The following is a 48,797-nucleotide window of genomic DNA, read 5'->3' as shown; positions in this document are numbered from 1 at the left end:
CACTTCGTCGCGGCGCGAGGCGTCGATGCGGCGGTCGAGCTTGCCGGCGGAAACATCATCGGCCACGCGCACGGCTTCGCCCAGCGGCGCCATGATCGCGCGGATGATGGCCCAGCCCAGCAGCGCGGCCAGCGCCAGTGCCGCCGCCAGCATGCCGAACACGGCCAGCAGCGAGCGCGTGTGCGCTTCGCGCGACATCGCGGTCTCCCTGGCCAGCTGTTCCTGGTTGTACTGGGAGAGCTTCTTGAGCTGGTCGAACAGCGCGCGGCGCATCTTGCGCGAGTCGGAGCTGGAGATGGCCGAGGCGGTGGCGAAGTCATCGGCGGCGATGGCCGCGGCGATGCGTTCATGCGCCTCGAAGTACGCGGCCCGGTAGTCCTTGAGCTGGTCGTACATCGCCTTTTCCTCGGCGGTGTAGTCGGTGTCGATGTCGTCGTAGGCCTTTTCCTCGGCCTCGATCACCGCGCGCGTATCGGCCATGCGCTTGTCGTAATCGGCCAGCTGCTCGGGGTTGCCCTGGTAGGCCAGCTGCGCCTGCTCGAACGTGCGGAACTCACCGAGCTGCGCGCGCATCTCGCCCAGATGCTGCACGGCGGGCATCCAGTTCTCGTTGACCTGGCGGATCTGCTGCTGGGCGACATCCATGCGCCACACCGAGAACAGGCCCAACAGCAGGGTCAGCAGACCGGTGGTGCAGAACGCCAGCAACAGCTTCCGCGTGATCGACAGGTTCTGGAACCATTTCATTGCAGATGCCTCCGTTTGGCATTGCGTGCTACGCGCAGGCCCTTCGCGCCTGCGCAGGTAACGGGGAAGTAGGCGGGCGGCGAAGCGCCCGTGTGGTGCTGGCACCACGATGTGCTGCGGTATCGGCACTGCCGTGGGGTTCTTGACAGCCGCCGCCGAACGCTTGCTGACGGTGTTCAGGTGAATGCGGTGGGGAATGACACCGGCCGCATCGGGCCGTCGACCGTCGCAGGGCGGAGCGCCCGATGGCATCGGGTGCGATCGCGGTGTTTGCCTGTGGAGAGGGGGTGGAAAGGGGCAGGGATGTCGTTCCCGCCTGCGCGATGGCAGGCGGGGAAGGCACCGGGTGCCGTCATGGACGGTCGGTCAGCGGCCGGTCGGCATCCCGCCAACCGGTGCGCGATGTGGGCGCGGGGCCGGGGTCAGGCGGCCTGCGGGATCCGGAGCGAGCGCACCAGCCCACCGATGTCGACGATCAGCGCGACGCGGCCATCGCCGAGGATGGTGGCGCCGGAAACCCCGCCGATGCGGCGGTAGTTGTTCTCGATGTTCTTGACCACCACCTGCTGCTGGCCGAGCAGTTCATCCACTTCCAGCGCGATCTTCTGGCCGTCGCCTTCGACCACCACCACCAGCGGGTCGGCATGGCGGTCATCGCGGTAGCCGTAGTACTGGCCCAGCGACAGGATCGGCAGGTACTCGCCGCGCACCCGCAGCACGCGGCCTTCGCCAGCCATGGTGCGGATGTCGTCGGCCTGCGGCTGCAGTGCCTCGAGCACGTAGGCCAACGGCAGGATCAGGGTTTCGCCGGCCACCGAGACGGTCATGCCATCGAGGATGGCCAGGGTCAGCGGCAGCCGGATCAGCACGCGGGTGCCGTGGCCGGTGCGGCTTTCCAGCTGTACTTCGCCGCCCAGCGCCTGGATGTTGCGGCGGACCACGTCCATGCCCACGCCCCGCCCGGACAGGTCGGTGACCGCGTCGGCGGTGGAGAAGCCCGGCTGGAAGATCAGGTCCCAGACCTGCGCGTCGGTCGGATTGTCCGGCACGCTGAGTCCGCGCTCGAGCGCCTTGGCCAGGATCTTGTCGCGGTTCAGCCCGCGGCCATCGTCGCTGACCTCGATGACGATATGGCCGCCCTGGTGCGACGCGGCCAGGGTGATGGTGCCGGTCTCGTCCTTGCCGGCATCGCGGCGGACGTCGGGCATCTCCAGGCCGTGGTCGATCGAGTTGCGGACCAGGTGGACCAGCGGGTCGGCGATCTTCTCGATCAGGCCCTTGTCCAGTTCGGTGCCTTCGCCGACGGTGCGCAGGCGCACCTGCTTGCCAAGGCGGCTGGACAGGTCGCGGACCAGGCGCGGGAAACGCCGGAACACCGCATCCACCGGCAGCATGCGCACGCCGATGACGGCTTCCTGCAGGTCGCGGGTGTTGCGCTCGAGCAGGTCCAGGCCGGCGAACAGGCGTTCGGCGTGGACCGGGTCCAACCCGCCGGAGACCTGCTTGAGCATGGCCTGGGTGATGACCAGTTCGCCGACCAGGTTGATCAGTGCATCGACCTTGTCGACGCTGACGCGGATGGAGGTCTCCGCCTCATGCGTGCCGCTGGCCGCGGTGGGCTTGCCGGCGTCGACGGCGGCGGGCGTGGCGGCCGCTGCGGGCGCCTCGGTGGCCAGGCTGGGCGGCGCGGCCGGACGGATGTCCAGCTCGCAGTCGTCCACGACCCAGGCAAAGGTGTCTTCGATGCGGCTGCGCGGCACCTTGCCAACCAAGCCCAGGTCCCAGGCCAGGTAGGCTTCCAGCGGATCAAGCTGCTCGAATGCGGGCAGGCGCTGCATGCGCGGTTCGACGTGCAGCGAGCCCAGCGTCTCCAGCTCGCGGATGATGCGCAGCGGGTCGTTGCCGCTCATGAACAGCGACGGCGCCGGCACGAAGCCGATCTGCCAGGCGTCAGGGGTTTCTTCCTGCTTCGCGGCTGCGACGGCGACCGGCGCCGTTCCGGCCAGTACCGCCTGCAGCCGATCGGTCACCGCCTTGACCGCGGCCGGGTCGGCGGCCTGGCCGTGCTCGACCTCGCGCAGCAGCGCACGCAGCACGTCCACCGAGGCCAGCATCGCATCGACCGCGTTGCCTTCCAGCGCACGCTTGCCGGCGCGCAGCTCGTCGAGCAGCGTTTCCAGCACGTGGGTGAGGCCGGCGATGGCATCGAAGCCGAAGGTACCGGCGCCGCCCTTGATCGAATGGGCGGCGCGGAACACCGAGTTGATGACCTCCGGGTCGCGTTGGCCGTCTTCCAGCGCCAGCAGCCCGGCTTCCATCGCATCCAGCCCTTCGCGGCTTTCCTCGAAGAAGGTGGCGTGGAAACGTTGCAGGTCCATGCTCATTGGCGCGGTATCCGTGAGGGGTGCAGGCGGGGCGTATCAGCCCAGGACTTTCTGGACGGTGGCGACCAGCTGTTCGGGATTGAACGGCTTGACCAGCCAGCCGGTGGCGCCGGCGGCCTTGCCTTCGGACTTCTTGTCCGCGGCCGATTCGGTGGTGAGCATCAGCAGCGGGGTGAACTTGTAGTCCGGCAGCTGGCGCAGCTCGCGGATCAGCGCGATGCCGTCCATGTTCGGCATGTTCACGTCGGTGACCACCGCGTTGAAGCGCTGGCCCTTGGCACGGCCGAGGGCGACGGCGCCGTCTTCGGCTTCTTCCACCGAAAAGCCGGCCGAGGTGAGGGCGAAAGAGACCATCTGGCGCATCGACGCCGAGTCGTCCACCACCAGGATTCGTGCGCTCATGCAGCGTTCTCCACAGATTTCGTTGTGTCAGGGGTTGCTTCCAGACCGAAGGTCCGGAGGACGCCGAGCAGGCGCGCGGCGTCACGGAAGGTGTCGGTAGCGTTGTCGAACACGGTGCCGTGCCCGGCTTGCTGGCGGGCCACGACGAAGGCGCACAGCACCTGCATGGCCGCGGTGTGCACGCGGGCCACCTCGCCGGCGTCGACACGCAGTTCACCGCCCTGGCCGAGATGCGCGGCCAGTTGCTGTTTCAGCTCGCTGGTGGATTCGATTCCGAGATCCTGCGACAGCGCCACAGTGCTCATCGTTGCTCCGGGACAAACGTTACTGGGAGGGGTAGCGGCATTGCACCGGGGTTCTTTAGGGCAGGTGACCTGGTGCGGTGCGGAATGTGATGGATTGCGCGGTTTGCCCGGCAGGAGCGCCTTCCGGCGCGAAACCGATGCATCCGGGGCTTGCATGCACTCTCGGTATGGACGTGGTTCCTGCTTGGCGCCGGAAGGCGCGCCTACTGGAGCAGGCGGGTGGCATCGAGCAGGATCATCGGCTGGCTGCCGATGCGGGCAATGCCCTTGAACAGCTCGTTGGAGATCTGGCAGATGCGCGCGGTGTCCGGGGGTTCGATCTGCGAGTCGGTCAGGTTGGCCACGTCCTCCACGGCGGAGACGCGCAGGCCCAGTGTTTCGCCGTTCTCCTCCAGCACCACGATGCGGGTCTGCGCGGAGTCTTCGGTGACCGGGACGCCAAGGTGCCGGCACAGGTCCAGCACCGGGACCACCTGGCCACGCAGGTTCATGATGCCCAGCATCGACGGCGCGGCACCGCGCAGCGCCAGCAAGGGTACCGGCAGGACCACTTCCTGCACCTTCAACAGCTCCAGCGCATAGGCCTGCGCACCGCAACGCAGGCGCAGCCAGCGCGAGGTGCGCTCGCTGGCGCGGCGTTGCTGCGGTGGCCGTGCGGCTTGCGCCTGCAGTTCCTGCCACGTGTTCGGTACGGCGGTGGGTGCGGCAGGGGCGGGCGCAGGGGCCGGTCGCGCGGTGCGGGCCGGCGGTGGCGGTGCGGGCGCCACGCCTGCGGCCACGTCGAAGGCGGCCTGCAGGCCGGGGCTGTCGGAATGGGCAAGCCGGGCGCTTTCGGCCGCGTCGGTTTCGTAGATGACCTCGTCCGGCAGGTCGTCCCAGGTGGGCTCCGGCGCCGGCGCGGCGGCGACCGGCTCAGCAGGCACGTCGGCCCAGGTGGGTTCAGCCATGGCGCTCGCGCTTGAAGCCGCGGCGGCGGCCAGTGCGGCCTCGAACGCGGCTTCCAGTTCGGCGCTGTCGCCGGGAACGGTGGATACAGCGGCGATGGGGGCCTCCACGGGCACGGCATTGGCCCGTGCCTGGACGTCGGCAAGCGCGGCCTCGAAGGCGGCTTCCAGTTCGGCGCTGTCACCGGGAACGGTGGACGCAGCGGCGACGGGGGCGTCTACGGGCACGGCATTGGCCTGTGCCTGGACCTCGGCCAGCGCGGCTTCGAAGGCGGCTTCCAGCTCGGCGCTGTCACCCGGTATTTTTACCGGCGCGGCCGGTACAGTGGCGGTCACCGCCGTCGGCATGCCGCCGCCGAGCAGTTCGTCCAGGTAGTCGTCCAGTGCGCCGACGGTACTCATGCCGCCTCCTGCGCTGGCCGCACGCGTGCCTCTTCGGCCAACAGCCAGTCCAGCGCGCGGCGATAGGCGGCATGGCCGCGGCCGGGGTAGTCGTCGCCCTGGATCGGCTGGACAAGGCCGGCGACCTGACTGATGCGGGTATCCAGCGGAATGGCATCTTCCCAGACGCGCTCGCCGTGACGGTCCTGCATCGCGCGCACCGACTCGTTGCCGGCGCGGGTGCGGCGGTCGAACAGGGTCGGCAGCACCGAGATCGGCAGCGGCCGCTTGCGTGAGCGCTCGACCATTTCGCCGGTGCGGACCATGCCGTCCAGGCCGTGCAGCGCCAGCGGCTCGGCCTGGGTGGGGATGACCAGGCGGTCGGCCGCGGCCAGCGCGTTGATCATCAGCAGGCCCAGCGTGGGCGCGCAGTCGAGCAGGATGTAGTCATGGCGGTCGCCGTGGCGGGCCAAGGCCTGCTGCAGCGCCAGGCCGAGGCCGGGCTGGTTGGCGCTGCGGCGTTCCAGCGTGGCCAATGACGCCTGCGCGCACAGGTAGTCCAGGCCCGGGATGTCGCTGGCGCGCGCCAGCGCGGCGATGTCGTGCGGCGGCGTGGCGAACAGTTCCTGTACGCCCTGCGGCACCGGTTCGAACGGCACGCCGAAGGCGCGGGTGAGGGAAGAATGGGGATCCAGGTCGATCAGCAGCACCTTGTGCCCGCGCGCGGCCAGGCCGCGCCCCAGTGACAGGGTGGTGGTGGTCTTGCCGACGCCACCTTTCTGGTTGGCAATGGCCCAGATACGCATCAGTGAACTCCTTCGATGACAGCGGGCACCGAGGCGGCGGCAGCGGGGGAGCTGTCGCCACGGGGGGCGTCGGTGCCGTTGGTGCCGGCGGTGGTGGTACCCGCGCCGGGCAGGTCGGCCGCTGCGGCCGAGTCGGCCAGGATGATGACCATCACCCGCCGGTTGCGGTTGCGGCCTTCCGGCAGGTCGTTGCTTTCGCGCGGACGGAACTGGCCATAGCCCACCATCGCCAGCCGTGCCGGCTGCACGCCATGGTCGGCGAACAGGTGCACGACGCTGGCCGCGCGACCGGCGGACAGCTCCCAGTTGGACGGGAACTGCGTGGTGGCGATCGGTACGTTGTCGGTGTGGCCTTCCACGCGCACGCCGTTGGGGGCATCGAGCAGCACGTCGGCCAGCTTGCCCAGAGTGTCGCGGGCGCCGGCATCGAGCGAGGCCGAACCGGTGGCGAACAGGATGTCGCTGTTGATCTCCACTTCCAGCCACAGCTCGGTGCGGCGCACCGTGATCACGCCCTGCTTGACCAGCGGTGCCAGCGCGGAACTGAGCCGGTCGGCGATCTGGTTCAACTGGCGCTCGGCGCGCTGCAGCTGTTCCTGGTTGCGCGTGGAGACCGGCATGCGCATGTGCGATGCCATCGACGGCAGCTGGGTGGGGTCGGCCATGGCGCCGCCGGTCATGCTCGGCGAGCGGATCACCGACGGGGTGTCGTGGCCGCCGCCCTGGATCTGCATGTTGCCCACCTGCACCTGGCTGATGGTGCGCGGTGCGCCGCCGAAAGCGGTGGACAGGGAGTCGGCCATCACCCGGTACTTGCCCTCGTTGAGCGAGGAGATGGCGTACATCACCACGAAGAAGGCGAGCAGCAGCGTCATCAGGTCGGCATAGGGGATGGCCCATGCCTCATGGTTGGCGTGCTCTTCGTGGTGCTTGCGACGTGCCATGGCTCAGTTCACGAACCCGGCCAGGCTGTTTTCGATGTTGCGCGGGTTCTCGCCCTGGGCGATGGCGATCAGGCCCTCGATGACCATCTCGCGCTCGCGCGTGCTGGAGGCGATCACGCTCTTGAGCTTGGCCGAGACCGGCAGGAACAGCAGGTTGGCCGAGGCGATGCCGTAGATGGTGGCGGTGAACGCGGCGGCGATGCCATGGCCGAGCTTGCTCGGGTCGGCCAGGTTCTTCATCACCGCGATCAGGCCCAGCACGGCACCGATGATGCCCAGCGTCGGGGCGTAGATGCCCATGCCTTCGAACACCTTGGTCGCCGCCAGGTCCTGTTGTTCCTGGCTGCCGAGCTCGATTTCCATCATGTGGCGGATGGTGTCCGGCTCCACGCCGTCGACCACCAACTGCAGGCCCTTGCGGATGAACGGGTCGTCCTGCTGCTCCACCTGCGGCTCCAGGCCCAGCAGGCCCTGGCGGCGGGCGATGTTGCTCCAGTCCACGATCTGCTGGACCAGCGCGCGGCGGTCACTGGCCGGCGGGCGGATCACCCAGCGCACGATCCTGAAGGCGTGCTTGAACACCGCCGGCGAGGTATGCAGCAGGATCGCGGCGATGGTGCCGACGATCACGATCACGAACGCGGCCGGCGACCACAGCGACGACAGGCCCGCACCCTTGAGGATGCTGCCGCCCACCAGCGAAGCGAGGGCGAGGAAGAGTCCAATGATGCTGAGTCGGTCCATGGTGTTGGATATCGGCCTTGTGAAGACAGTCTTGAATCGGGGTGTTGCGTTCGCTCCCTTCCGGCGTGCGGGGGAGCTACCTGCTTCAGCCCTTCTCCCGCGCGCGGGGAAGGCTTTGCTTTAGTCCCTCTCCCGCCTGCGGGGGAGGGGTTGGGGTGGGGGAAGCGTCACCCGGTGCAGCGCAAAGCGGCCCTCACCCGTCCTGCGGGCACCCTCTCCCGCAGGCGGGAAAGGGGAGTGCAGACAGTTGGCTGTGCCTGTCAGTCCTGCCCACCGCGCAACCCATCCACGTCCAGGATCAGCGCCATGCGGCCGTCGCCGATCAGGGTGGCGCCGGCGTAGCCACGCAGGCCGCGCAGGGCGCGCGGCAGGGGCTTGATCACCACTTCCTCGCGGCCGCGGACCTGGTCCACGACCAGGCCGAAGCGGGCTTCGCCGACCTGCAGCACCACGATGGTCAGCAGCGGCGACAGGGTCGGCGTCACGCCCAGCCACTGGCGCAGGTCCACCAGCGCCAGCGTGTGGGTCTTGCGGTCCAGCACCGCGCGGCCGTCGAACCAGCCCAGCGAGGTGGCCGGGGCGTGCAGCACTTCCATCACGCGGGCCAGCGGCAGGGCATAGACGTCCTCGCCGGCCTGGACCAGCAGGGTCGGCAGGATCGCCAGGGTCAGCGGCACGCGGATCAGGAAGCGGCTGCCACGGCCCAGTTCGGACTGGATCTGGATCTGGCCGCTGAGCTCGCGGATGCGCGACTGCACCACGTCCATGCCGACGCCGCGGCCGGAGATGTCGGTGACCTGCTGCTTGGTGGAGAAGCCGGGCAGGAACACCAGGTGCAGGCATTCCTCGCTGGTCAGGCGGGCGGCGGCCTCCGGGTCGATCAAGGCCTTCTCGCGGGCCTTGGCGCGCAGGCGTTCGGGGTCGATGCCGGCGCCGTCGTCCTGCACCTCGATGCTGACGTAGTCGCCTTCCTGCTGGGCGGACAGCCGCACCCGGCCCATCCGCGGCTTGCCCTGCGCCTCGCGCAGGTCGGGCATCTCCACGCCGTGGTCGATGGCGTTGCGGACCAGGTGCACCAGCGGGTCGGCCAGGGCTTCGACCAGGTTGCGGTCCAGCTCGGTGTCGGCGCCGATCAGTTCCAGGTCCACTTCCTTCTGCAGCGAGCGCGCGACGTCGCGCGCCACCTTCGGGAAGCGCGAGAACACCTTGCCGACCGGCTGCATGCGGGTGCGCATCACCGCCGACTGCAGCCGCGCGGTGGCGATGTCCAGGGTGGAGACGGCGCGGTCGAGTTCCTCGTCCTTGAGCCGGCTGCGCAGGGTCTTCAGGCGGTTGCGTGAGAGCACCAGTTCGCCGATCAGGTTGACGATGGCATCCAGGCGCTTGGTGTCCACGCGCACGGTGTGCTCGGGCTCGCTGGCCTTGGCCGGTGCGGCCGCCGGCTTGGCCGCCGCGGTGGGGCGCGCGGCCGGGGCAGGCGCCGGGCGGGGCGCTGCCGGAGCCACTGCCGGAGCGGCGGACGTGCCGGGCGCGGCACTGCCGTGCAGCGTGTCGAGCAACGCCTCGAATTCGTCTTCGGTGATCAGGTCATCGGCGGGTTTGGCGGGCACCGCCGACGGCGCGCTCTTGCCGTGCAGGCTGTCGAGCAGGGCCTCGAACTCGTCCTCGGTGATCAGGTCACCGGCCGGCGCGACCGGTGCCGCGACCGGTGCCGGTACCGGTGCGGTACCGACGTCGAACTGCGCGATCAATGCCGCCGGCGCGTGGCCCGGCTCGGTGCCGGAGGACACCGCGTCGAGCATGGACTGCAGCCAGTCCAGCGATTGCTGGGCGGCATCGAAGTGATGGGCCAGCAGTTGCGCCTTGCCCGAGCGGGCCATGCCCAGGGTTTCCTCGGCGGCATGGCACAGCTCCACCATTGGCGTGATCGACAGGAAGCCGGCGCCGCCCTTGAGCGTGTGGAAGCCGCGGAACACCGCGTTGAGCTGGTCGGTGTCTTCCGGTGCCTGCTCCAGCGTCACCAGCTGCTCGCCCAGGCGATCGAGGATCTCCTGGGCTTCGATGATGAAATCGGCGGCGATGTCGTCGGCGAAGGCACTCATGGCTTACAGCCCCAGGTCCGACAGCAGGTCGTCGGCGTCATGCTGGCTGACCGCGTGGCGGTCCAGGCCATTGACCGCCGGACCGGCCAGGCCGGCGTTGCGCACGTCTTCCTCGGCCGGGGGCAGGCCCAGCGCACCAAAGCCCTCGTGCACGCGGCGCACGATGCCCACCACGCGGCGGATGATCTGACCGGTCAGGTCCTGGTAGCTCTGGGTCAGCGCCACTTCGGTGAGGTTGTGGCGGATGCGGTCCAGCAGCTGGTCCTGGTCGGCGTTGAGGCCTCCGGCGCGCAGCCGTTCGGTCAGCTCGCGGCATTCCTCGGCCAGGTCCAGGGTGCGGTGGGTGGCCTTTTCGGTCATCTCCACCACGTGGTCCAGGCGCGCGCAGGCATCGTCCAGCTCGCCGGCTTCGCTGGGCACGCTGGGCAGCTCGCCCAGTGCCTGGCCCAGCTCGCGGGCCAACCGGCCCAGCCCGGCCACCATTGGCTGCGCGCGCAGCGCGGCCAGGGCGTCGATTTCCTGGCGCCAACGGGTTTCATCACCGTTTTCCAGCGCGGCCAGCGCATCCTGCAGGCGCTGGATCAGGGCCGATTTGTCGCTCAGCGTCTCGACAGGCAGGTCCATCAGGCGCTCGCCGTCAGTCGTTCGAAGATCTTGCCCAGCTTCTCTTCCAAGGTCTGCGCGGTGAACGGCTTGATGATGTAGCCGTTCACGCCGGCCTGGGCGGCTTCGATGATCTGCTCGCGCTTGGCTTCGGCGGTGACCATCAGCACCGGCAGGGTCTTGAGCTTGGCATCGGCGCGGATGGCCTTGAGCAGCTCGATGCCGGTCATCACCGGCATGTTCCAGTCGGTGACCACGAAATCGAACGGCTGGCTCTGCAGCATGGCCAGCGCGGCATGCCCGTCCTCGGCTTCAGCGGTGTTGGTGAAGCCCAGGTCGCCGAGCAGGTTCTTGACGATACGACGCATGGTCGAGAAATCGTCGACGATCAGGATGCGCATGTTCTTGTTCAAAAGGAATTCCTCTTCATGGTTCCTCGAAGCCGGCGTCGGCCGACTCGAAAATCTTCAGCCGACCACGCAGGCGCAGCGTGGCCTGGCCGTGGATCTGGCAGACGCGCGACTCGCTGACACCGAGCACCGCGCCGATCTCTTTCAGGTTCAGTTCCTGCTCGTAGTAGAGCGAGAGCACCAGCTGTTCGCGCTCGGGCAGCTGGCTGATGGCCCTGCCCAGTTCGGCACCGAACTGGCTGCGTTCGAGCATCTGCTGCGGGGTGGGGCCGCCGGTGGCCGGGGTGTCCAGCTCGCCCTGGTCCTCGATGCGCGACTCCAGGCTCAGCACCTGGCCGCGCGAGGCATCCTCGACCAGCCGCATGTACTCGGGCAGCGGCATTTCCATCGCCTCGGCCACCTCGGTGGCGCTGGCGGCACGGCCGCTGGCCTGCTCGAGGCGACGAATGGTGGCCGCGGCATCGCGGGCGCGACGGTGCACCGAGCGCGGTACCCAGTCGCCACGCCGGATCTCGTCGATCATCGAGCCGCGGATGCGGATCGAGGCATAGGTCTCGAACGAGGCGCCCTGTTCGGCGTCATAGCTGCGCGAGGCCTCGATCAGGCCCATCATGCCAGCCTGGATCAGGTCGTCGACCTCCACGCTGGCGGGCAGGCGCGCGGCCAGGTGGTGGGCGATGCGGCGCACCAGGTCGGCGTGCTGGGCAATGCACTCGTTGGCCGCATTGCGCTGGACTTCACGGTAATGGGCCGTTGCGTTCATGCGCTCACCTTCTGCTGGATGATGCGTTCCAGGAAGAACTCGACGCCGCCGCGCGGGGTGGTGGGGGCCTGCCAGCGCGCGGTGCGGCGGGCGATCTCCTGGATGGCCAGGGCGGCCGGTGCCGACGGGTACAGCTTCACCACCGGCTGCTGGCGCTGCACCGACACGCGCAGCCAGTCGTCCTGCGGCACGCAGCCCAGGTAGTTGAGCGAGACGTCGATCAGGAACTTCTCGCAGACGCGCACCAGCTTCTCGTACAGGGCGCGGCCTTCGTTGGGATCACGGGCCATGTTGGCCACGACCTGGATGCGGTCCACGCCGCGCTCGCGCGAGAGCACCTTGATCAGCGCGTAGGCGTCGGTGATGGAGGCCGGCTCGTCACAGACCACCACCACGGTGTCCTGCGCGGCCTGGCAGAAGGTCAGCACGCTGTCGGTGATGCCGGCGGCGGTGTCGATGATCATCACGTCCAGGTCGCGTTCCAGCTCGGAGAACGCGTTGACCAGGCCTACGTGCTCGGCCGGCGCCAGTTCGGCCATGTGGCGGCGGCCGGACGCGGCCGGCACCACCAGCACCCCGTTCGGGCCCTCGATGATCACTTCCTCCAGCGTGCAGCGCCCGGCGACCAGGTCGGCCAGGGTGTGCTTGGGCTGCAGGCCCAGCACCACGTCGATGTTGGCCAGGCCCAGGTCGGCGTCCAGCAGCAGGGTGCGCTTGCCCATGCCGGCCAGTGCCACGGCCAGGTTGGCCGAGACATTGGTCTTGCCGACGCCGCCCTTGCCGCCGGTGACGGCGATGGTGCGCACCGGTCCTGCGGGCTCGCGCCGGGTGGCCGCGAGCGGGAAGGTGTGGGTCAGCTTGGCGTACTCACGCGACTGCATTGTTGAACTCCGGGTTGCAGGGCATATCGGCCGCGCGGCGCAAATCTTCAAGGCGAAGTACGAGATTGGCCGCCGAGGCCCGGTGCAGGTCCTCCGGCACGTCCTGGCCGTCGGTGACCCAGGTCACCGGCAGGCAGTGGTCCACGGCGATGGACAGGGCCGAGCCGAAGCGGCCGGTCTCGTCCAGCTTGGTCAGCACCACGCCCTGCGGGTTGGCGGCGCTGAAGCGGCGCACCACCTCATCCATGTCCTGGAAGGAGGTGTTGGCCGGCAGCACCAGCAGGGTGCGGATCTGGCCGGCGGCGCGCAGCCACTGCAGCTGGGCGGTGAGGGCGCGGTCGCGCTGGCCCAGCCCGGCGGTGTCGATCAGCACCAGCTTGTAGTCGGCCAGCTTCTGCAGCAGCTGGTTCAGGTCGGTACCGCTGTTGGCCTCGTGCACGGCGATGCCGAGCTGGCGGCCGAAGCCATACAGCTGCTCGCGCGCGCCGATGCGCTGGGTGTCGGTGGTGACCAGGGCCACGTCACGCGGGGCGTGGGCCTCGGCGAAGCGCGAGGCCAGCTTGGCGATGGTGGTGGTCTTGCCGGCGCCGGTCGGGCCAACCAGGGCGATCACGCCACCGGTCTCGATCGGGTCGACCGGGGCGATCGGCAGCTTGCGCGAGATCAGGCCCAGCATCAGCCCGCGGGCACGGCTGGGGTCGGTGTCGGCCGGGATCTGCAGGACCACGTCGCGGGCCAGGCCCGCGTCGAAGCCGTACTCGTCCATCAGGTCCAGCGCATTGGCACGCACCGCGCTGCCGCGCAGGCGCTCGTCGGTGAAGCGGTGCATCTCGCGCTCGATCATCTGGCGCATGCCGGCCATTTCCTGGCGCAGCTGGATGAGTTGTTCGTCGTCGCGGCGGGAGGCCACCACGCTCAGCGCCGCGGCGGTCTCCGGGGTGACCGGGATGGCGACCGGTGCTGCCGGTGCTGCAGTCACGGCCGGTACGGCCGGCGCAACGGGCACGACAGCTTCGGTCGTGGCCGCGGCAACCGGTGCGGTTACGGCGACCACCGGGGCAGCAGCCACGGGCGCTGCGGCCGGCAGTTCGGCCACTGCCGGTACCGGGGTCGGCTCCGGCTGCGGCGGATCGATCTGGAACTGGGCGCGCTGCACCGGCGGCACCGTGTCGACCGTCGCGGCCTGGGACGGCTCCTGGCTGGCTGCCGGGACCTTGGCGGCGACGCTGCCGGCAGGACGGAAAGCCGGCACCACCGGCGGTTCGTCAGCCAGCAGGGTGGCGAAGTGCTGCGTCGCCACGGCCGCCGGTGCCGGTGCGATCGCGGCGAATGCGGCGGGCATGGCCGCCGCCGGGACGATGGCGGCGGGAATGACCGGGGCTTCGGCGGCCGGCTGCTTGAGCAACGAAGCGAAGCGGCTGCCCGGCGCCAGTTCCACGCTGGTGTCGATCGAGCGGCCAGTGGCACCCACGGCCGAGCGGGCCAGGGCGGCGACCGCGGACGTGGTGACGGCGACCGGTTCCGGCTCCGGGGTACGGCGACGGGTGACCGCGGCCATGATCGCTTCAGCGGCACTGCGCGGCTTGCTCGGGGCCGGCGGGGCCGGGCGGCTGGCTTCCAGCGCCTGCTGCACCACGGCTTCGTCGTAATGGGCGGCCGCCACGATCTCGACACCTTCCTCGATGCGGCGGTTGGAAAGGATGACCGCGTCCGGCCCATGCTCCTTGCGCACCAGGTTCATGGCGGTGCGCATGTCGGCGGCGACGAAACGTTTGATCTTCATGTTCTGGTACCGGGAGTGGGGCTGCCGCGAAGGAGTGGCGTTGGCGATGTCGTGCATGGCGTTGCGGGCTCCTTCGTGCGCGGGTGTTTCGGTCGGTTGGGTGTCTGTTTTCCGTCGCCGGCCCTTTCGGGGAGCCGGCTTCCGGGCGCCGTCAGCTGATCGTGCCGACCAGCTTCAGGCGCTTGTCCTCCGGCACCTCGCTGTAGGCCAGGACCGACAGCGAGGGAACGCTGTGGCGGACCAGGCGCGCCAGCGCGGCGCGGACCGGCGCCGGTACCAGCACGACCGCGGGCTCGTTGCGGGCCTCCTGCTTGCCGACGCAATCGGCAAGACTCTGGTGGAGGCGTTCGGCGAGACCGGGTTCCAGTGCGGCACCATTGCCTTGGGTGGACTCCTGCAAGACCCGTTCCAGTTGCGGGTTGAGGGTGAACACCGGCAGTTCCGGCGACATCCCGGCAATCTCCTGCACGATGAAACGGCCCAGCGCGTTGCGCACCGCCGCGGTGAGCGCGGTCGGGTCCTGGGTGACCGGCGCGGTTTCCACCAGCGCCTCGGCGATCTTGCGCAGCTGGCGGATCGGCACCCGCTCGACCAGCAGGTTCTGCAGCACGCGCGCGATCGTGGACAACGGCAGCGCCTTGGGCGAGAGGTCCTCGGCCAGCTTGGGCGCGCTCTTGGCCAGGGTCGCCAGCAGCTGCTGCACTTCCTCGTGGCCCAGCAGTTCGGGTGCGTGTTCGCGGATCAGGTGCGAGAGGTGGGTGGCCACCACGGTGGCCGGGTCGACCACGGTGTAGCCCAGCGATTCGGCGTGGGCGCGCTGGTGTGGCTGGATCCAGGTGGCATCCAGGCCGAAGGCGGGATCCTTGCCGGCGATGCCTTCCAGCTTGCCCATCGCGCTACCGGGGTCCAGCGCCAGCTCACGGTCGGGGTGGATGTCGGCGGTGCTGACCGGCACGCCATGGATCAACAGGCGGTAGGCGGTGGCCGGCAGCTCCAGGTTGTCGCGGATATGCACCGGCGGGATCAGGAAGCCGAGGTCCTGGGTGAGCTTGCGGCGCACGCCCTTGATGCGGGCCATCAACTCGCCGCCCTGGGTCTTGTCCACCAGCGGGATCAGCCGGTAGCCGACCTCCAGGCCGAGCGGGTCGACCGGGCGCAGTTCGTCCCAGCTGAGCTCGGCGGTGGGCGAGGGTTGGGTGGCCGACAACCCGGCCAGCGCGCCGTCGCCGCCGTCCGCGGCGGCGGACTTTTCCTTGCCGGCGTTGGCCATCTCGCGCTTCCACAGCTTCCAGGCCACGAAGCCGAGCACCGAAGCCAGGGTCAGGAAGGCCAGGTTGGGCATGCCCGGCACCAGGCCGACCAGGCCGAGAATGCCTGCGGTGATGGCCAGGGCGCGGTACTGGCCGAACACCTGGCCGGTCATTGCCTGCGCCATGTCCTGCGAACGCGAGGCGCGGGTGACCAGCATCGCCACCGCGCTGGACACCAGCAGCGCCGGCAACTGCGCCACAAGGCCGTCACCGATGGACAGCAGGGTGTAGGTGGCGGCGGCGTCGCCGACCGGCATGCCATGCTGCAGTACGCCGACCGCCAGGCCACCGAGCAGGTTGATGAACAGGATCAGGATGCCGGCGATGGCGTCGCCGCGGATGAACTTGCTGGCACCGTCCATCGCACCGTAGAAGTCGGCTTCCTCGCGGACCTCCTCGCGGCGCAGCTTGGCTTCCTCGCGCGTCAGCAAACCGGCGTTGAGGTCGGCGTCGATGGCCATCTGCTTGCCGGGCATGGCGTCCAGGGTGAAGCGCGCGGTCACTTCCGACACGCGTCCGGCACCCTTGGTGATGACCACGAAGTTGATGATGGTCAGGATCGCGAACACCACGATGCCGACCGCGTAGTTGCCGCCGATCACGAACTCGCCGAACGCGGCGATCACCTTGCCGGCGGCTTCATGGCCGTTCTGGCCGTTGAGCAGGATCACGCGGGTGGAGGCCACGTTCAGCGCCAGCCGTAGCATCGTGGTGACCAGCAGCACGATCGGGAAGATGGTGAAGTCCAGCGGGCGCTTCACGTACACCACGGCCAGCAGCACCATCAGCGAGATGGCGATGTTGAAGGTGAACAGCGCGTCCAGCACCGGCGCGGCCAACGGCACCACCACCATGGCCAGCAGCGCCAGCACGATCAGCGGCGCACCGAGCCCGTGGCGGAGCATGTCCAGCAGGCGGCGGCCCGGCGAGGTGGTCAGCTGCGCGCTCATGGGCGGCCCTCCGGACCAAATTCATCCACGTCGAGCGGCGGCAGCTGCGGCATCGGGCCGGTGTTCCACTGGCGCAGCTGGTAGACGTAAGAGAGGACCTGGGCGACGGCCGAATACAGTCTCACGGGGATTTCCTTGCCGAGTTGGCTTTCCCGATACAAGGCGCGTGCCAAAGGCGGGGCCGAGACGATGGTGACGCGGTTGCCGTCGGCCACCTGGCGGATGCGCAGGGCCAGCTCGTCCACGCCGCGGGCGACCACGGTGGGGGCGTTCATGCGGCCGCCCTCGTACTTCAGGGCCACGGCGTAGTGGGTGGGGTTGACCACCACCACGTCGGCGCTGGGCACCGCTTCCATCATCCGTCGCTGCGAGAGCTGCATCTGCATCTGCCGGATGCGGCCCTTGACCTCCGGGCTGCCCTCACTTTCCTTGAGCTCGCGCTTGAGCTCCTCGCGGGTCATCTTGAGCTTCCGCAGCCAGTTCCATTTCTGGTAAGGCGCATCGATGGCCGCCAGCAGGGCCATGGCGCCGGCGGTGGCCAGCAGCAGCTTCATGGTGAAGCCCAGGCCATTGCCGGTGGCACTCTCCAGCGGCTGGTGCAGCAGCCCGCGCAGCAGGTCGATGCCGTGCCAGATGCACAGGCCGCCGGCGGTACCGACGAACAGCACGCGCAGCACCGACTTGACCAGCTCGGCCACCGCCTCGGCGCCGTACAGGCGCTTGAAGCCGGTGAGCGGGTTGAGCCGGTTGAGGTCGGGCATCAGCGCCTTGTTGGAGAAGCGCAGGCCGCCCATCAGCACCGGGCCGATGAAGCTGGCCAGGATGCAGACCAGCAGCAGCGGCCAGAACGCCAGCATCAGCCGCAGCAACATCCAGCCGGCATGGCCGAACAGGGCGTCGGTGGAGTGGAGCAGGGCCGGCTCGGGCGCCAGGGCCGCCTTCATCCATTGCCGTGCCGAGGCCGCCATGGAACCGGCGCTGGCATGCAGGCCGAGCACGGCCGCGGTGAACACGGCGGCCGTGGCCAGTTCGCGCGAACGCGGGATGTTGCCGTTCTCGCGGGCCTCGCGCAGGCGCTTTTCAGTCGGGAGTTCGGTCTTTTCCCCGGCCTGTTCGTTCTCGGACATTGCACGGTCTGGATGAAGGATTCATCCCGTGCCGTGCAAGAACCGTTCCGCGCGGTCTCACTGTCCTTGAAGACATGGCCCGTCGGTGGCGGCGGGGAAGCCGGCGGCCGTTGGCCGCCGGTGCCGGTGTCAGGCCTGGTGGTTCTGGTAGGCGGACAGGCGGGCGTCCAGCGCCGCCTGCCGCGAATCGCCGCCATGCAGGCGCATGAAGTTCTCGGCGCTGACCGGGCGGCCGAGCAGGTAGCCCTGCAGGTGGTCGCAGCCCAGCCGCTCGACGTAGGAACGTTGGCCAGGGGTTTCGATGCCCTCGGCCACCACCGACAGGTTCAGTGCGTGGCCCAGCGCAACGATGGCCGAGACGATCACCACGTCCTCGTCGCTCTCCTCCAGCGCCACCACGAAGGCGCGGTCGATCTTGATCTCGGTGGCCGGGACCCGCTTGAGGTGCAGCAGGCTGGAGAAGCCGGTGCCGAAATCATCGATGGAGATGCCCACGCCCAGCGCCGCGACGCTGCGCAGCACGTTGATGGCGTTGTCGGCGTCGCGCATCACCGCGCTCTCGCTGACCTCCAGGATCAGGCGCGAGGGCGGCAGCTCGTGCAGCTCCAGCGCGCTGCGGACCTCATCGAGCAGCTGCGGCGAGCCGAGCTGGCGCCCGGACAGGTTCACCGAGATGCTCCACTCGGTGTTGCCGGCGTCATGCCAGCTGCGCATCTGCCGGCAGGCCTCGTTGAGCACCCAGTTGCCGAGCGTTTCCATCAGCCCGTTGAGCTCGGTCAGGCGGATGATGCGTTCGCTCGGGACGTAGCCGTGTTCGGGGTGGCGCCAGCGGATCAATGCCTCCGCGCCGCTGATCCGGCCAGTTTCGGCATGCACGCGCGGCTGGTAGTGCAGGGACAGCTGCGGGCCGCCGATGGCCTTGCGCAGGTCCTCGAGCAGGCGCCGGTCCTGCTCGGCGTTGTCGTTCATCCATTCGGCGAACAGCGTGTGGCCGTTGCGCCCGGCCTGCTTGGCGTAGCGCATGGCGATCTCGGCCATGTTGACCAGCGGCGGGGCGGACTGGCCGTGCTCGGGGGACAGGGCGATGCCGAGGCTGCCGGTGATGCGCATGTCACGGCCGCCGACCCGCACCGAGTTGACCGCCAGGATGATGCGCTCGGCCTGGGCTTCGATGTCCTTGCCGTCGGTGACCGGCATGGCGATCACGAACTGGTCGCCGCCGAGCCTGCCCACCAGCTCCTCGTTGGGGAACAGCTGGCGCAGGCGTTCGGCCACGTCCACCAGCGCGGCATCGCCGGCCTGGGGGCCGTAGGCGCCATTGATGTGGCGGAAGCCATCCAGGTCGATGGACATCACCGCGCAGGCCTGGCCGGCTTCCAGCAGCTGCTCGATGCGGTCATGGGCCAGCTGGCGGTTGGGCAGGCGGGTCAGCGAGTCGTGCTGGCTGGCGTGGAACAGCTCCTTGCGGGCATCGTCCAGCGACGCCACCAGCATCGAGTTGCGCAGGTGCAGCAGGCGCGACTGCATGCGCTGCTCCAGCAGCGAGAAGGTCAACACGATCGCCATCACGCCGACGGTGAGCAGCACCACGCAGGCCGCCAGCCACTCGGTGGGTACGCCACCGCTGCGGGCCGCGCCGCAGACCGAGCCGGCGGGGAAGTTGGCCGCCGCCATGCCGGTGTAGTGCATGCCGACGATGGCCAGGCCCATTATCACCGAGGCGATCAGCCGCGGAGGCAGGGCCTGCTCTGCGGTGCGCAGGCGGAAGGCGATGTACAGCGCACTCCACGAGGCCACCACGGCGATGACGATGGAAAGCACGAACCAGAGGCGGTCGTACTGGATATCCGGCTGCATGCGCAGGGCGGCCATGCCCACGTAGTGCATCCAGGCGATGCCCAGGCCCATCAGCAGCGCCCCCAGCGCCAGACGCAGGTGCGGCAGGGTCGGTTGCGAGACCAGCCACAACGCGAACAGCGATGCGGCGATGGCCACCAGCAGGGATTGCAGGGTCAGCCACAGGTCGTAGCCCAGCGGGATCGGCAGGCGGAAGGCGAGCATGCCGACGAAGTGCATCGACCAGATGCCGGCGCCCATCGCCACGCCGCCGGCGATCAGCCAGCGCGCCGCGGTACGGCGGGGTTGGGATGCCGATACCCGCGAGGCCATGTCCAGGGCCGTGAACGAGGCCAGGATGGCGACAAGGATGGACAGCACCACGAACAACGGGTTGTAGCTGCCTGCGAGCATCAAACCCCTCCCTAGTTGATCAGGCCGTCGGCATGCCGCCGCGGCAAACCGCATGGACGCTCCATCCCCCAGCCATGCTTCGGCCAAGACTATCCACGGGTCCCCGACAGGCGGCAAGGGGGCGTTCCGGCCAAGCATGTGGCAGAAGCAGGAGCTGCGCAGTCCGTCACATTGTCACTTGCCGGGCCGCATCGAAGGCCGAATCGAACAGGCGTTGCACCGGCGGGCCCATCTCCCCGGCCAGCAGGGTCAGCAGGAACAGGCCCAGCAGCAAGGCCACCGGCAGGCCGAGCTGCATCGGGTTCAGGGCCGGCGCGGCACGGGCCAGCACGCCGAATGCCAGGTTGATGGCCAGCATGGCCACGGTCAGCGGCAGGGCCAGCGACAACGCACCACGGAAGATCTGCACCGCCAGCGTCGGCGCCAGTGCGGCCATCGCGTGCGGATCGGGCAGGGCGGTGCCGATGGGCAGCGCCTTGTAGCTGTCCACCAGCAGCGAGACCACCGCCAGGTGGCCGTTGGTGGTGAAGAACAGCAGGCCGAACAGCAGGTAGAACCATTGGCCGATGACGCCGGAGCTGCCGCCGCGCAGGGGGTCGGTCATCTGCGCGAAGGCCAGGCCGGTGCTCTGCGCGATCATTTCGCCGGCCATGGCGCCGGCCTCGAAGATCAGCCGCAGCAGGAAGCCCATGCAGATGCCGACCGCCAGCTCGCGGGCGATGGTCAGTACGGTGACCGAGTCGAAGCCGTAGAACAGCGGTACCGGCGGCAGTATCGGTGCCAGTGCCACCGACAGGGCGATGCCCAGCAGGACGCGGATCCGTGCCGGCACCGCGCGGCTGCCGACCATGGGCATGGCCATCAGCATGGCGCCGATGCGCAGCATGATCCAGAGCGTGTTGCCGATGATGGCGAAGGCCTGCTGGCCGTCGATCATCGTCCCGGTTGCCGAATCCATGCAGCGCTACCCGATGAGGTGGGGGATGCGCTGGAACAGCAGGATGGTGAACTCGACCAGGTGGCCGAGCAGGAGGCTGCCCAGCGCGAACAGCGCCGCGGTGAGCGCACCGGCCTTGGCGACGAAGGCGATGGTGGGCTCGTTGAGTTGGGTGGCGGCCTGGATGATGCCGACCACGACGCCGACCACCAGCACGGTGAGCAGCAGCGGGCCAGCGATCCAGAGGGTGGCGACCAGGCCACCACGCAGTTCGGTCAGGGCAAGTTCGGGGCTCATGTGGGGATGGATGCAAGGTTGGTGCCAGACGAAGGTCAGCGGCCGGGTGTCAGGTTTCCGACGTTGCTGTTGCTTAGGGGGTTGCCTTGCATTTGCTCTTGCTCTTGATGTTGCCGTTGCTGTTGCCGTGGATTTTGACGTGCCGGGTTCCCTTCCGTAGCGACGGAGCTGGCAGACAAGACCCCGAACGGGGCGCCGCACAAGGATGTGCGGCGTTTTTCGACGAGACAGGGACGTCTCGTCGAAAAATCCTGCCGGCGGAGTGGAACCGCGATGCGCAGCATCGTGGGCGCGGAGGCAGGGTGTGCTTTCTTTGGGCCACCTTTCTTTGCACAAGCAAAGAAAGGTGTGCTCGCCCCCTTCAGGGGGCGAAAGCTCTTGCCCCTAGCTTTTCAAAGTGGCGTTGAAAGCAACAAGCAAGAGCAAAGGCTTTCACTCCCCTTCGGGGAGCGAGTTACTTTTCTTTGCTCGTGCAAAGAAAAGCTAACCAAAAGAAAGCACGCCCTGCCTACGCGCCTTCCGCGCTGCGCGCTCCAGGTCCACTGCGCTGTCGGGATTTTTCGACGGGACGTCCCTGTCCCGTCGAAAAACGACGTGCATCCATGCACGTCGCCCCTGCGGGGTCTTGTCCGTCAGCTCCGTCGCTACGGAAGGGTACCCGGCACGTCAAAATCCACAGCAACGGCAACGGCAACGGCAACGGCCGAAGCCAAACCCAAATCCAAATCCAAACCCAAACCCAAACCCAAGAAGCCGCCGTCGGTTGCTGGGCCGGAAACAACGAAGCCGCGAGGTGATCGCGGCTTCGTGCAATGACTCCATCAGCGGTGGCTCAAACGGCGTTGAAGCTCGCAGCAAGCGTGCCGACCACCAGCACCCAACCGTCCACCAGCACGAACAGCAGGATCTTGAACGGCGCCGACACCAGCATCGGCGAGAGCATCATCATGCCCATCGACATCAGCACGCTGGACACCACCAGGTCGATGATCACGAACGGGATGAAGATCAGGAAGCCGATCTCGAAGGCGGTCTTCAGCTCACTGGTCACGAACGAGGCGACCAGCACCGGGAACGGGATCGCATCCGGGCTGGCATAGGCGCCATGACCGGCCAGGCCGGCGAAGGTCATCAGGTCGGTTTCGCGGATTTGCGCCAGCATGAAGGCGCGCAGCGGCTCGGTGGTCAGCGTCCAGGCGGTCTGGAAGTCGATCTGGCCATCCAGGTACGGCGCCATGCCGGTGGACCACGCTTTGTCCCAGACCGGCATCATGATCATCGCGGTCAGGAACAGCGACAGGCCGAGCAGGATCTGGTTGGACGGCGTCTGCCCGGTGCCCAGCGCCTGGCGCAGCAGGCCCAGCACGATGATGATGCGGGTGAAGGCGGTCAACACCAGCAGCATCGACGGCAGCAGGGTGATCGCCGTCATCAACAGCAGCGTCTGCAGCGGCAGGCTGACCGGCGCACCGCCGACCTTGCCGACGTTCACGTCCGGAAGCGACGGCAGCTGCGGCGCGGCGGGCGCTGCCCAGGCGAACAGCGGCAGTGCCAGCAGCGCCAGCAGCGCGAACAGCTGCCAGCAGGTGCGGGAGTTGAAGCGGTGGACCGGCATGATCAGGAGTCCTTGCGCAGCTTCTGTGACAGCAGCTGGGCGAAATTCGGGAGTTGTTTGAGGTTGGGCAGCGTCGGTGCCGGTGCCTGCGGCAACGGCTCGGGCAAGGCGTGCAGGGTGCTGATGCCGCCGGGGCTCACGCCCAGCAGCAGCTGCTGGCCGTTGACGTCGACCACCACCACGCGCTCCTTGGCGCCCACGTTGAGGCTGGCGACCACCTTCAGGCCTTCGGCCGGGCGGAACTGGCCGCCGGGCAGGCGCTTGAGCAGCCAGCCCAGGCCGACGATCAGGCCGAGCACCATCAGCAGCATGAACACCGCGCCAAACAGGCTGGGCGTGGTCGCGGCATGCTGGCCGACCGGCGTGGCCAGCTTGCCGGCGGCCGGTGCGACGGCAGCGAGCAATGCGATCAACGCAGTCTCCGGATCCGCTCGCTGGGGCTGACCACGTCGGTCAGGCGCACGCCGAAGCGGTCGTTGATGACCACGACCTCGCCATGCGCGATCAGGGTGCCGTTGACGAACACGTCCAGCGATTCGCCGGCGCCACGCTCCAGCTCCACCACCGAACCCTGGTTGAGCTGCAGCAGGTTGCGGATCGGCAGGCGCGCGCGGCCCACTTCCAGCGACAGCGTGACCGGAACGTCCAGGATCACGTCCAGGTCCAGGTCGGTGCCGTTGCCGCCGTCGGCCTGCAGGTTGGCGAACTGCGCCGGGGTGGCGGTGTTGCCGGTCGCGTTGGATTCGATGTCATTCATTGGATGTTTCCTGGATCACTGGAACGTTGGGTCGCTTGCCCGGGGGATGGGTGGCGATGATCTTGATCGCGTTGCGGTCGTTGGCCACGCCGAACTCACCGGTGAACACCGGGATGCCTTCCACGCACAGCGGCACCTGCTTGGGCATGTCGATGGGCAGGATGTCGCCGATCTTCAGCTTGGTCAGTTCGCGCAGGCTCATGCGCCGGCTGGCCAGTACGCTGGACAGCTCCACTTCGGCGGTATCGAGTTGCTCGCGCACCATCACCGCCCAGCTCTCGTCGCGGTCGTTGCGGTCGCTCTGGATGCCGGCGTCGAGCAGTTCGCGGATCGGCTCCAGCATCGAGTACGGCAGGGTGATGTGGATGTCGCCGCCGCCGCTGTCCAGCTCCACGTGGAAACGGCTGACCACCACATACTCGCGCGGGCTTACGATGTTGGCGAAGTGCGGGTTGATCTCGGAGTTGATGTAGTCGAAGTCGACGTTCATCACCGGACCCCAGGCCTCGCGCATGTCGGCGAAGGTCTGCTTGAGCATCAGCTGGATCACGCGCATCTCGGTCGCGGTGAACTCGCGGCCCTCGATGCGGGTGGGGTAGCGGCCATCGCCACCGAAGAAATTGTCGACGATGGCGAACACCAGGGTCGGCTCGAACACGATCAGCCCGGTGCCGCGCAGCGGCTTGAAGCGGATCAGGTTGAGGTTGCTGGGCACGTACAGCGAATGCAGGTAGTCGCCGAACTTGATCAGCTCGATGCCGCGCACCGACAGCTCGGCCGAGCGCCGGATCAGGTTGAACAAGCCGATCCGCCACAGGCGGGCGAAGCGCTCGTTGACCATCTCCAGGGTCGGCATGCGGCCGCGGATGATGCGGTCCTGGCTGGCGAAGTCATAGGAGCGGGCCTCGCCCGGCGCCGGGCCGGGGTCCACGGTGTTGACGCTGCCCGAGTCGACGCCGTGCAGCAGGGCATCGATCTCGTCCTGGGACAGCAGGTCGTTGATGCTCATGGCGGCGCCTTATTGGGTGACGAAGCTGGTGAACAGCAGTTCGTCGACGCTGTTCTTGCCGGTCTCGGCCTTCATCAGCTTCTGCACCTCGACCAGCGCGGCGGCCTGCAGCTTCTCCTTGCCGGCACGGTCGGCGATCTGCGCCGGCTCGACCTGGGAGAACAGCATCAGCAGCTTGGCGCGGATGGCCGGGGCGTGGGTCTGCAGCGCCTGCAGGGCCAACGGGTCGCGGGTCATCAGCTGCACCTCGACCTGCAGGTAGCGCGGGCCGTCGATGGAACCGTTGAGGTTGACCACGAAGGCCGGGTCCAGCGCGAAGTACTGGGCCGGGGCGGGCAGGGCCGGGGTTTCCACCTTCGGCGTGCTGGCAGGCGCGTTGTCCCGGGTGTAGTACCAGACGCCGCCGCCGGCGGCACCGGCGGCGATCACGGCGATGAGCGCGGTGATCAGCAGCGGGCGCTTGGACTTGCCGGGGGCGTCCTTGGCGGTTTCGGGTTTACGGGTTTTGTCTGCAGCAGCCGCCACGTTGAACTCCTCAGGAATGCTGAGTCCATACATGCAAGCGGCGTGCCGTAGCCCGGGCGTCAGGACCTTGACGCGTCGTCGGCTGCGCCCCGGAAGGCACCCCACCGTAGGAGCGGCCTTGGCCGCGAAGCCGGGGCGGCTGGCATTGCATGCCGCGTGTCAGCAGGCGCTCCTACAGCCAGATCGCGTTCCAATAGGGATAGAAACGAGGCGAGCTGACCAGCCCGGCCCTGACCGGGTTCATGAGGAGGTAGCGGGCGACTGCCCGGAGATCCTCTTCCCGGCGCAGGGCACGGTCATGAAAAGCACGTGCCCAGACCGGACGCTCGACGGTGGCCGGAAGGTGACGCGTGGTGTTGGCCTTGAGCCGGGCGATGGTCCTGCCTATCGGTTCGGGCCCGTCTGGCGCGATCAGGCCATGCCAGTGGTCCGGCATCAGCACCCAGGCCATCAGACGGGCATGGGGCCAGTTGCCGGGATCGTGGATGGCGCGTGCGACGTGGGCGGCAAGGGTGTGTTGGCCAAACAGCGCAATACGGTCTCGGGTGGTGAAGGTGATCAGGCTGATCTGGCCGATCTGGGTGGTCCGGCCGCGGCGCAACGCCTTGTGGCCAGGGGGTTGTTCGGGTGACAAGGGCATGCCCCAGCGTGATGTGGTGGCTTGCCACTGGATGTCGGGCGATGTTGCGGGTAGCAGTCGGGAAGCATTGCCGGCTTCGCGGCCAAGGCCGCTCCTACCATGGGGGCAGGCTTTACGCGTAGGCGTCGAGCAGGCCGCGCAGGCGCAGGGTCTGCGGCCGGGCGGTGGGCAGGTCCGTGCTGTCCCGGGCATGGCCGGGCTCATCGCCGCTCCCGTGTTGGCCTTCCTGTTGCCGGGATTGCTGGCCGACGTCGGCATGGGCCAGTTGCAGGCCCTGCTCGCCGAGCATCTCGCGCAGGCGCGGCAGGCTGTTCTCCAGCGCCTGGCGCACTTCCGAATGGGCGCTGGTGAAGCTGGCATGGACGCGGTCGCCGTCCAGCTGCAGCTTCACGTCCACCTGGCCCAGGTCGTGCGGCGTGATGCGGATCTGCGCGTGGCCGATCTTCTGCTCCGCCAGCCAACTGACGCGGGCGCCGATGGCGTCGTCGAAGTCGTCGCCCTGCAGGTCGGGGGTGGGCGTGGGTGCCTCGAGCCGGGCAGCGCTGGTGCGCAGGTCCGGGCCGTTCTGCAGTTGCAGCAGCTGGTTGAAGGCGGTGGACTTGGGATCGACATTGATGTCGACGTCGATGCCCTTGTCGCCGCCGGTCTTGTCGCCGATGAGGGTCTGCTCGACCTGTTCCAGCGTGGCGGTGAGCTCGGCACTCTCCGCTGCCGGCGTCGCCGCGATGCTGGCGGCGGCGACGGGCAGGGTGGCGGTCGGCGCAGTGTTGGCCGGCGCCGGAGCGGGGGGCTGGACCGGCGCCGGGACGGGGGCCGGTTCAAGCGGCGCGGCCAGCAGGGCGGTCAGTCCCGGTGGCGGCCAGGGTGCGTCTTCCACCGGGGCCTCCTTGTCGGGCGTGGCGGGTGTGTCGGTCGCCCGGCCTGCCTCGGCCGCAGGGTTTTCCGCCTCGGTGGCTGCGTCGTCGTTGCCTTTGGCGGGGGCCGTACCGGTGTTGCCGTCCTCGGCAGCGACGCCGCTGTTGGATGCCTGCGCGGGGGCGGGCTTGTCCTGCAGCAAGGCATCAAAGCGGGACGGCTTGCCGCCGTCGCAGCCGCCACTGGCGCGGCTGCTGCCGGTGCCCGTGCTGCTGGCAGTGTCGCTGCTGACCAGTGAGGCAGTGCCGAGCACGTTCATGCGCCGCTCCCGTCATCGCCGTTCCTGGCTTCGCGGGCGCGGCGGGCGCCGAGATCGTCCATCTCGCGCTGGTCGCGGCGGTTCTCTGCCTGCTTTTCCTGCGCGCGGTAGCTGGCCGCCAGTTGCTCCAGCACCTGCTTGTCGCGGCTGGCCAGCAGCAGGCGGGCGCGCTCGGCGTCCACGCGCTCGCGGTTGCTGTCCACGGTGCGGCTCTGCGCCTGCACCGCGTTGTCCAGGCGGTCGAGGAAGGCGCGGCGGTTGAGCAGCTGCGCGGCGCTGGTGGTGGCCAGCTGCGCCGAGGCGTACTCGTCGGCGTACTGGCGCAGCTCGGCCAGGCGGCTCTGGTGCATGTCCAGGGCCTGCTGGCGCTCGGCCAGGGCCTTGGCGACTTCATCTTCCTTGTCCTGCGCGCGGCGCAGCAACGGGTCCAGGCGACGGGACGGGCTCATGCGGGCTTCTCGCTATCTACCAGTTGTTGCAGGGCATTGAGGCTGTGGGACAGGTCGGCCGAGGCGTGCACGTCCTGGCCGAGGAATTCCATGATTTCCGGCCAGCGGTCCAGGGCCTCGTCGGTGACCGGGTCATTGCCGCGCTGGTACGCGCCGATGGCGATCAGGTCGCGGTTGGCCGAGTAGGCCGAGACCAGGCGCTTGAGCTTGCGGATACGCGCGCGCCAGACATCGTCGGCGATGTCCTGCACCACGCGGCTGACCGAGGACTCCACGTCGATGGCCGGGTACAGGCCGCTGTCGGCAACCCGCCGCGACAGCAGGATGTGGCCGTCGAGGATGGCGCGGGCGGCATCGGCGATCGGGTCCTGCGGGTCGTCGCCTTCGGTCAGCACGGTGTAGAAGGCAGTGATCGAGCCGCGGCCCTTGGCACCGTTGCCGGCGCGTTCGACCAGCGCCGGCAGCTTGGCGAACACCGATGGCGGGTAGCCACGGGTGGTCGGGGGTTCACCCACCGACAGGCCGATCTCGCGCTGGGCCTGGGCGAAGCGGGTCAGCGAATCCATCAGCAGCAACACGTTCAAACCCTGGTCGCGGAACCACTCGGCGATGGCGGTGGCACGGTAGGCGCCATGCAGGCGGGCCAGCGGCGGCCGGTCGGCGGGACTGGCCACCACCACGGCGCGGCGCAGGCCTTCCTCGCCCAGCGTGGTTTCGACGAAATCGCGGACTTCGCGGCCGCGCTCGCCGATCAGGCCGACCACGATCACGTCGGCGGCGGTATAGCGGGTCATCATGCCCAGCAGCGTCGACTTGCCGACGCCGGAGCCGGCGAACAGGCCGACGCGCTGGCCGCGGCCGATCGGCAGCAGTGCATTGATCGCGCGCACGCCCACGTCCAGCGGCTGGATGATGGGTTCGCGCGCCAGCGGGTTGATCGCCACGCCTGCCATGCCGACGTTGCCTTCGGCCCGGATCGGGCCCTTGCCATCCAGCGGCACGCCATCGCTGTCGATGACGCGGCCAAGCAGGCCTTCGCCCACCTCCACGCCTCCTCGCTTGTAAGAGGGCACCACGCGCGCATTGGGCAGCAGGCCGTGCAGTTCGGCACTGGGCATCAGGTAGGTGCGGTCACCGGAGAAGCCGACCACTTCGGCGTCGACCCAACCGCCGTCGATGACCTCGACCTTGCAGCTGGCGCCCATCGGCGCCTCGCAGCCGACCGCTTCCAGGGTCAGGCCGATGGCCCGGCGCAGGATGCCTTCGCGCACCAGGCCATGGCCGGCTCCGCCGGTGCCATCCAATGTGATGCCATCCAGGCGCGCGGCCAGGCGCAGGTTGCGTGCGGCCGCCCATTCGGCCGGGGCCGGGGACAGGCTCATGGGGTGGCTCCGGCGCGGCGCAGCACGGTGCCCAGCGCGGCGCGCAGGCGCGCGTCGAGGGTGCCGTCGATGCGCACCGACTCGGCGTGCACGCGCAGGTCGCCGCGGCTGAGGCTGGTATCCGGGGCCAGGCGCTGGCCCTCGGGCAGCGCCAGCAGGGCGCTGATGGCGGCGATGTCGTCCGGGTGCAGGCGCACCTCGACCTCGCGCTGGGCGCCGCTGACGGTCTCCAGTGCTTCGTTGACCAGCGCTGCCAGCAACGACGGGTCGGCTTCATAGGCCCGGCCGATCAGCGCCCCGGCGATGCGCACCGACAGTTCGCCGAGCGCGCCGACCACCTCGTTTTCCAGCCGCACCAGCGGCCGGCTGAAGTTGTCCAGGATGCCTTCGATCTGGGCGATCAGGCGCCGCACTTCGGCCTGTCCCTGGGCGTAGCCTTCGCCGTGACCCTGCTGGAAGCCTTCTTCCTGCGCGGCGTCGCGGATGGCCTGCACTTCCTCCAGGGTCGGTAACTGCAGCGGCGGCGGTGCCGGCTCGTGCGCGGTGATGGTCTCGATCTCGTCCGGCACGCCCATGGGCGCCGGCTGAAGGGGCGCCGAGCCGCGGGTGAGGTCCGGGGCGTGCCAGCGCACGACGTTGCTCACAGCATGGCCTCCGCGCTGCCGCCGATGGTGACGGTGCCTTCATCGGCCATGCGCTTGACGATGGCCAGGATCTCGCGCTGCGCGCCTTCCACGTCGGAAAGGCGCACCGGGCCGCGTGCTTCCATGTCCTCGAGCAGGATCTCGGCCGCACGTTGGGACATGTTGCGGGTGATCTTGTCGCGCACCTTGATGTCGGCGCCGCGCAGGGCCAGGCCCAGGCGCTCGCCGCTGACCTCGCGCAGCACCAGCTGCATCTCGCGGTCGTCCAGGTCGACCAGGTCGTCGAACACGAACATCAGGTCCTGGATGCGGCTGCCCAGCGGGGCGTCCACGCGCGCGATCTCGGTCAGGATCACCTGGTCCTGGCCGCTGTCCATGAAGTTGAGGATGTCGGCCGCGCACTGCACGCCGCCGATGCTGGACGACTTCAGGTTCTGGTTGCCGGCGAACTGGCGTTCCATGATCTCGTTCAGTTCGTTCAACGCATTGGGCGGGATGCCGTCCAGGGTGGCGATGCGCAGCAGCACGTCCACGCGGGTGCGCTCGGGCAGCAGCTTGAGCGCATCGGCGGCCTGGTCGTTCTCCAGGTGGGCCATGACGATGGCGATGATCTGCGGGTGTTCGTTGCGCACCAGGTCGGCCACCGCGCGCGGGTCCATCCACTTCAGCGCATCCAGGCCGGTGGTGTTGCGGCCGAGCAGGATGCGGTCGATCAGGCTGCTGGCCTTGTCGCTGCCCAGCGCCTGCACCAGCATGTTGCGGATGTAGTCGTCCGAGCCCACCGACAGCGAGGTCTTGTTGCCCAGCTCGGCGCCGAAGTCGTCCATCACCTGCTGCACCTGCTCGCGGGTGACGTCGCTGAGGGTGGCCATGGCGATGCCGATCTTCTGCACCTCCTTGGGCTCCATGTGGCGCAGCACCTCGGCCGCGTCGGCCTCGCCCAGCGAGAGCAACAGCACGGCGGCGCGCTGCACGCCGGACATCTGCAGGGTGTCAGTCATTGGCCACCCATCCCTTCACCACCTGGGCAACGCGCTTGGAGTCGGAGCGGACCGCCTCGCGCGCCATGCGCAGGCGTTCCTCGTAGGCATCCACCGGCAGCGCCAGCGGCGCGGAGCCGTCGAGCTGCAGGCGGTCGTTGCCGAGGGCATCGGGCATGCGCAGGTCATCATCCATCACCTGCACGTCGGCGCGCAGCGGGTCCTCGTCCCTGGCCAATGCCTTGGGAGGACTGGAGATCTGGCGCAGGGCCGGGCGCAGCACGCCGAACAGCAGTGCCAGCACCACGATCGCGCCCAGGCCCATGCGCAGCCAGTCGCGCAGCTGCGGGTTCTCCCACAGCTTGGGTTCTTCCACCGGCAGGGCCTCGCGCACGAACGGGGCATTCATCACCGACACGGTGTCACCGCGTTCGGCGCTGAAGCCGACCGCCTGTTTCACCAGTGCCTCCACGCGGGTCAGCTCGGCCGCGCTGAGCGGCTGGTCGACCGTCTTGCCGTTGCTGCCGGCGCGCGGCACGTGGTCGACCAGCACGGCGACGGACACGCGGTTGACCCGGCCGGCCGGCTGGCGGGTGTGCTGCAGGGTGCGGTCCAGCTCGTAGTTGCGGGTGGCGTTCTTGGAGGTTTCGGTCGGTGCGGCGGCGGTGGGCGCCGGCGCGGCGGCGGGGCCGGGCGGGGTGTTGCTGACCGCGCCGGGCACGCCCTGCGGGCCGGCCACGTTGCTGGTGTTCTCGCTGATCTGTTCGCTGCGCACCTTCTGCGGCTCACCGTTGTACAGCTCACGGGCCTCCTCGGTGACCGAGAAGTCCATGTCCACGCTGACTTCCGGGTTGACCCGGCCGGCACCGGTCATCGGCTCCAGCAGCTCACGGATGCGCTGGTTGTAGGAGTTCTCCAAGCGGCGCACCTGGTCGAACTGGGCGGCGTTGAGCGCGGCATCGCTGTTGGGGTCGGCGATGGTGAGCATGCGGCCGCTCTGGTCGACCACGGTCACCCGTTCCGGGGCCAGGTCCGGGATGCTGGAGGCCACCATGTGCACGATGGCGTCGACCTGGTTGCGTTCCAGCTGCTGGCCGCCACGCAGTTCCAGCACCACCGAGGCGCTGGCCACGTCGCGCTGGCGGGTGAACGCGCTGGGCTTGGGAATGGCCAGGTGCACGCGGGCGTCACGCACCGGGCGCAGGCTGGTGATGGTGCGGACCAGCTCGGTTTCCAGCGCGTGCTGGTAGCGGGCGTTCTCCACGAACTGGCTGACGCCGAAACCGGGGTCGCGCTCCATCAGCTCGAAGCCGAGCCGCCCGCTGTCGGTCAGGCCGGAGCCGGCCAGCTTCAGGCGCGCATCGTGCACGTTGGCTTCCGGCACGGTGATGGCGCCGGTGGCCGCATCGAGCTTGAACGGGATCTGCGCCGCCCGCAGCAGGTCGGTGGCCTGGGCCGTGGCCTTGTCATCCAGGCCGGTGTACAGCGGCACCATCGGTGCCTTCTGCGACCAGAAGAACACGAACAGGCCCGCCGCCACGGCAACGGCGATCATGGCCATCAGGCCCAGCCGGCGGGTGATCTGCAGGCTCTGCAGACGGTCGAACCAGGCCCCGGCCTGCTCGGTGTTCAACGACTCTTTGGACAGCGCGAATGCCATGCGTCTGGATCCTTACAGCGGCATGTTCATCACGTCCTGGTAAGCCTGGACGAGACGGTTGCGGACTTCCACGGTGGCGCGGAACGCCAGCTGGGACTGTTGGGCGGCGACCATCACCTTGGCCAGGTCGGCACCGGGCTCACCGCGTTCGAAGGCGGCCGCCAGCTGGCCGGACTTCTGCTGGGTTTCGTTGACGCTCTTCAGTGCGCCCTGCAGGGTCTGGCTGAACGACGGTGCATTGACGGCGTTGCCCCCGGTCAATCCCTCGATGGCGTTGCTGCGCGGCAGGTCGCCAGTCGGCGCCACCTGGCCGACCTGGTTCTGCAGGCTGCGGATCTGGGAAAGGACGGAGGTGATGGAGTGGGACATCGAAACGGGTTCCGGTAGCAGTCGATCTGCAGGGGAGGTTGCAAGTTGCGTGCCGGAACCCGGAGGCCTTGATCTACGTGAATGAGGATGCCGCGGCGTCGGGAAACCGACGGGCTGATGGCGCACGACGGTTCGCCGACTGGCCGCCTGGGCGTGGATGCCGTCATAACGACGAACGCCCGCGCGGGGCGGGCGTCGGGGCGGCGACGGGTTCCAAGCGCGGCTCAGGGCAGCCAGGCGTTACGCCATTCCTGCAGGTTCGCCCCCTCCAGCATCCAGTCGCGGTGCACGGCCTCGCGCAACCGGGCACCCGCCTGCGCGCTGGCAGCGGGGTCGGAGAGATGGTCGCGGATGGCCGCCACCCATTCGCGGTGACGGTTGCGCACGCCGGTGACCGGCAGTGACGGGTCCTGGTACGGTCCGACGTCGCTGCACACCACCGGCACGCCGCAGGCACCGTACTCGAGCAGGCGCAGGTTGCTCTTGCAGGTGTTGAAGCGGTTGTCCTCCAGCGGCGCGATCGCCAGATCCAGCTGCAGGCCGGCCAGCGCACGCGGGTAGAGACGGATGTCCACGCCGGAATGGAACTCGGCCACGTACGGCAACAGGCGTTCCGGGCACATGCCGAAGAACACCCAGTCCACGTCCGCGGCAAGCTCGATGACGGCATCGGCGATCAGTTCCAGGTCGCCGGTATGGCCGACACCACCGGCCCAGCCGACCCGGGGCTTGCCCGGGGCAGGACGCGGCGGATGAGGCAGCGCCGTCCACCATGCAGGTGGCAGCAGGTTGCGTACCACCCGAATATCAGTGTGCAGGCCGTGCAACGCCTCGGCCAGCTGCGGCGTGGACACCACGCAGCGGTCCACCATTCCCAGCGCCCGGCGCATGCTGCGCAGGACATCCTTGGGCATGTGCTCGCGATGGATGTTCTTCAGCGGCAGGTTGGGCAGGTAGTCATCGATCTCGTAGACAGTGAAGGCCCGCGAAAAGCGGCGCATGCGCTGGATGCCGGCCAGGTCCGCGTCGCTGATGCGGCGCTGCAGGACGACCACGTCCGGATCGATGCGCGCCTGTTCGACCGGATCCAGCACGGTGGCGTACAGGACCCCCTCGGCCAGGCCGGCCTGCTTCAGTGCCTCCAATGGCTGGATCACGCGGTAATGGCCGCTGCCCCAGGGGTCGGCTGGCTGCGCGAGGAGGCGTGGCAGCGGGTGCCAGGGCAGGGGCTGCCAGGAGAAATCGGATTCGCCGAGGCGGAAGCCGCCCGGGACGTCCAGGCGCAGGCTGGGGTTGTAGGCCGGATCGTGGGCGAGTGCGGGCAGCCAGCGCTCCAACAAGGCCGACTCTGCGGGTTCGGGCAACGGCGCGGCCTGGACCGAATGCAGCAGCAGGGCGTCGGGCGTCCACACGGTCAGGTAGCCGCGTTGACGCGCGCGCAGGCACAGGTCCACGTCGGCGCCGTGATCGGCGAAGGTGGCGTGGTCGAAGCCGTCCAGCCCGGCGAACAGCTCCGCGCCAATCAACAGGCAACTGTCGGACACGGCCGTGTAGTCCTGCGCGACCTGCAGGCGGTGCATGTAGCCCGGCGCGTCCATCGGCATGCCGGCGAAGGCCCGCCCGCCGCTGCCGAGCAGGCCAGGCACCAGGCCTGCGTGGGTAATGCTGCCATCGGCGGCGATGGTCTTGCCGCCGACGACGCCCACCTCGGGGCGAAGTGCATGGTTCAGGAGCGCGTCCAGCCAGTGCGGCTGCAACGCGGCCACATCGGCGCGCAGGAACAGCAGGAACGGGCTGCTCGCCTGCCCGGCGGCGACATTGCAGGCGGCCGCGTGCGGCAACGGTGGGTCGAAGGCAAAGGCGCGGATGCGACCCCCGGCCAATGGTTCGACCTGCTGCATCCATCGGCTGGCGTCGGGCCCGGCGCCATTGTCGATCAACAGCAGCTCGTAGTGCGGGTAGGCGGTCTTCTCCAGCAGGGAGACCACGCAGCGCTCCAACGACGCCAGCACGGTGTCCCGGGAAACGACCAGGATCAGGGTGACCGGCGGCTGCGCCCGGTGGCCATGGTCGACCCGGTACAGGCCGTTGCCGCGTGGGGTGACCATTGCATCGGGGTATCCCCGCGCGTGCAGGTGCGCGGTGATGACCTGTTGCCGGGCAGCGTCGTCGGCACGGGGCGGGGCGCAGCTGAGCAGGGGTTCGGGGATATGCGTGATGCCTTCCAGCCCGCCGTGCTGGATCAGGCGCAGGATCAGGTCGAGTTCGGCTGCAGCACCTGCATCGGCATCCAGCCCGCCGATGGCCAGCGCGGCATGCCGGCGGAACAACCAGTGCCCCGCCAACTGCGTCGGGTTTTCCAGCAGCAGGTCCAGGTTGATTCCTGGCCGCAGCGAGGGTGCCAGGTTGTGCTGCGCATCCACATGCCACTCGTCGCAGTACAGGGCGCGTGCGGGGGCATCATCGTGGGCGAGCGCCGCCAGCAGCCGTCGCAGGCCGGCAACATGGAACTCTGCGCCGGCCTCCACGAACAGCACCCAGTCGGCAGGGCTGGTGCGCAGGGCTTCGTCCAGCGTGGTCCCGGCAGCGAGCCGGCGGTACGCCGGGTCCAGTCCATCGGGCGCGTGCCCGGCGCCGAGGATGCAGCGGCAGACCACCTCGGCGGTGCGGGCCTGCAGTGGCAGGCTGCCCAGCGTCCTGCGCAGGGCACTGGCCGGTTGGCCGTCCGCGCGGATCACGATCTCCACGCTGTTGCGTGGAAGCTGCTGCAGCGCGGTGTCCAGCGCCTGGCGCTGCGCGGGGTTGAGCTGGCGTCGAGCCTGCCAGTCGTGCAGCGGCCAGCGTGCCTGCGCGATCAGCAACGCCTGTTCCAGCGCCGAGACCAGGTCCACCTTTTCCGCCGGCCGGTGCCCGTCGAGCGGTGCAATGGTTACCTGACGGGTGTCGCCGCCGCGATACCAGCCCAGATTGCGCAGCGCCTGGCGGAATGCCTCGTGCCAGTTCTCGGCGACACCGGGGCGATCCCGTCCGCGCTGGCTGAACTGGTGGCGCGAAATACGGAAGTCGACCAACGGGCGCGCACTGATCGCCACCGGGCCCTGATGCAGCAGCTTGACGTACATGGCCACGTCGGCCAGCCAGGCAATGTGGGTGCCGTCGAGCGTGGCCAGCTGCTCGCCCATCGCCAGCAACGGGGCGCGCCGGCATAGCGCGACGCTGGGCTCGCCGAGGAAGTTGAGGGTATGGTCACCGAAGAAGTCGATCAGGTCGCGGCCGTCGATGCATACGTCATGGTTGGCCGGGAAAGCAGTGGGAAGTTCATCGGGCAGGGGCATCCCGGCCTCGTCGATGAGCCGGCGACGGGTGGTTGCCAGCGCAAGGCCCGGAACGCGCTCGAACGACTCCAGCAGGGTTGCGATGCAGTCCTCGTGCAGCATGTCGTCATCGTGCAGGAACTTGATGTACTCGCCTTCGGCCAGGCTGATCGCACGCGCGGTGCTGCGCACCTCCCACAGGCGAGCGGGGTTGCGCGAGTAGCGCACCGGGAAGTCCACCCGTGCAGCGAAGGCCTCCACGGCCGTCTGTACGTAACCGGCAGCCGAATCGTCGCAGACCACGATCTCCAAGGGGCGATGGGTCTGCCGGCGCACGCTTTCCAGGGCCTGCAGCAGCCAGCGGGCCTTGTAGGCCGGGATCACCACGCTGACCAGCGGAGCGGGGGAGGGGGACGGGTTCATTGGCATCGGACAGAGCTGTTTGCAGCGATCGCGGCGTGGATCCGTTGCACCACGCGGTGGGAGTTGTTGGCATCCAGGTGCTGGAAGAACAGGCGACGGGCGGTGAGGTAGCGCTCGTCCGGTGGGTGCTGCGGCTGTGCGAGTGCGGCGTCCAGCGCGGTGAGCAGGGCCGGGAAGGTGGTGGTCATCGGCCCCGGGAACGCCAGCTCCAGGTCGTACAGCAGCCCGTTCTGGCGGGTGCGGTAGTGCTCCAGGTCATAGGCGAAGCCGAGCACCGGCAGGTCCAGGTAGAGCGCATCGATGTAGACCGACGAGTAGTCGGTGATCACCAGCGCGCTTTCGCGCAGCAGCGGTGCAATTTCCTGGAAGTGCGCATGGCCCAGGTCCAGCAGAACATCACCATCGAGATGGCGGGTCGGGTCCAGTGGCGCCGGCGCGTTGACCAGATAGTGGCCGCGCAGGCCGAGCACCGCGTCATGGCGGCGCAGTACCTGCTTCAATTGCGTGACCTCGTCATCGCTGAAACGGTATGCACGCTCGGTGGCGACGCTGGCATCGCGGTAGGTAGGCGCGTACAGCACCAGGCGCCGTCCGCCGCGCAGCGCCCGTACCCGGCTGGCTTCCTCGCGTAGGCCGACCGGCAAGGCGTCCTCGGCGATGCGCAGGAAGTCGTTGCGCGGCAGCCCGGTGACCCAGACATGCGTCGGTGGCAGCGGGTGGAAGATCGCCGCCATCGCATAGGCATCGATGGCCGAAGAGGCCACCAGCCCGGTGTAGAAACGGCGTTCGCGGCGCCGATGCCGGTCGCGGTCGCCGTGCTGGCGCTGGTCCGGGTTGGCCAGTGCGAACAGCCGCTTGAGCGGAATGCCGTGCCAGAGGTTGATGGTGACGCGCCGGTGCAGCCAGGGCCGAGGCGCAGCGTAGCGACCGTTGCGCCAGGGCAGTGACATGTCCAGGGCGGTGGAGTTGGTCAGCAGCAGCACGCCGCAGCGGGCGAGCGCCCACAGGCCGGCCAGCGAGTCCAGCCGGACCACGCGGACGTGCGCATCATCGTGTACGTCCGGCGGCCGTTGGCCGCCACGCACGAATACCCGGCAATGGACGCGCGGGTCGTCCTTCACCTGCTCGAAGACCGCGCGCGCGTTCTCGATGAACTGGCCGGGCTTGAGCGGATGGTCGAAGAATGCCCAGTGATCGCTGCGCTTGGGGACCAGTAGGTCCAGCAGCCGCCACGCCAGCAGCAGCGGCTTCCCCAGCCATGCGGGCATCACGGCCAAGCTTCCATCACGCGGCGCGGACCCGCGCATGTGCGGTCAGCAGGTCGCAGATCCGGTCCACCTCGGCGTCCGGGAGGTCCGGGTGGATCGGCAGGCACAGCACCTGGCGGGCGGCGGTGTGCGCCACCGGCAGGTTGTCCGGCGCCGCGGACGGAAAGCCGCGGTACATCGGGAACTCGCTGATCAGCGGGTAGAAGTAGCGTCGTACCAGGATGTTCTCGGCACGCAGCAGGTGGTACAGCTCGTCGCGCTGCAACGGGTAGTCGTCGCCGACCAGCACCGGGAAGTAGGCGTGGTTGTGGCGCACGTCCGATGGCCGGGACAGGCATTTCATGCCGGCGATCCCCGCCAGGCGCTGACGGTACAGCGCATCGATGGCCGCGCGTCGTTCCAGCGCCCGGTCGATGTGCTTGAGCTGGAGCAGGCCGAACGCGGCGCTGACCTCGTTCATCTTGCCGTTGATGCCGGGCGCCACCACGGTGGTCTCGTTGACGAAGCCGAAGTTCTTCAGGTGATCGATGCGCTGCTTGGTGCGGGCATCCGGGCAGATGATGGCGCCGCCCTCGAAGGTGTTGAACACCTTGGTGGCATGGAAGCTGAGCACCGACAGGTCGCCGTGCCGCAGCACGCTGCCACGGGTATCGCCGACGGCGAAGGCATGCGCGGCGTCGTAGATCACGCGCAGGTTGTAGTTGTCGGCGATGCGGCCGATGGCATTCACGTCACAGGGCGTGCCATAGCAATGCACCGGCATGATGGCAGTGGTCTGCGGCGTGATCGCCGCCTCGATCCGGGCCGGATCCAGGTTGAAGGTGACCGGGTCCACGTCCACGAACACCGGCTTGATGCCGTTCCACAGCAGCGAATGGCCGGTGGCCACGAACGAATACGGGGTGGTGATCACCTCGCCGGTGATGCGCAGTGACTGCAGCGCGGTGACCAGCGCCAGCGTGCCATTGGCGAACAGCGCGATGTGCTCGACCCCGAGGTAGGCGCACAGGGCCTTTTCCAGCGCCTGGTGCATGCTGCCCCCATTGGTCAGGATGCGGCTCTCCCAGATCCGTTCCAGGTAGGGAACGAATTCCTCCAGCGGGGGCAGCAGGGGGCTGGTGACCGGGATTGGCTTCTTGGTCGTCATCGCAGGCGGGCCCGGGGGCATGGCTTCGGCGGAGTGCCGGCGAGCAGGGACATGCAACTCCCGTGCCTGCGGGGGCGGCGCCGGTCAGTTGACGGCCAGTCCCATGCCACCGGCCTCGGCCGAGAACAGCAGGCTGCCCAGCGACGAGCGCAACGGGAGCGAGGCAGGCCATCCGGGCGGCACCATCGCCGGGCCGATCCGGTAGCGGCCGTGGATGCCGTCAGCGGTGCGATAGTGCAGGACCAGCCCGTACAGATTGCCGGGCTTCCAGTCCGGCGCCCGCATGTCCAGCCGATAGCGCCAGCGGTGCTCGGCGGTCCTGCCTTCGGGCTGGAACTCCCAACTGCCTTCGCCCTGGATCGCATGCAGCTCGAACCAGACCTGGCAACCGGCCATGATCCGGTCGTGCAGGTCCAGGGTCAGGTCCAGGCTGTCCTCGTCCAGCGAGATGTCCCGGAGGCGGAAGAAGCCGATGTTCGGGAACTCCAGGCGCATGGCACTGCGCGGCAGGGCGATCTCCGGGTTGTCCAGGAAGGGCTGCTTCCAATAGCAGGCACCCTCGATTTCCGCGATCCAGCCCCGTTCACTGGTCACGCCGAGCAGGAAGCACAGGGCTTCGACCTCGCCGCGCCTGATCAGCTCCAGGTAAAGGCAGCGCCTGGCACCGAGCGCCCTGCAGTCCAGCTCGCCATACAGTGCGAGTAGTTCCTGCATCTGCGCGACGAACACCTTGCGAAAGCTCGGAGACGCCACGATGCCAGGCGCGGCGTGCAGGGCACGCTGTAGGTTGGCCACGGCGATCGCGCACCGGTAGCCGGCCGCTGCGGGAACGTCATCGAAATCATGCCACTCCAGCTGCATCGAGCGGATGCGGTCGATGAAGTTGTCGGCTTGGCGGATGTTCTGCGAAATGGACGCAATGGCGCCCTCGGGGCGCCGGCGCCAGTGGTACACCAGGTCCGGGATGATCACCGTACGCTGGCTGTACCAGTACGCGCGGTGGACGAACGGGCGGTCCGCGTAGAGCAGGCCCGGGACCATGCCCAGCCCGTTCTCCCGCAGGAAATCGGTACGGAACACCTTGTTCCAGTAGAAGCAGTCGTGGATGACGTCGGGGAATCCGTCCACCGAGTCGAAGCTGCGGCGCCGCGACCAGACATACGGCTCATACAGGAATGCCACCGACGAGAGTTTGCCATCCTGCAGTCGTGCCGCCCGGCCGATGACGATGTCGGCGTCGGCCTGCATGGCCTGTTCCATCAGCAGGCGGTACCCATCGCCGGTGACCACGTCATCGGAGTCAACCAGCGCCACGTAACGACCACGCGCCAGCGACACGCCGAGGTTGCCTGAAACCGCGCCACCTTCGTTGTTTTTGCTGATGCAGCGGAAGTTCGGGTGGCGCGCCTCGTACTCCCGGCAGATCGCGAGGCTGTCGTCGGAGCTGGCATCATCGATGGCGATGACCTCGATGTTGCGATAGTCCTGTTCCAGCAGCGAATCAAGGCACTCCCGCAGGAACGGGGCGGTGTTGTAGACCAGCACCACGATCGACAGCAGCGGTGTCCCGTCGACGCGGGGCAGGGCAGCCTGAGTCATGCACGAACCTCCCTCAGCTGCTCCACTGCATCCACATCGAAGACCGGGATGCCGCGGGTGGAAGCCACGTCGGCGCGCTCGCGGTAGGCGTCGTCGATGAAGATGGCGGACTCGCCTGGGGGGATCACGGCGCTCTTGGGCGAGCCATCGCGCAGGTGCACGATCCGCTCGAACAAGTCCGCGCAGATGCGATGCCGTGAGAGCGTCTGCACCGGCTCGGTGGCGTGCCGGGTCACCAGCACCACCGGGATTCCCCGCGTGTTCCATTGGTACAGCAGCGCCATCACCTGCGGCTCCGGCGCACCCCGCACCAGCAGGGTGTCGTCCAGGTCCAGGTAGACACGCTCATAGGCCAGCTCCGCCCGCCAGCGGTTGCCGAGCGCGCGGTCCATGACCAGCGGGTAGTGCTGGGGCATGACCGTGAAGGGCTTTCCCAGGTAGGCGTAGATGCCCAGCAACGGATAGTTGATGCCGCGCATGCGGTTCAACGCCATCGAGCCGGCGATGCGGGGGGCGACTTCCAGCAGCTTGGGCACGCCCTGCCGGTCACGTCGGGCCTGGAAGAACCAGGCGCCCTTCAGGCGCAGTTCCGCAGCGATGGCCAGTGCCATCGCCTCCAGCTCGGGGTCCGTGGCCACCGGCTCGGTGCGCACGCTGATCCCGGATTTGACCCGCCCGCGTACCCGCGCAGCGGCATGCAGCAGGGTGCCGTCGGCGCTGGAGATGCAGTCCACGGTGTACTCGGTGCCGGGCAGGTATTCGCTGAACACGTACTCGATGCCACTGTCGGCCAGCAGCCGATGGCGTTCATCGTTGTCCACCCGCTCGGCGCCCTGGCTGCCCTGGCCGACTGCCGGCTTGGCGAAGATCGGGTAGTCGGCGCTGCCCAGTTCGACGCGGCGCGGCACGATGCCCAGGCCCTGCAGCCGCCCGTAGGTCAGGTTCTTGTTGCGGCAGATCGCGGCCATGGCCGGCTCGGGCACCATCGCCGGGGCATGCAGCCGCTGCTGGTTGTCGGCGAGCACGGGGATCACGCTGTCATGCGCCGGCACCACCAGATCGATGCTCCATGCATCGATCAGTGCGTTGAGCTGGGAAACCAGCTCGGCCGAATCGGCCTGTGCCGTGATCTGGCGGTACCGCGCATAGACGAACTCGCCATGGTCCGGTACCGACGAAGCACCGTGCAGGCAGACGTCCTTGGCATGGCGCAGGGCGGCATGGATCTCCAGGCCGATCTCCGAGCCACAGGGGAAGACCAGCACGTTCACCGTCATGGCCGCGGGTCCTCGCAGGGCTGGGCCAGCAGGACGGCTTCCCAGCCCTGTGGCAGCTGCACCCACTTGAAGTTGAAGCGGTAGGGGATGCCGAGTCCGGCGATGAAGCGGGGGATGGTCAGCACGTCGTCCCACTTGTGGTACAGGCACAGCGCCAGCTTGGGGCGGAACCGGCGGATGGTCTGCACGGCCCCCAGCAGCGCGGGGATCTCCGATCCCTCGATGTCCATCTTGATCAGGTCCACGCGCTGCAGCCCGTGCTGGGCGACATAGTCGTCCAGGGTGATGGTGGCGATGCGTTCGCCCGGGCCGTCCCCGGCACCGACCGATGTGGCACCTTGCAGCCTGGCCTGCCTGATCAGCAGCGAGCCATCGCTGTGGTCGGACAACGCCCGCTTGTTGAGCACGACCCGGTCGGCCACGCCGTTGAGTTGCAGGTTGTGCTCGAACAGGGCGATGTTCTCGTCCAGCAGCTCGAAGGCGTGCACCTGGCAATCGTTGCCGGTCTTGGCGCAGAACAGGACGGCGGTGTCGCCGATGAACCCGCCGGCATCGATGATGACCTCGCCCGGGCGGACGCGGAAATCCTCACTCTGGTACTGGTCGAACAGGATGTCGTGGATGCTCAATGCCCACGCATAGCTGGCCAGGCGGAAGTCATGGCCCTGCGGGCGCAGGTCCTGCAGCACGTACTGGCCGTCACCGATGGTGATCGGCGGGCGGGGCTCGGCGCGGATGCGATCGACCTCGGCGAGGTAGTGCGCCAGTTCCCCCGGGGCAACGCGGTCGATGCCGGCCCAGCGCTTGAGGAACCAGACCAGGAAGCGCTCCTGCTCGGGAGGGCTCAGCCGCTCGTACAGCAGCGTTGAGATTGCCTCGGCGTCCGCCAGATAGCGTTGGATCAGGCCTCGCAGGCGCGCATCGTCTTCTGCCGGGCCGTTGCCAGCCAGTGCCACCAGGTCGGACAGGAACCGACTGGGTGACGGGAACGGGCCGAAGAACGCATCGACGACGCGCTCGGCGGCGCTGCCGTCGTTGAGCGCGCAGAAGCGCTCCCGGAAAGCCGCGTAGCGGTCCGTGTGGGTAGCCTGGACGGCGGGCAGGTCCGCCAACAAGGCCACCAGCTCCTCGGTGCTGCGTGCGATTGGCCCGGGCAGGTCCTGGGCCATGTCCAGGTAGAAGCCGCGGACCTGTTCGGCGTAATGCTCCAGGTCGTAGCAATAAAACAGGATCGGCCGGCCAGTGGTGGCGTAGTCGAAGAAGATCGAGGAGTAGTCGGTGATCAGCACGTCGGCGATCGCGCACAGCTCGCTGGCATCGTCCACGTGCGATACATCGCGCACATTGGCCGGAAGCGCCAGGTCCTGCAGCCCCGTGCTGACCAGGTGGTGGCCGCGCAGCAGCAGGATCTGGTCCGGTGCCAGGGCCGCGGCGACCTTCACCAGATCCAGCTGCAGGTCGAAGTCGAACTGCCAATGCCCCACCTGCTGGCTGTCGCGCCAGGTGGGGGCATACAGCACGAAACGATGACCGGACGGCAGCGCCAGCCGGGCGAGGGTGTCCTCCCGTGCGCTGACCGGGGCTACCAGTGGATCGGCCACGGGGTAGCCGGCTTCCAGGATCGGGCCGTCGTAACGGAAGGCCCGCCGGAGCACATCGCTGGAATAGCGGTTCTCGCTCAACAGCAACGTCCAGGCACGGGATTCGCGGTACAGGTTGTCGCGTGCCTCCACTTCCGGCCCGGTCACCGTGATGTCGTAGCCCAGCCGCTTCAACGGGGTGCCGTGCCAGGTCTGCAGGTAGCGCGTCTGCGGCTTGCGCCCGTGCGCGGTGAACAGGATGTTGTTGACACGGTACTTGGCCTGCGCGAGCAGGCGGAGGTACTCGGCGGAGCCGCGGATCACCCGCTGCGGATTTCCCGGGATCTGCTCGTCTCCGTTGTAGGCCCAGACGCAGCGCAGGTCCGGGCGCATCCGGCGCAGCGCCTCGTAGATATAGCGGGGGTTGCCGGCGTATGCCCTGCCGAAGAAGCTCTCGAACAGGACCAGGTCCTCCTGCAAGGGCAGTTGTTCGAGCAGGGAGGGAAACGCAGCGCGCAGGTTCTCCGCTTCGACGGTCATCGCGTGCTGCTCCAGCGGCGCGGTGAACAAGGCCAGCGAGCTGGCGCTGTCGCTCAGGTAGGCCGACAGCCCATGGGCCTGCACGGCATCACGGAAAAAGTGGCGGTCCGCGCCATCAGCGGTGGTTCCGATCAATTGCTGGAACTGACCCGTATTGCCCACTTCGATCTGCACATCCCAGCGCTGGGGGGTGTCTTCCAGCAGCGCCGGGCCGGGCAAGCGCGTGCGCGCGGCATCGCCTTCGAGCAGGACGTCCAGCGGCACGCAGCGCTTGCCGTCACGGCGGCGCAGGCGAAGGGCGCTGATGCCACGCGGGGCCGGCTGCAGGTGGAGCCACAGGTCGCGGCCCTCGCCGGCAAGGGCGTGGATATGGAAAACAGGCAGCATCAGCGCACTCCGGCGAGCAGGGCGGTGGCCTGCGGTGCATTGTCGGCGGGTGGTGGGTCCAAGCCATCCAGGCGGATGCGTGCCTTGAGGGCGGAGCTGGAAATGTCCTCGGTGCGCGGCAGATAGCGGACTTGGCAATGGTGGGCCAGCGCATCGAAGTGCCCTGTCCAGTCCGAGCCCATCACCAGGATGTCCGCGCCGTAACGCTGGATGTCGGTGGCCTTCTGCTCCCAACTGTCCTCGGGGAAGACATCGTCGACATAGCGGATCGCGCGCAGCACGGCCTCGCGGTCGGCGTAGCACTGGGTTGCGGTCTTGCGCTTGATGGCGTTGAACCGGTCCGAGGACAGGCCGACCAGCAAGTGGTCGCCCAGCTCACGGGCACGACGCAACAGGTTCACGTGCCCCACGTGCAGAAGATCGAACGTCCCGTAGGTCAGAACAAGCGCCATGATGTGCGATTCCAGACGGCCATGATTGTCTTGTGACAGGCAAGATCCGTGCCGTGGGCCTCAATCGCGGGTGGCGTTCCAGTAGACAGAGCGGGGGACGCTGTCCCCATCGGGCTTGTAGGGCGGCTGCGCCATCGACAGGTGCGGACGTTCCCAGGCGACGTCGCGACGCACCACCCGTGCCGGCGTACCCACGGCCACGCAGTTGTTCGGGATGGGCCCGGTGACCACGCTGTCCATGCCGATCACGCTGCCATCGCCGATCCGTGCACCGCCCAGGCAGCACACCCCGAACGCCAGCCAGACATGGGCGCCGATGACGATGTCCTCGACCGGGTTGATGCGCAGGCCGGTGTGGATATCGAAGATGGGGTGGGCATCGTCACCGCGCAGCTGTACTTCCGAGGCCAGCATGCAGTCGTCCCCCACCGTCACCCGGCCGCCTTCGCTGGTGGCGATGAAGGTCCGCGCCGTGGTGGTCACCCCGGCACCGATGGTGATGACGCAATCCTCACCGAGGCGGATGAGCGCGGACAGGCTGCCGGCGGGGCCGGCGGCGCCGATCCGGCAGTGTGCATTGGAGCCGTGGAACTCGACGGCGGTGTTCACCAGGCGCGCACGCGGGTCGATTTCCAGCGTGCAGTTGTGGCCTTTGAACACGGTGGTCAGGCTGTTCAGCCCGACCGGCGCGATGACGCGGTTGCCACGTTCATCGCGCAGCTCACTGCGTTCGGGCGCGGCGAGTGTTGCTTGCCTGGAATCCATCACGATCAGTCTGCTACCTGTTCCCGCTCGATCCCGTACTTGCGCAGCTTCTCCACCAGGGTGGTGCGGCGCAGGCCCAGCAGCTGGGCGGCATGGGCGACCACGCCCTGGGTGCGTTCCAGCGCCTCGTTGATCAGGGTCAGCTCGATGCCGGCCATGTGGTCGCGCAGGTCCAGCCCCTCGCTGGGCAGGCTGGCCGGCTTGAACGCCGCCGCCTTGGCCTGCGTTGCGGTCGGCGCACGGGCTGCCGCCAGCACCGCCTGTACCGCCGGCTCGTCGACCGGGTTGGCCGAGGCGGCCATGGTGCCGTCGCCGCGGTAGCGGCTGGGCAGGTCCTGCACGCGCACCAGCCCGCCCGGGTGCAGGACGGCCAGGCGCTCGACCAGGTTGGTCAGTTCGCGCACGTTGCCCGGCCAGGGATAACCGGCCAGCGCCAGCAGGGCCTCGTCGGCGAAGCGGACTTCGCCGCGGCCGGTGCGGGCCAGCTGGGCCGCGATGGTCTGCACCAGTGCCGGGATGTCGGCGGTACGCTCGCGCAACGCGGGCACGTCGATCGGGAACACGTTCAGGCGGTAGAACAGGTCCTCGCGGAACTTGCCTTCGCTGATGCGCGTTTCCAGGTCACGGTGGGTCGCGGCGATCACCCGCACGTTGCAGCGGATGGTCTGGTTGCCACCGACACGCTCGAAGCTGCGCTCCTGCAGCACGCGCAGCAGCTTGACCTGCATCGGCAGGCTCATGTCGCCGATCTCGTCCAGCAGCAGGGTGCCACCCTCGGCCATCTCGAAGCGGCCCTTGCGCGCGGTCAGCGCACCGGTGAAGGCACCTTTCTCGTGGCCGAACAGCTCGCTTTCGAGCAGGTCCGGCGGGATCGCGCCGCAGTTGATCGCCACGAACGGCCCATCACGGCGCGGTGAGCGCTGGTGGATGGAGCGCGAGACCACTTCCTTGCCGGTACCCGATTCGCCCAGCACCAGTACGGTGGTGTCGAAGTTGGCGACCTGCTCGATCAGCTGGCGCAGCTCGGTCACGGCCGGGCTGGTGCCGGTCGGGCCGTTGTCGTCGATGGCGCTGGACTGGTGCTCGGTGTCCAGCCGCTTGAGGCTGGCACGACGCAGCAGGGCTTCCACCTGCGCCAGGCGCATCGGCTGTTCCAGCGGCCAGACATTGGCTTCGTGCAGGCCGTAGTGGCGCGAGAACGCCAGCGGGTCACCTTCGCCCAGCAGGACCGGCGGCGGCAGCGGCGCGGCGGCCAGCCAGTTGAAGAAGCCGGCGGCCAGGTCGGCGTCTTCCAGCGTGCCGACCACCACGGCCATCCAGTCATTGCTACGGTGGCGGCTGGTGTCGATGTCCTGCGCGTCGCTGACCCAGCGCGGGGTGAAGTCCATGAACTCCAGCAGGGACAGGGTCCGCTCGGCGCGAACCGCGTCGGCATCGATGACGAGGATGCGTGACTCACTCATCGCCTTGCTCCTTGAGGGCCTCCAGGATCGGCATGACTTCCTGGATGTAAGAGAGTTTGCTGACGAAGTTGTCGGCGCCGGCGCGCAGGGCGTGCTCGCGGTGCTCGGAATCGTCGAAGTGGCTGGCGATGACGATGTACGGCGCGTCGTCCTGGGTCTTGATCAGGCGCGTGGCCTGCAGCCCGCCCATCTCCGGCATGGCCAGGTCCATCAGCACCACGCGCGGGCGCAGCGCCTCGGAGCGTTCGATGGCCTGCAGGCCGTTGGCGGCGCTGCCGATCACTTCCAGCCATTCGATGCGGCGGAAGTGGCGCATGGCGGCGTTGATGAAGCCTTCGTGGTCATCAACCAGCAGTACGGTGAGCTTGCTCATGGAATTCCTTTGTTCAGCCCACGCGGGCCAGCAGCGGCTTGGTGCCCTGGCGGCGGCGTTCGCGTGCCGGGGCGATGTCGAGTTGTTCGCGGTATTTTGCGACGGTACGACGTGCGATGTTTACCCCCTGGCGCGAGAGCAGGCCCGCGATGGCCTCGTCGGCCAGCGGCCGGCCGGCCGGCTCGGCGTCGATCAGGCGCTTGACCATGGCCTTGACCGCCTGCCCGGAGACGCTGGCGCCCTCCAGGCGGACGGCGAAGAAATGCTTCAGTTCGAAGGTGCCGCGCGGCGTCTGCAGGTACTTGCCGGAAGTGATGCGCGAGACCGTGGACTCGTGCATGCCGATGCTGTCGGCCACTTCCTTCAGGGTCAGTGGCGCCATTGCCTCATCGCCCTGGACCAGGAACGCGGCCTGGCGCTCGACGATCACCCGGGCGGTGCGGATCAGGGTGTCGTAGCGCATGGACAGGCCGCGGGTCAGCCAGCGGGCTTCCTGCAGCATGTCGCGCAAGGGCTGCGCGGCCTCGCTGCCGTTGTCGGCCAACGCGCGTTCGTAGCCGGCGTTGATGGCGATGCGCGGGGTGGTGGCGGGGTTCAGCGCGACGCGCCATTGCCCGTCCGCGTGCCAGGCCACCACGTCAGGGAGGATGGCCTCGTCCTGCTGCGGCTGCAGGCTGTCCCCCGGCCGCGGTTGCAGCGACAGGATCAGCCGGAACGCCTCGAGGACGTCGTCCTGCTCGGCATCGAGTGCAACGGCCAGGGCGGCGTAGTCATGGTTGGCCAGCAATTGCAGGTCGGCATCGAGCAGGCGCGCGGCCAGGTGGCGCGCCGGCACCACGCCGGGCAGCGCCGCCAACTGTGCCAGCAGACACTCGCGCAGGTCGGTCGCGGCCATGCCGGCCGGCTCGCCGTGCAGCAGGCGTTGGCGCACGGCTTCCACGTCGCTGGCGGTGCGGTCCAGGCGCGCACTGGCCAGGCGGGTCAGCTCGGCCAAGGCGCCCTGCAGGTAGCCGGCGTCATCGCAGTGCTCCAGCCAGAAGCTGGCGATGGCCAGGTCGGATGCGTCCAGCTCCAGGGCCAGTGCATTGAGCACGCGCAGCTGCGGGTCGGTGGACTCGCCGGCGGCGATGCGCGCCATGCGGTCATCCTCGCCGTCATTCCAGCCGCCGCCGGCCACGTCCCACATCGAGCTCTCCGGCAGTTCGTCGAACGCGGCCGTTTCCACCTGCGCGTCGTTGCCATTGGCCGTGGCCGGGCTCTCTTCCTGCTCGTCCTGCAGCTCCAGCAACGGATTGCTTTCCAGCGCCTGGCGGACTTCCAGCTCCAGCTGCATGCCATTGAGCTGCAACAGGCGGATCGACTGCAGCAGGGCAGGCGTGAGATGGAGCTGCTGGCCCAACTGGGCAGAGAGTGTGGCTTTCATGCGATTCCCCGGCGGCGCTGTGTGAAGGCCGCGTTGTGGAACGCATCTTGCGTGGCGGAGTGCCGACGCTGAAATCAGGGAAGCCCTGAGGGCTGTCCTGATTAACCCCACTTTGCGTAGGGGAAAGCCTTACAAATCGTCATTTTTCTGGCGCGACGAGCCGCGAAATTCCGGATAGGTCATTGATTCTTATCGAAGTGCCAGTAAGTGGCGACGGAAATTCGAATCTGTGACAACGAACATGCTCGGTCAGTGACCTGACGTCAGCCAAGATCCTTCTCGTGCCGCACGGCGAACAGCAACAGGTCATTCGCGCGCCGGCAGCCCAGCGCTTCCATCATGCGGGCGCGGTGGGTTTCCACCGTCTTGACGCTGATGCCCAGCTCGGCGGCGATCTCCTTGGTGGTCTGGGCACTGCCCAGCCGACGCAGGATCTGCTTCTGCCGTGGCGACAGCGCGGCGATGCCCGTGGGCCGCTCGCGGTTGATCAGCGGGGCCAGCATCTTGGCAGA

The 48,797-nt window shown here is 68.5% G+C and carries 44 protein-coding genes (1 of these 44 running past the window's edge); all 44 read right to left on the bottom strand.

Annotation, left to right across the window (positions count from 1 at the left end; all coding sequences use genetic code 11):
* The coding region (locus tag AC06FE_RS18735) for an MCP four helix bundle domain-containing protein (RefSeq protein ID WP_478073908.1) at positions 1-747 on the bottom strand (747 nt) is incomplete at its 3' end.
* A gap of 422 nt (positions 748-1,169) precedes the next feature.
* Positions 1,170-3,131, bottom strand: coding sequence for a chemotaxis protein CheA (locus AC06FE_RS18730; protein WP_478073907.1), 1,962 nt, complete (start codon positions 3,129-3,131; stop codon positions 1,170-1,172).
* A 36-nt stretch (positions 3,132-3,167) separates the two neighbouring features.
* The gene (locus AC06FE_RS18725; RefSeq protein ID WP_087922463.1) at positions 3,168-3,533 is read right to left on the bottom strand and encodes a response regulator; all 366 of its coding nucleotides are present in this window, start codon (positions 3,531-3,533) and stop codon (positions 3,168-3,170) included.
* A complete protein-coding gene (locus AC06FE_RS18720) occupies positions 3,530-3,838 on the bottom strand; it encodes an STAS domain-containing protein (RefSeq protein ID WP_478073906.1) in 309 nt (102 codons plus the stop codon). The genes AC06FE_RS18725 and AC06FE_RS18720 overlap by 4 nt, the downstream gene beginning before the upstream one ends.
* 203 nt (positions 3,839-4,041) lie before the next feature.
* Entirely contained in the window at positions 4,042-5,184 is a 1,143-nt protein-coding gene (locus AC06FE_RS18715) for a chemotaxis protein CheW (RefSeq protein ID WP_478073905.1), read from the bottom strand.
* On the bottom strand, positions 5,181-5,969 hold the full coding sequence (locus AC06FE_RS18710) for a ParA family protein (RefSeq protein WP_478073904.1): 789 nt from the start codon (positions 5,967-5,969) through the stop codon (positions 5,181-5,183). Before AC06FE_RS18710 ends, AC06FE_RS18715 begins: the two co-directional genes overlap by 4 nt.
* On the bottom strand, positions 5,969-6,913 hold the full coding sequence (motD, locus tag AC06FE_RS18705; protein WP_132863158.1) for a flagellar motor protein MotD: 945 nt from the start codon (positions 6,911-6,913) through the stop codon (positions 5,969-5,971). The genes AC06FE_RS18710 and motD overlap by 1 nt, the downstream gene beginning before the upstream one ends.
* Before the next feature lie 3 nt (positions 6,914-6,916).
* Positions 6,917-7,657, bottom strand: a complete 741-nt coding sequence (locus tag AC06FE_RS18700) for a flagellar motor protein (RefSeq protein WP_132863159.1) — start codon at positions 7,655-7,657, stop codon at positions 6,917-6,919.
* A 260-nt stretch (positions 7,658-7,917) separates the two neighbouring features.
* Positions 7,918-9,759 carry a chemotaxis protein CheA gene (locus AC06FE_RS18695; RefSeq protein WP_478073903.1) on the bottom strand — a complete coding sequence of 614 codons (1,842 nt, stop codon included), beginning with the start codon at positions 9,757-9,759 and terminating at the stop codon, positions 7,918-7,920.
* 3 nt (positions 9,760-9,762) lie between these two features.
* Positions 9,763-10,383, bottom strand: coding sequence for a protein phosphatase CheZ (locus AC06FE_RS18690; protein WP_478073902.1), 621 nt, complete (start codon positions 10,381-10,383; stop codon positions 9,763-9,765).
* Positions 10,383-10,775, bottom strand: a complete 393-nt coding sequence (gene cheY / locus AC06FE_RS18685) for a chemotaxis response regulator CheY (RefSeq protein ID WP_165931126.1) — start codon at positions 10,773-10,775, stop codon at positions 10,383-10,385. Before cheY ends, AC06FE_RS18690 begins: the two co-directional genes overlap by 1 nt.
* 13 nt (positions 10,776-10,788) lie before the next feature.
* Positions 10,789-11,535 (bottom strand): RNA polymerase sigma factor FliA, encoded by a 747-nt coding sequence (locus tag AC06FE_RS18680; RefSeq protein ID WP_132863162.1) that lies wholly within the window; start codon positions 11,533-11,535, stop codon positions 10,789-10,791.
* Positions 11,532-12,416, bottom strand: coding sequence for a MinD/ParA family protein (locus AC06FE_RS18675; protein ID WP_132863163.1), 885 nt, complete (start codon positions 12,414-12,416; stop codon positions 11,532-11,534). The genes AC06FE_RS18680 and AC06FE_RS18675 overlap by 4 nt, the downstream gene beginning before the upstream one ends.
* On the bottom strand, positions 12,403-14,199 hold the full coding sequence (flhF, locus tag AC06FE_RS18670; RefSeq protein WP_478073901.1) for a flagellar biosynthesis protein FlhF: 1,797 nt from the start codon (positions 14,197-14,199) through the stop codon (positions 12,403-12,405). The genes AC06FE_RS18675 and flhF overlap by 14 nt, the downstream gene beginning before the upstream one ends.
* Before the next feature lie 151 nt (positions 14,200-14,350).
* Positions 14,351-16,459: a flagellar biosynthesis protein FlhA gene (gene flhA / locus AC06FE_RS18665; protein WP_192285855.1), complete on the bottom strand. Its 2,109-nt coding sequence runs from the start codon at positions 16,457-16,459 to the stop codon at positions 14,351-14,353.
* Entirely contained in the window at positions 16,456-17,586 is a 1,131-nt protein-coding gene (gene flhB / locus AC06FE_RS18660) for a flagellar biosynthesis protein FlhB (RefSeq protein ID WP_478073900.1), read from the bottom strand. The genes flhA and flhB overlap by 4 nt, the downstream gene beginning before the upstream one ends.
* Positions 17,587-17,715: 129 nt before the next feature.
* Entirely contained in the window at positions 17,716-19,836 is a 2,121-nt protein-coding gene (locus AC06FE_RS18655) for a putative bifunctional diguanylate cyclase/phosphodiesterase (RefSeq protein WP_478073899.1), read from the bottom strand.
* A 166-nt stretch (positions 19,837-20,002) separates the two neighbouring features.
* Positions 20,003-20,794 carry a flagellar biosynthetic protein FliR gene (gene fliR / locus AC06FE_RS18650; protein WP_132863168.1) on the bottom strand — a complete coding sequence of 264 codons (792 nt, stop codon included), beginning with the start codon at positions 20,792-20,794 and terminating at the stop codon, positions 20,003-20,005.
* 6 nt (positions 20,795-20,800) lie between these two features.
* A complete protein-coding gene (locus AC06FE_RS18645) occupies positions 20,801-21,070 on the bottom strand; it encodes a flagellar biosynthetic protein FliQ (protein ID WP_132863169.1) in 270 nt (89 codons plus the stop codon).
* Between the two features lie 832 nt (positions 21,071-21,902).
* Positions 21,903-22,685 carry a flagellar type III secretion system pore protein FliP gene (gene fliP / locus AC06FE_RS18640; protein ID WP_446541834.1) on the bottom strand — a complete coding sequence of 261 codons (783 nt, stop codon included), beginning with the start codon at positions 22,683-22,685 and terminating at the stop codon, positions 21,903-21,905.
* A 2-nt stretch (positions 22,686-22,687) separates the two neighbouring features.
* Entirely contained in the window at positions 22,688-23,098 is a 411-nt protein-coding gene (fliO, locus tag AC06FE_RS18635; protein WP_192285845.1) for a flagellar biosynthetic protein FliO, read from the bottom strand.
* Positions 23,095-23,442, bottom strand: coding sequence for a flagellar motor switch protein FliN (gene fliN / locus AC06FE_RS18630; protein ID WP_132863443.1), 348 nt, complete (start codon positions 23,440-23,442; stop codon positions 23,095-23,097). The genes fliO and fliN overlap by 4 nt, the downstream gene beginning before the upstream one ends.
* Complete coding sequence (gene fliM / locus AC06FE_RS18625; RefSeq protein WP_132863445.1) at positions 23,435-24,451, bottom strand: flagellar motor switch protein FliM; 1,017 nt, start codon at positions 24,449-24,451, stop codon at positions 23,435-23,437. Before fliM ends, fliN begins: the two co-directional genes overlap by 8 nt.
* A 9-nt stretch (positions 24,452-24,460) precedes the next feature.
* Positions 24,461-24,976 carry a flagellar basal body-associated FliL family protein gene (locus AC06FE_RS18620; protein ID WP_132863447.1) on the bottom strand — a complete coding sequence of 172 codons (516 nt, stop codon included), beginning with the start codon at positions 24,974-24,976 and terminating at the stop codon, positions 24,461-24,463.
* A 172-nt stretch (positions 24,977-25,148) separates the two neighbouring features.
* Positions 25,149-25,616, bottom strand: a complete 468-nt coding sequence (locus AC06FE_RS18615) for an REP-associated tyrosine transposase (protein ID WP_478073898.1) — start codon at positions 25,614-25,616, stop codon at positions 25,149-25,151.
* 112 nt (positions 25,617-25,728) lie between these two features.
* Positions 25,729-26,790 (bottom strand): flagellar hook-length control protein FliK, encoded by a 1,062-nt coding sequence (locus tag AC06FE_RS18610; protein WP_478073897.1) that lies wholly within the window; start codon positions 26,788-26,790, stop codon positions 25,729-25,731.
* Positions 26,787-27,239: a flagellar export protein FliJ gene (fliJ, locus tag AC06FE_RS18605; protein ID WP_132863452.1), complete on the bottom strand. Its 453-nt coding sequence runs from the start codon at positions 27,237-27,239 to the stop codon at positions 26,787-26,789. The genes AC06FE_RS18610 and fliJ overlap by 4 nt, the downstream gene beginning before the upstream one ends.
* The gene (gene fliI, locus AC06FE_RS18600; protein ID WP_323439057.1) at positions 27,236-28,621 is read right to left on the bottom strand and encodes a flagellar protein export ATPase FliI; all 1,386 of its coding nucleotides are present in this window, start codon (positions 28,619-28,621) and stop codon (positions 27,236-27,238) included. Before fliI ends, fliJ begins: the two co-directional genes overlap by 4 nt.
* Positions 28,618-29,196, bottom strand: coding sequence for a FliH/SctL family protein (locus AC06FE_RS18595; protein WP_132866086.1), 579 nt, complete (start codon positions 29,194-29,196; stop codon positions 28,618-28,620). Before AC06FE_RS18595 ends, fliI begins: the two co-directional genes overlap by 4 nt.
* Positions 29,197-29,261: 65 nt before the next feature.
* Positions 29,262-30,248, bottom strand: a complete 987-nt coding sequence (fliG, locus tag AC06FE_RS18590) for a flagellar motor switch protein FliG (protein ID WP_132866087.1) — start codon at positions 30,246-30,248, stop codon at positions 29,262-29,264.
* A gap of 10 nt (positions 30,249-30,258) precedes the next feature.
* Complete coding sequence (gene fliF / locus AC06FE_RS18585) at positions 30,259-31,905, bottom strand: flagellar basal-body MS-ring/collar protein FliF (protein ID WP_478073896.1); 1,647 nt, start codon at positions 31,903-31,905, stop codon at positions 30,259-30,261.
* Positions 31,906-31,917: 12 nt separating this feature from the next.
* A complete protein-coding gene (fliE, locus tag AC06FE_RS18580; protein WP_132863458.1) occupies positions 31,918-32,274 on the bottom strand; it encodes a flagellar hook-basal body complex protein FliE in 357 nt (118 codons plus the stop codon).
* Between the two features lie 224 nt (positions 32,275-32,498).
* On the bottom strand, positions 32,499-36,011 hold the full coding sequence (locus AC06FE_RS18575) for a glycosyltransferase (RefSeq protein WP_478073895.1): 3,513 nt from the start codon (positions 36,009-36,011) through the stop codon (positions 32,499-32,501).
* Positions 36,008-37,279 carry a CDP-glycerol glycerophosphotransferase family protein gene (locus AC06FE_RS18570; protein WP_478073894.1) on the bottom strand — a complete coding sequence of 424 codons (1,272 nt, stop codon included), beginning with the start codon at positions 37,277-37,279 and terminating at the stop codon, positions 36,008-36,010. Before AC06FE_RS18570 ends, AC06FE_RS18575 begins: the two co-directional genes overlap by 4 nt.
* Before the next feature lie 16 nt (positions 37,280-37,295).
* Entirely contained in the window at positions 37,296-38,426 is a 1,131-nt protein-coding gene (locus tag AC06FE_RS18565) for a DegT/DnrJ/EryC1/StrS family aminotransferase (protein ID WP_478073893.1), read from the bottom strand.
* A gap of 84 nt (positions 38,427-38,510) precedes the next feature.
* On the bottom strand, positions 38,511-40,025 hold the full coding sequence (locus AC06FE_RS18560; RefSeq protein WP_478073892.1) for a glycosyltransferase family 2 protein: 1,515 nt from the start codon (positions 40,023-40,025) through the stop codon (positions 38,511-38,513).
* The gene (locus tag AC06FE_RS18555; protein WP_478073891.1) at positions 40,022-41,302 is read right to left on the bottom strand and encodes an ATP-grasp domain-containing protein; all 1,281 of its coding nucleotides are present in this window, start codon (positions 41,300-41,302) and stop codon (positions 40,022-40,024) included. Before AC06FE_RS18555 ends, AC06FE_RS18560 begins: the two co-directional genes overlap by 4 nt.
* Entirely contained in the window at positions 41,299-43,809 is a 2,511-nt protein-coding gene (locus AC06FE_RS18550) for an FkbM family methyltransferase (protein WP_478073890.1), read from the bottom strand. The genes AC06FE_RS18555 and AC06FE_RS18550 overlap by 4 nt, the downstream gene beginning before the upstream one ends.
* Positions 43,809-44,261, bottom strand: coding sequence for an adenylyltransferase/cytidyltransferase family protein (locus AC06FE_RS18545; protein ID WP_478073889.1), 453 nt, complete (start codon positions 44,259-44,261; stop codon positions 43,809-43,811). The genes AC06FE_RS18550 and AC06FE_RS18545 overlap by 1 nt, the downstream gene beginning before the upstream one ends.
* A gap of 60 nt (positions 44,262-44,321) precedes the next feature.
* Positions 44,322-45,026 carry an acyltransferase gene (locus AC06FE_RS18540; protein ID WP_478073888.1) on the bottom strand — a complete coding sequence of 235 codons (705 nt, stop codon included), beginning with the start codon at positions 45,024-45,026 and terminating at the stop codon, positions 44,322-44,324.
* A gap of 5 nt (positions 45,027-45,031) precedes the next feature.
* Positions 45,032-46,489, bottom strand: coding sequence for a sigma-54 dependent transcriptional regulator (locus tag AC06FE_RS18535; RefSeq protein WP_446541822.1), 1,458 nt, complete (start codon positions 46,487-46,489; stop codon positions 45,032-45,034).
* On the bottom strand, positions 46,482-46,862 hold the full coding sequence (locus AC06FE_RS18530) for a response regulator (RefSeq protein ID WP_192285818.1): 381 nt from the start codon (positions 46,860-46,862) through the stop codon (positions 46,482-46,484). Before AC06FE_RS18530 ends, AC06FE_RS18535 begins: the two co-directional genes overlap by 8 nt.
* Positions 46,863-46,875: 13 nt before the next feature.
* On the bottom strand, positions 46,876-48,285 hold the full coding sequence (gene rpoN / locus AC06FE_RS18525) for an RNA polymerase factor sigma-54 (RefSeq protein ID WP_323439065.1): 1,410 nt from the start codon (positions 48,283-48,285) through the stop codon (positions 46,876-46,878).
* Positions 48,286-48,548: 263 nt separating this feature from the next.
* Positions 48,549-48,797, bottom strand: the 3' end of a protein-coding gene (locus AC06FE_RS18520; protein ID WP_478073887.1) for a response regulator. The gene runs 384 nt beyond the window's last position; only the last 249 of its 633 coding nucleotides appear in the window; its start codon lies beyond the right edge, outside the window — the gene reads right to left on this strand; the stop codon is at positions 48,549-48,551.

Source organism: Stenotrophomonas sp. Steno-C18 (assembly GCF_056393195.1).
Note: the sequence above shows the minus strand (reverse complement) of the source record. Positions and strands in the feature narration are given on the sequence as shown.

Bases quoted from the DNA above. Each gene is read 5' to 3' on its own strand.
- AC06FE_RS18730 (WP_478073907.1), bottom strand. From the start codon at position 3,131: ATGAGCATGGACCTGCAACGTTTCCACGCCACCTTCTTCGAGGAAAGC.
- AC06FE_RS18725 (WP_087922463.1), bottom strand. From the start codon at position 3,533: ATGAGCGCACGAATCCTGGTGGTGGACGACTCGGCGTCGATGCGCCAG.
- AC06FE_RS18720 (WP_478073906.1), bottom strand. From the start codon at position 3,838: ATGAGCACTGTGGCGCTGTCGCAGGATCTCGGAATCGAATCCACCAGC.
- AC06FE_RS18715 (WP_478073905.1), bottom strand. From the start codon at position 5,184: ATGAGTACCGTCGGCGCACTGGACGACTACCTGGACGAACTGCTCGGC.
- AC06FE_RS18710 (WP_478073904.1), bottom strand. From the start codon at position 5,969: ATGCGTATCTGGGCCATTGCCAACCAGAAAGGTGGCGTCGGCAAGACC.
- motD (WP_132863158.1), bottom strand. From the start codon at position 6,913: ATGGCACGTCGCAAGCACCACGAAGAGCACGCCAACCATGAGGCATGG.
- AC06FE_RS18700 (WP_132863159.1), bottom strand. From the start codon at position 7,657: ATGGACCGACTCAGCATCATTGGACTCTTCCTCGCCCTCGCTTCGCTG.
- AC06FE_RS18695 (WP_478073903.1), bottom strand. From the start codon at position 9,759: ATGAGTGCCTTCGCCGACGACATCGCCGCCGATTTCATCATCGAAGCC.
- AC06FE_RS18690 (WP_478073902.1), bottom strand. From the start codon at position 10,383: ATGGACCTGCCTGTCGAGACGCTGAGCGACAAATCGGCCCTGATCCAG.
- AC06FE_RS18680 (WP_132863162.1), bottom strand. From the start codon at position 11,535: ATGAACGCAACGGCCCATTACCGTGAAGTCCAGCGCAATGCGGCCAAC.
- AC06FE_RS18675 (WP_132863163.1), bottom strand. From the start codon at position 12,416: ATGCAGTCGCGTGAGTACGCCAAGCTGACCCACACCTTCCCGCTCGCG.
- flhF (WP_478073901.1), bottom strand. From the start codon at position 14,199: ATGAAGATCAAACGTTTCGTCGCCGCCGACATGCGCACCGCCATGAAC.
- flhA (WP_192285855.1), bottom strand. From the start codon at position 16,459: ATGAGCGCGCAGCTGACCACCTCGCCGGGCCGCCGCCTGCTGGACATG.
- flhB (WP_478073900.1), bottom strand. From the start codon at position 17,586: ATGTCCGAGAACGAACAGGCCGGGGAAAAGACCGAACTCCCGACTGAA.
- AC06FE_RS18655 (WP_478073899.1), bottom strand. From the start codon at position 19,836: ATGCTCGCAGGCAGCTACAACCCGTTGTTCGTGGTGCTGTCCATCCTT.
- fliR (WP_132863168.1), bottom strand. From the start codon at position 20,794: ATGGATTCGGCAACCGGGACGATGATCGACGGCCAGCAGGCCTTCGCC.
- AC06FE_RS18645 (WP_132863169.1), bottom strand. From the start codon at position 21,070: ATGAGCCCCGAACTTGCCCTGACCGAACTGCGTGGTGGCCTGGTCGCC.
- fliP (WP_446541834.1), bottom strand. From the start codon at position 22,685: ATGCCGGTCCACCGCTTCAACTCCCGCACCTGCTGGCAGCTGTTCGCG.
- fliN (WP_132863443.1), bottom strand. From the start codon at position 23,442: ATGAATGACATCGAATCCAACGCGACCGGCAACACCGCCACCCCGGCG.
- fliM (WP_132863445.1), bottom strand. From the start codon at position 24,451: ATGAGCATCAACGACCTGCTGTCCCAGGACGAGATCGATGCCCTGCTG.
- AC06FE_RS18615 (WP_478073898.1), bottom strand. From the start codon at position 25,616: ATGCCCTTGTCACCCGAACAACCCCCTGGCCACAAGGCGTTGCGCCGC.
- AC06FE_RS18610 (WP_478073897.1), bottom strand. From the start codon at position 26,790: ATGAACGTGCTCGGCACTGCCTCACTGGTCAGCAGCGACACTGCCAGC.
- fliJ (WP_132863452.1), bottom strand. From the start codon at position 27,239: ATGAGCCCGTCCCGTCGCCTGGACCCGTTGCTGCGCCGCGCGCAGGAC.
- fliI (WP_323439057.1), bottom strand. From the start codon at position 28,621: ATGAGCCTGTCCCCGGCCCCGGCCGAATGGGCGGCCGCACGCAACCTG.
- AC06FE_RS18595 (WP_132866086.1), bottom strand. From the start codon at position 29,196: ATGGGCGTGCCGGACGAGATCGAGACCATCACCGCGCACGAGCCGGCA.
- fliG (WP_132866087.1), bottom strand. From the start codon at position 30,248: ATGTCCGGCGTGCAGCGCGCCGCCGTGCTGTTGCTCTCGCTGGGCGAG.
- fliF (WP_478073896.1), bottom strand. From the start codon at position 31,905: ATGGCATTCGCGCTGTCCAAAGAGTCGTTGAACACCGAGCAGGCCGGG.
- fliE (WP_132863458.1), bottom strand. From the start codon at position 32,274: ATGTCCCACTCCATCACCTCCGTCCTTTCCCAGATCCGCAGCCTGCAG.
- AC06FE_RS18575 (WP_478073895.1), bottom strand. From the start codon at position 36,011: ATGAACCCGTCCCCCTCCCCCGCTCCGCTGGTCAGCGTGGTGATCCCG.
- AC06FE_RS18570 (WP_478073894.1), bottom strand. From the start codon at position 37,279: ATGCCCGCATGGCTGGGGAAGCCGCTGCTGCTGGCGTGGCGGCTGCTG.
- AC06FE_RS18565 (WP_478073893.1), bottom strand. From the start codon at position 38,426: ATGACGACCAAGAAGCCAATCCCGGTCACCAGCCCCCTGCTGCCCCCG.
- AC06FE_RS18560 (WP_478073892.1), bottom strand. From the start codon at position 40,025: ATGACTCAGGCTGCCCTGCCCCGCGTCGACGGGACACCGCTGCTGTCG.
- AC06FE_RS18555 (WP_478073891.1), bottom strand. From the start codon at position 41,302: ATGACGGTGAACGTGCTGGTCTTCCCCTGTGGCTCGGAGATCGGCCTG.
- AC06FE_RS18550 (WP_478073890.1), bottom strand. From the start codon at position 43,809: ATGCTGCCTGTTTTCCATATCCACGCCCTTGCCGGCGAGGGCCGCGAC.
- AC06FE_RS18545 (WP_478073889.1), bottom strand. From the start codon at position 44,261: ATGGCGCTTGTTCTGACCTACGGGACGTTCGATCTTCTGCACGTGGGG.
- AC06FE_RS18540 (WP_478073888.1), bottom strand. From the start codon at position 45,026: ATGGATTCCAGGCAAGCAACACTCGCCGCGCCCGAACGCAGTGAGCTG.
- AC06FE_RS18535 (WP_446541822.1), bottom strand. From the start codon at position 46,489: ATGAGTGAGTCACGCATCCTCGTCATCGATGCCGACGCGGTTCGCGCC.
- AC06FE_RS18530 (WP_192285818.1), bottom strand. From the start codon at position 46,862: ATGAGCAAGCTCACCGTACTGCTGGTTGATGACCACGAAGGCTTCATC.
- rpoN (WP_323439065.1), bottom strand. From the start codon at position 48,285: ATGAAAGCCACACTCTCTGCCCAGTTGGGCCAGCAGCTCCATCTCACG.